This window comes from Cognatilysobacter bugurensis (assembly GCF_014652095.1).
Classification (GTDB): Bacteria; Pseudomonadota; Gammaproteobacteria; order Xanthomonadales; family Xanthomonadaceae; genus Cognatilysobacter; species Cognatilysobacter bugurensis.
This window is the reverse complement of record NZ_BMYD01000003.1, coordinates 287,288-339,947: the sequence shown is the minus strand read 5'-3', so window position 1 is coordinate 339,947 and position 52,660 is coordinate 287,288. Positions and strand designations below refer to the sequence as shown.

Annotated in this window: 65 protein-coding genes and 1 pseudogene (2 of these 66 cut by a window edge); 27 read left to right on the top strand and 39 right to left on the bottom strand. The window is 68.3% G+C overall.

Going from position 1 to position 52,660, the window contains the following annotated elements; genetic code table 11:
* The 5 genes from IE075_RS11050 to IE075_RS11030 all read right to left on the bottom strand — a co-directional run.
* Nucleotides 1–299: the 5' end (the start) of an HAD family hydrolase gene (locus IE075_RS11050; RefSeq protein WP_189456485.1), read on the bottom strand. 463 nt of this gene lie to the left of the window's left edge; 299 of the gene's 762 nt are visible here — the first part of the coding sequence; the start codon lies at nucleotides 297–299; its stop codon lies beyond the left edge, outside the window.
* 36 nt (nucleotides 300–335) lie between these two features.
* Nucleotides 336–530 (bottom strand): CPXCG motif-containing cysteine-rich protein, encoded by a 195-nt coding sequence (locus IE075_RS11045; RefSeq protein WP_189456483.1) that lies wholly within the window; start codon nucleotides 528–530, stop codon nucleotides 336–338.
* Nucleotides 531–692: 162 nt separating this feature from the next.
* Complete coding sequence (locus tag IE075_RS11040) at nucleotides 693–1,592, bottom strand: aldo/keto reductase (RefSeq protein ID WP_189456481.1); 900 nt, start codon at nucleotides 1,590–1,592, stop codon at nucleotides 693–695.
* Between the two features lie 109 nt (nucleotides 1,593–1,701).
* Complete coding sequence (locus IE075_RS11035; protein ID WP_189456479.1) at nucleotides 1,702–2,010, bottom strand: hypothetical protein; 309 nt, start codon at nucleotides 2,008–2,010, stop codon at nucleotides 1,702–1,704.
* Nucleotides 2,011–2,379: 369 nt separating this feature from the next.
* Nucleotides 2,380–3,645 carry a cation:proton antiporter gene (locus IE075_RS11030; protein ID WP_189456477.1) on the bottom strand — a complete coding sequence of 422 codons (1,266 nt, stop codon included), beginning with the start codon at nucleotides 3,643–3,645 and terminating at the stop codon, nucleotides 2,380–2,382.
* A gap of 169 nt (nucleotides 3,646–3,814) precedes the next feature.
* Between IE075_RS11030 and IE075_RS11025 the strand changes: the two genes are divergently transcribed.
* Nucleotides 3,815–4,474 (top strand): hypothetical protein, encoded by a 660-nt coding sequence (locus IE075_RS11025; protein ID WP_189456475.1) that lies wholly within the window; start codon nucleotides 3,815–3,817, stop codon nucleotides 4,472–4,474.
* Nucleotides 4,475–4,616: 142 nt separating this feature from the next.
* On the opposite strand, the gene IE075_RS11020 is transcribed toward IE075_RS11025, so the two are convergent.
* Nucleotides 4,617–5,285, bottom strand: coding sequence for a hypothetical protein (locus tag IE075_RS11020; RefSeq protein WP_189456473.1), 669 nt, complete (start codon nucleotides 5,283–5,285; stop codon nucleotides 4,617–4,619).
* A gap of 123 nt (nucleotides 5,286–5,408) precedes the next feature.
* Here IE075_RS11020 and IE075_RS11015 point away from each other — a divergent pair, with 123 nt between their 5' ends.
* Nucleotides 5,409–6,050: a 2-hydroxychromene-2-carboxylate isomerase gene (locus tag IE075_RS11015; protein ID WP_189456471.1), complete on the top strand. Its 642-nt coding sequence runs from the start codon at nucleotides 5,409–5,411 to the stop codon at nucleotides 6,048–6,050.
* Between the two features lie 147 nt (nucleotides 6,051–6,197).
* Here the strand turns inward: IE075_RS11015 and IE075_RS11010 are convergent, their stop codons facing one another.
* The gene (locus IE075_RS11010) at nucleotides 6,198–6,722 is read right to left on the bottom strand and encodes a hemerythrin domain-containing protein (RefSeq protein WP_189456469.1); all 525 of its coding nucleotides are present in this window, start codon (nucleotides 6,720–6,722) and stop codon (nucleotides 6,198–6,200) included.
* A gap of 134 nt (nucleotides 6,723–6,856) precedes the next feature.
* Here IE075_RS11010 and IE075_RS11005 point away from each other — a divergent pair, with 134 nt between their 5' ends.
* Entirely contained in the window at nucleotides 6,857–7,033 is a 177-nt protein-coding gene (locus IE075_RS11005; RefSeq protein ID WP_189456467.1) for a DUF3606 domain-containing protein, read from the top strand.
* A gap of 25 nt (nucleotides 7,034–7,058) precedes the next feature.
* Here IE075_RS11005 and IE075_RS11000 read toward each other — a convergent pair whose 3' ends face one another.
* Both IE075_RS11000 and IE075_RS10995 read right to left on the bottom strand, forming a co-directional pair.
* Entirely contained in the window at nucleotides 7,059–7,313 is a 255-nt protein-coding gene (locus IE075_RS11000) for a hypothetical protein (protein ID WP_189456465.1), read from the bottom strand.
* Nucleotides 7,314–7,378: 65 nt separating this feature from the next.
* Nucleotides 7,379–7,960, bottom strand: a complete 582-nt coding sequence (locus tag IE075_RS10995; protein WP_189456464.1) for a DUF4334 domain-containing protein — start codon at nucleotides 7,958–7,960, stop codon at nucleotides 7,379–7,381.
* A gap of 146 nt (nucleotides 7,961–8,106) precedes the next feature.
* Here IE075_RS10995 and IE075_RS10990 point away from each other — a divergent pair, with 146 nt between their 5' ends.
* Both IE075_RS10990 and IE075_RS10985 read left to right on the top strand, forming a co-directional pair.
* The gene (locus tag IE075_RS10990; RefSeq protein WP_189456462.1) at nucleotides 8,107–8,463 is read left to right on the top strand and encodes a hypothetical protein; all 357 of its coding nucleotides are present in this window, start codon (nucleotides 8,107–8,109) and stop codon (nucleotides 8,461–8,463) included.
* A 138-nt stretch (nucleotides 8,464–8,601) separates the two neighbouring features.
* A complete protein-coding gene (locus IE075_RS10985; protein WP_189456460.1) occupies nucleotides 8,602–9,009 on the top strand; it encodes an antitoxin Xre/MbcA/ParS toxin-binding domain-containing protein in 408 nt (135 codons plus the stop codon).
* Between the two features lie 45 nt (nucleotides 9,010–9,054).
* Here the strand turns inward: IE075_RS10985 and IE075_RS10980 are convergent, their stop codons facing one another.
* Together IE075_RS10980 and IE075_RS10975 are read right to left on the bottom strand one after the other, a co-directional pair.
* Complete coding sequence (locus tag IE075_RS10980) at nucleotides 9,055–9,438, bottom strand: response regulator (RefSeq protein WP_189456458.1); 384 nt, start codon at nucleotides 9,436–9,438, stop codon at nucleotides 9,055–9,057.
* Nucleotides 9,435–11,912, bottom strand: a complete 2,478-nt coding sequence (locus tag IE075_RS10975) for an ATP-binding response regulator (RefSeq protein WP_189456457.1) — start codon at nucleotides 11,910–11,912, stop codon at nucleotides 9,435–9,437. Before IE075_RS10975 ends, IE075_RS10980 begins: the two co-directional genes overlap by 4 nt.
* A 182-nt stretch (nucleotides 11,913–12,094) precedes the next feature.
* Between IE075_RS10975 and IE075_RS10970 the strand changes: the two genes are divergently transcribed.
* Entirely contained in the window at nucleotides 12,095–12,919 is an 825-nt protein-coding gene (locus IE075_RS10970; protein WP_189456455.1) for an NAD-dependent epimerase/dehydratase family protein, read from the top strand.
* Between the two features lie 60 nt (nucleotides 12,920–12,979).
* Here IE075_RS10970 and IE075_RS10965 read toward each other — a convergent pair whose 3' ends face one another.
* From IE075_RS10965 to IE075_RS10955, 3 genes are all read right to left on the bottom strand, one after another.
* Nucleotides 12,980–13,543 carry a manganese efflux pump MntP gene (locus tag IE075_RS10965; RefSeq protein ID WP_189456453.1) on the bottom strand — a complete coding sequence of 188 codons (564 nt, stop codon included), beginning with the start codon at nucleotides 13,541–13,543 and terminating at the stop codon, nucleotides 12,980–12,982.
* Between the two features lie 63 nt (nucleotides 13,544–13,606).
* Nucleotides 13,607–13,987 (bottom strand): DUF488 domain-containing protein, encoded by a 381-nt coding sequence (locus tag IE075_RS10960; RefSeq protein WP_484484282.1) that lies wholly within the window; start codon nucleotides 13,985–13,987, stop codon nucleotides 13,607–13,609.
* A 10-nt stretch (nucleotides 13,988–13,997) separates the two neighbouring features.
* Nucleotides 13,998–15,131, bottom strand: coding sequence for a potassium channel family protein (locus IE075_RS10955; RefSeq protein ID WP_189456448.1), 1,134 nt, complete (start codon nucleotides 15,129–15,131; stop codon nucleotides 13,998–14,000).
* 111 nt (nucleotides 15,132–15,242) lie between these two features.
* On the opposite strand from IE075_RS10955, the gene IE075_RS16005 reads away from it, so the two are divergent.
* Complete coding sequence (locus tag IE075_RS16005; RefSeq protein WP_189456446.1) at nucleotides 15,243–15,740, top strand: LysM peptidoglycan-binding domain-containing protein; 498 nt, start codon at nucleotides 15,243–15,245, stop codon at nucleotides 15,738–15,740.
* Nucleotides 15,741–15,927: 187 nt separating this feature from the next.
* A complete protein-coding gene (locus IE075_RS10945; RefSeq protein ID WP_189456444.1) occupies nucleotides 15,928–17,190 on the top strand; it encodes a mechanosensitive ion channel family protein in 1,263 nt (420 codons plus the stop codon).
* A 7-nt stretch (nucleotides 17,191–17,197) separates the two neighbouring features.
* On the opposite strand, the gene IE075_RS10940 is transcribed toward IE075_RS10945, so the two are convergent.
* Nucleotides 17,198–18,811, bottom strand: a complete 1,614-nt coding sequence (locus IE075_RS10940; RefSeq protein WP_189456443.1) for a PAS domain-containing sensor histidine kinase — start codon at nucleotides 18,809–18,811, stop codon at nucleotides 17,198–17,200.
* Nucleotides 18,812–19,052: 241 nt separating this feature from the next.
* Nucleotides 19,053–19,691, bottom strand: a complete 639-nt coding sequence (locus IE075_RS10935; protein WP_189456441.1) for a hypothetical protein — start codon at nucleotides 19,689–19,691, stop codon at nucleotides 19,053–19,055.
* A 224-nt stretch (nucleotides 19,692–19,915) separates the two neighbouring features.
* Between IE075_RS10935 and IE075_RS10930 the strand changes: the two genes are divergently transcribed.
* Together IE075_RS10930 and IE075_RS10925 are read left to right on the top strand one after the other, a co-directional pair.
* On the top strand, nucleotides 19,916–20,119 hold the full coding sequence (locus tag IE075_RS10930; protein WP_189456438.1) for a hypothetical protein: 204 nt from the start codon (nucleotides 19,916–19,918) through the stop codon (nucleotides 20,117–20,119).
* Nucleotides 20,120–20,253: 134 nt separating this feature from the next.
* The gene (locus IE075_RS10925; RefSeq protein ID WP_189456436.1) at nucleotides 20,254–20,448 is read left to right on the top strand and encodes a hypothetical protein; all 195 of its coding nucleotides are present in this window, start codon (nucleotides 20,254–20,256) and stop codon (nucleotides 20,446–20,448) included.
* A 226-nt stretch (nucleotides 20,449–20,674) separates the two neighbouring features.
* Here the strand turns inward: IE075_RS10925 and IE075_RS10920 are convergent, their stop codons facing one another.
* From IE075_RS10920 to IE075_RS10910, 3 genes are all read right to left on the bottom strand, one after another.
* Nucleotides 20,675–21,037, bottom strand: a complete 363-nt coding sequence (locus tag IE075_RS10920; protein WP_189456434.1) for a hypothetical protein — start codon at nucleotides 21,035–21,037, stop codon at nucleotides 20,675–20,677.
* A 98-nt stretch (nucleotides 21,038–21,135) separates the two neighbouring features.
* Nucleotides 21,136–21,456 carry a hypothetical protein gene (locus tag IE075_RS10915; protein WP_229792471.1) on the bottom strand — a complete coding sequence of 107 codons (321 nt, stop codon included), beginning with the start codon at nucleotides 21,454–21,456 and terminating at the stop codon, nucleotides 21,136–21,138.
* 107 nt (nucleotides 21,457–21,563) lie between these two features.
* Nucleotides 21,564–21,980, bottom strand: a complete 417-nt coding sequence (locus tag IE075_RS10910) for a MerR family transcriptional regulator (RefSeq protein ID WP_189456430.1) — start codon at nucleotides 21,978–21,980, stop codon at nucleotides 21,564–21,566.
* Between the two features lie 62 nt (nucleotides 21,981–22,042).
* Between IE075_RS10910 and IE075_RS10905 the strand changes: the two genes are divergently transcribed.
* Nucleotides 22,043–22,792 carry a MauE/DoxX family redox-associated membrane protein gene (locus tag IE075_RS10905; RefSeq protein ID WP_189456428.1) on the top strand — a complete coding sequence of 250 codons (750 nt, stop codon included), beginning with the start codon at nucleotides 22,043–22,045 and terminating at the stop codon, nucleotides 22,790–22,792.
* Between the two features lie 48 nt (nucleotides 22,793–22,840).
* Here the strand turns inward: IE075_RS10905 and IE075_RS10900 are convergent, their stop codons facing one another.
* Nucleotides 22,841–23,014, bottom strand: coding sequence for a hypothetical protein (locus tag IE075_RS10900; RefSeq protein WP_189456426.1), 174 nt, complete (start codon nucleotides 23,012–23,014; stop codon nucleotides 22,841–22,843).
* A 20-nt stretch (nucleotides 23,015–23,034) separates the two neighbouring features.
* Complete coding sequence (locus IE075_RS10895; RefSeq protein ID WP_189456424.1) at nucleotides 23,035–23,637, bottom strand: hypothetical protein; 603 nt, start codon at nucleotides 23,635–23,637, stop codon at nucleotides 23,035–23,037.
* Nucleotides 23,638–23,829: 192 nt separating this feature from the next.
* Between IE075_RS10895 and msrB the strand changes: the two genes are divergently transcribed.
* The 5 genes from msrB to IE075_RS10870 all read left to right on the top strand — a co-directional run bounded on the left by msrB (nucleotide 23,830) and on the right by IE075_RS10870 (nucleotide 27,997).
* Nucleotides 23,830–24,279: a peptide-methionine (R)-S-oxide reductase MsrB gene (msrB, locus tag IE075_RS10890; RefSeq protein WP_189456422.1), complete on the top strand. Its 450-nt coding sequence runs from the start codon at nucleotides 23,830–23,832 to the stop codon at nucleotides 24,277–24,279.
* Nucleotides 24,276–24,782 (top strand): peptide-methionine (S)-S-oxide reductase MsrA, encoded by a 507-nt coding sequence (gene msrA, locus IE075_RS10885; protein WP_189456420.1) that lies wholly within the window; start codon nucleotides 24,276–24,278, stop codon nucleotides 24,780–24,782. Before msrB ends, msrA begins: the two co-directional genes overlap by 4 nt.
* A gap of 464 nt (nucleotides 24,783–25,246) precedes the next feature.
* Nucleotides 25,247–25,465, top strand: coding sequence for a hypothetical protein (locus IE075_RS10880; RefSeq protein ID WP_189456418.1), 219 nt, complete (start codon nucleotides 25,247–25,249; stop codon nucleotides 25,463–25,465).
* 131 nt (nucleotides 25,466–25,596) lie between these two features.
* A complete protein-coding gene (locus tag IE075_RS10875; protein ID WP_189456416.1) occupies nucleotides 25,597–26,415 on the top strand; it encodes an alpha/beta fold hydrolase in 819 nt (272 codons plus the stop codon).
* Nucleotides 26,390–27,997, top strand: coding sequence for a hybrid sensor histidine kinase/response regulator (locus IE075_RS10870; RefSeq protein WP_229792470.1), 1,608 nt, complete (start codon nucleotides 26,390–26,392; stop codon nucleotides 27,995–27,997). The genes IE075_RS10875 and IE075_RS10870 overlap by 26 nt, the downstream gene beginning before the upstream one ends.
* A gap of 266 nt (nucleotides 27,998–28,263) precedes the next feature.
* Here the strand turns inward: IE075_RS10870 and IE075_RS10865 are convergent, their stop codons facing one another.
* The 6 genes from IE075_RS10865 to IE075_RS10840 all read right to left on the bottom strand — a co-directional run bounded on the left by IE075_RS10865 (nucleotide 28,264) and on the right by IE075_RS10840 (nucleotide 31,914).
* A complete protein-coding gene (locus IE075_RS10865; protein ID WP_229792469.1) occupies nucleotides 28,264–28,926 on the bottom strand; it encodes an HPP family protein in 663 nt (220 codons plus the stop codon).
* Nucleotides 28,927–29,048: 122 nt separating this feature from the next.
* Nucleotides 29,049–29,600, bottom strand: coding sequence for an energy transducer TonB (locus IE075_RS10860; RefSeq protein WP_189456411.1), 552 nt, complete (start codon nucleotides 29,598–29,600; stop codon nucleotides 29,049–29,051).
* A gap of 132 nt (nucleotides 29,601–29,732) precedes the next feature.
* On the bottom strand, nucleotides 29,733–30,209 hold the full coding sequence (locus IE075_RS10855; RefSeq protein ID WP_189456409.1) for a cupin domain-containing protein: 477 nt from the start codon (nucleotides 30,207–30,209) through the stop codon (nucleotides 29,733–29,735).
* A 55-nt stretch (nucleotides 30,210–30,264) separates the two neighbouring features.
* Nucleotides 30,265–30,906: a PH domain-containing protein gene (locus IE075_RS10850; protein WP_189456407.1), complete on the bottom strand. Its 642-nt coding sequence runs from the start codon at nucleotides 30,904–30,906 to the stop codon at nucleotides 30,265–30,267.
* Nucleotides 30,907–31,104: 198 nt separating this feature from the next.
* Complete coding sequence (locus IE075_RS10845; RefSeq protein ID WP_189456405.1) at nucleotides 31,105–31,440, bottom strand: hypothetical protein; 336 nt, start codon at nucleotides 31,438–31,440, stop codon at nucleotides 31,105–31,107.
* Between the two features lie 18 nt (nucleotides 31,441–31,458).
* Nucleotides 31,459–31,914, bottom strand: a complete 456-nt coding sequence (locus IE075_RS10840; RefSeq protein WP_189456403.1) for a DMT family transporter — start codon at nucleotides 31,912–31,914, stop codon at nucleotides 31,459–31,461.
* A 216-nt stretch (nucleotides 31,915–32,130) separates the two neighbouring features.
* Between IE075_RS10840 and IE075_RS10835 the strand changes: the two genes are divergently transcribed.
* On the top strand, nucleotides 32,131–32,493 hold the full coding sequence (locus IE075_RS10835; protein ID WP_189456401.1) for a DUF1428 domain-containing protein: 363 nt from the start codon (nucleotides 32,131–32,133) through the stop codon (nucleotides 32,491–32,493).
* Nucleotides 32,494–32,577: 84 nt separating this feature from the next.
* Here IE075_RS10835 and IE075_RS10830 read toward each other — a convergent pair whose 3' ends face one another.
* A complete protein-coding gene (locus IE075_RS10830; protein ID WP_189456399.1) occupies nucleotides 32,578–33,060 on the bottom strand; it encodes a YehS family protein in 483 nt (160 codons plus the stop codon).
* Between the two features lie 524 nt (nucleotides 33,061–33,584).
* On the opposite strand from IE075_RS10830, the gene IE075_RS10825 reads away from it, so the two are divergent.
* Nucleotides 33,585–34,058, top strand: a complete 474-nt coding sequence (locus IE075_RS10825) for a hypothetical protein (protein ID WP_189456397.1) — start codon at nucleotides 33,585–33,587, stop codon at nucleotides 34,056–34,058.
* Between the two features lie 226 nt (nucleotides 34,059–34,284).
* On the opposite strand, the gene IE075_RS10820 is transcribed toward IE075_RS10825, so the two are convergent.
* Complete coding sequence (locus tag IE075_RS10820) at nucleotides 34,285–35,139, bottom strand: N-acyl homoserine lactonase family protein (protein WP_189456395.1); 855 nt, start codon at nucleotides 35,137–35,139, stop codon at nucleotides 34,285–34,287.
* Between the two features lie 355 nt (nucleotides 35,140–35,494).
* On the opposite strand from IE075_RS10820, the gene IE075_RS10815 reads away from it, so the two are divergent.
* Nucleotides 35,495–36,292: an EAL domain-containing protein gene (locus IE075_RS10815; protein WP_189456393.1), complete on the top strand. Its 798-nt coding sequence runs from the start codon at nucleotides 35,495–35,497 to the stop codon at nucleotides 36,290–36,292.
* A 15-nt stretch (nucleotides 36,293–36,307) separates the two neighbouring features.
* On the opposite strand, the gene IE075_RS10810 is transcribed toward IE075_RS10815, so the two are convergent.
* Entirely contained in the window at nucleotides 36,308–37,036 is a 729-nt protein-coding gene (locus IE075_RS10810; RefSeq protein ID WP_189456391.1) for a glycoside hydrolase family 16 protein, read from the bottom strand.
* Nucleotides 37,037–37,292: 256 nt separating this feature from the next.
* Entirely contained in the window at nucleotides 37,293–38,030 is a 738-nt protein-coding gene (locus IE075_RS10805; RefSeq protein WP_189456390.1) for an energy transducer TonB, read from the bottom strand.
* A gap of 759 nt (nucleotides 38,031–38,789) precedes the next feature.
* On the opposite strand from IE075_RS10805, the pseudogene IE075_RS16000 reads away from it, so the two are divergent.
* A pseudogene (locus tag IE075_RS16000) lies at nucleotides 38,790–38,924 on the top strand (histidine biosynthesis protein HisIE); the annotation flags it as partial.
* Between the two features lie 254 nt (nucleotides 38,925–39,178).
* Here the strand turns inward: IE075_RS16000 and yiaA are convergent.
* Nucleotides 39,179–39,613, bottom strand: a complete 435-nt coding sequence (gene yiaA / locus IE075_RS10795) for an inner membrane protein YiaA (protein ID WP_189456685.1) — start codon at nucleotides 39,611–39,613, stop codon at nucleotides 39,179–39,181.
* Nucleotides 39,614–40,010: 397 nt separating this feature from the next.
* Here yiaA and IE075_RS10790 point away from each other — a divergent pair, with 397 nt between their 5' ends.
* The 3 genes from IE075_RS10790 to IE075_RS10780 all read left to right on the top strand — a co-directional run bounded on the left by IE075_RS10790 (nucleotide 40,011) and on the right by IE075_RS10780 (nucleotide 43,817).
* Nucleotides 40,011–40,946, top strand: a complete 936-nt coding sequence (locus IE075_RS10790; RefSeq protein ID WP_229792468.1) for an aspartyl protease family protein — start codon at nucleotides 40,011–40,013, stop codon at nucleotides 40,944–40,946.
* 256 nt (nucleotides 40,947–41,202) lie between these two features.
* Nucleotides 41,203–42,297 (top strand): DUF3500 domain-containing protein, encoded by a 1,095-nt coding sequence (locus IE075_RS10785; RefSeq protein WP_189456385.1) that lies wholly within the window; start codon nucleotides 41,203–41,205, stop codon nucleotides 42,295–42,297.
* A gap of 239 nt (nucleotides 42,298–42,536) precedes the next feature.
* A complete protein-coding gene (locus IE075_RS10780) occupies nucleotides 42,537–43,817 on the top strand; it encodes a phospholipase D-like domain-containing protein (RefSeq protein WP_189456383.1) in 1,281 nt (426 codons plus the stop codon).
* A gap of 135 nt (nucleotides 43,818–43,952) precedes the next feature.
* Here the strand turns inward: IE075_RS10780 and IE075_RS10775 are convergent, their stop codons facing one another.
* The gene (locus tag IE075_RS10775) at nucleotides 43,953–44,378 is read right to left on the bottom strand and encodes an ester cyclase (RefSeq protein WP_189456381.1); all 426 of its coding nucleotides are present in this window, start codon (nucleotides 44,376–44,378) and stop codon (nucleotides 43,953–43,955) included.
* Between the two features lie 300 nt (nucleotides 44,379–44,678).
* Between IE075_RS10775 and IE075_RS10770 the strand changes: the two genes are divergently transcribed.
* Nucleotides 44,679–45,155, top strand: a complete 477-nt coding sequence (locus IE075_RS10770) for a hypothetical protein (protein WP_189456379.1) — start codon at nucleotides 44,679–44,681, stop codon at nucleotides 45,153–45,155.
* Nucleotides 45,156–45,218: 63 nt separating this feature from the next.
* Here the strand turns inward: IE075_RS10770 and IE075_RS10765 are convergent, their stop codons facing one another.
* Nucleotides 45,219–45,962: a DUF4184 family protein gene (locus IE075_RS10765; RefSeq protein ID WP_189456377.1), complete on the bottom strand. Its 744-nt coding sequence runs from the start codon at nucleotides 45,960–45,962 to the stop codon at nucleotides 45,219–45,221.
* A 191-nt stretch (nucleotides 45,963–46,153) separates the two neighbouring features.
* On the opposite strand from IE075_RS10765, the gene IE075_RS10760 reads away from it, so the two are divergent.
* Nucleotides 46,154–47,014 (top strand): tetratricopeptide repeat protein, encoded by an 861-nt coding sequence (locus IE075_RS10760; RefSeq protein WP_189456375.1) that lies wholly within the window; start codon nucleotides 46,154–46,156, stop codon nucleotides 47,012–47,014.
* A gap of 204 nt (nucleotides 47,015–47,218) precedes the next feature.
* On the opposite strand, the gene IE075_RS10755 is transcribed toward IE075_RS10760, so the two are convergent.
* Nucleotides 47,219–47,647: a VOC family protein gene (locus tag IE075_RS10755; protein ID WP_189456373.1), complete on the bottom strand. Its 429-nt coding sequence runs from the start codon at nucleotides 47,645–47,647 to the stop codon at nucleotides 47,219–47,221.
* 372 nt (nucleotides 47,648–48,019) lie between these two features.
* Here IE075_RS10755 and IE075_RS10750 point away from each other — a divergent pair, with 372 nt between their 5' ends.
* Nucleotides 48,020–48,610, top strand: coding sequence for a hypothetical protein (locus tag IE075_RS10750; RefSeq protein ID WP_189456371.1), 591 nt, complete (start codon nucleotides 48,020–48,022; stop codon nucleotides 48,608–48,610).
* Nucleotides 48,611–48,626: 16 nt separating this feature from the next.
* A complete protein-coding gene (locus tag IE075_RS10745) occupies nucleotides 48,627–49,088 on the top strand; it encodes a DUF2846 domain-containing protein (RefSeq protein WP_189456369.1) in 462 nt (153 codons plus the stop codon).
* A 295-nt stretch (nucleotides 49,089–49,383) separates the two neighbouring features.
* On the opposite strand, the gene IE075_RS10740 is transcribed toward IE075_RS10745, so the two are convergent.
* The 4 genes from IE075_RS10740 to IE075_RS10725 all read right to left on the bottom strand — a co-directional run.
* The gene (locus tag IE075_RS10740) at nucleotides 49,384–49,761 is read right to left on the bottom strand and encodes a VOC family protein (protein ID WP_189456367.1); all 378 of its coding nucleotides are present in this window, start codon (nucleotides 49,759–49,761) and stop codon (nucleotides 49,384–49,386) included.
* Nucleotides 49,762–49,843: 82 nt separating this feature from the next.
* Nucleotides 49,844–51,079, bottom strand: coding sequence for a serine hydrolase domain-containing protein (locus IE075_RS10735; RefSeq protein ID WP_229792466.1), 1,236 nt, complete (start codon nucleotides 51,077–51,079; stop codon nucleotides 49,844–49,846).
* Between the two features lie 212 nt (nucleotides 51,080–51,291).
* Nucleotides 51,292–52,071, bottom strand: coding sequence for a Cthe_2314 family HEPN domain-containing protein (locus IE075_RS10730; protein ID WP_189456365.1), 780 nt, complete (start codon nucleotides 52,069–52,071; stop codon nucleotides 51,292–51,294).
* A gap of 98 nt (nucleotides 52,072–52,169) precedes the next feature.
* Nucleotides 52,170–52,660 carry the final stretch of a PIN-like domain-containing protein gene (locus tag IE075_RS10725; protein WP_229792465.1) on the bottom strand. It continues 862 nt past the right edge of the window, so only the last 491 of its 1,353 coding nucleotides appear in the window; its start codon lies off the right edge, out of view — the gene reads right to left on this strand; the stop codon is at nucleotides 52,170–52,172.

Below are 52,660 nucleotides of genomic sequence, written 5' to 3'. Positions count from 1 at the left end.
ACGATGCGGTGCACGTCGCGCGCGCTAATGCGTGCATCGGTGATCTCGACCGCGGCCTCGATCATCGACAGCGCCATGCCTTTCACGCCGTACCCGAACACCGCGATGTTGCGGCCCTCAATCGCGTACAGCCGGTCGTGCGCACGCGCGTCGGCCAGGTCGACGTACGCGCCGACGATGCGCTCGAACTCGAGCTGCGCGGCATCGAAGTAATCCTGGCTGCGCCAGAGCGTGTCGTCGGCGTCGAAGCCGACCAGGCGGATGCCGCGCGCGTCGCGGCCGGTGTCGCGGATGTGCATCACGACAGTATGCCGGCCGCGCGCAGCGGCCCGCGATCAGGCGTGGTCTTCAGACTCGACGGTCACCAGCGGGACGCCGTCTTCGTCGACGTGCACGTCGACCGTCATCGGTCGGCAGCACACCGAACAGTCCTCGACATAGCGCTGGTCTTCCGCGCAGGCCTCGATCGACAACGTGGTGGTCTCGCCGCAGTACGGGCATTTGACCTGTTCGAATTCGCTCACCAGCATCGTGCACCTCCTCAGGTTCGGCGGTTGGCAGGAGTCGGTGGCCCGCCGCAGCAGGCACGGGGCGCGCCCCGCACCCGATGATACGGAGGCAGATGCCGCCAGTCGTGGTGACGTGTGTCGCCAGTCAGCGCGCGCGCAGCGTCGTCGTCGAGGCGTGAACCGTCATGGCACCGGCACGCCGCGCGCGGCTTCGAGCACGGCGTACCAGTCCTCGGCCGGCAGTTCCAGCGATAAAGCATCGACGGCGTCGCGCAGGCGCTCGATGCGCCCGCTGCCGGTGATCGGCAGCGGCGCGGCCGGATGGCGCAGGATCCACGCGTACGCGAGCGTGGTGGGCGACGCACCATGGCGCGCCGCGAGTTCGGTGAGCACCTTGCGCACGCGTGCGGCCGCGGCGTCGTCTTGCGCAAACAACCGCCCGCCTCCGAGCGGCGACCACGCCATCGGCCGGATCCCGAGCGCGAGGCATTGATCGAGCGTGCCGTCGTCGAGCGCACACGGCTGCAGCGGTGAGAATTCGATCTGGTGCGCGGCGAGCGGATGGAAACGCTGCAGCAGCGCGAGCTGGGAGGGGGAGTGGTTCGACACGCCCACCTGCAACACCTTACCGGCCGCCTTGAGGTCTTCGAACGTGCGCGCAAGATCGGCCGGGTTCATGAGCGCATCGGGGCGATGGATCAGGAGCAGATCGATGCGGTCGGTGCGCAGCGAACGCAGCGATTCCTCGACCGATGCGGTCACGTGCGCGCGCGAGGTGTCGTACGACTTCACGCGATGCGCCGGGCGCTGCGCGGAGACGAGCCTGATGCCGCACTTGGTCACGAGCTGCAGCCGGTCGCGCAGGCCGGGCGCCGCGGCCAGCGCGTCGCCGAACAGCGCTTCGACGCGGTAATCGCCGTAGAGATCGGCGTGGTCGAACGCACTCACGCCGAGTGCGAGCGCGCCCTCGATCCAGCGCACGCGCTCGGCGGCATCAAGGCCCCAGTCGGCCATGCGCCAGCAGCCGGCCACGATCGGCGACAGGCCGGCGGGGTTCTCGAAACGAGCGGTATCGAACGACATCGTGCAAGGTCCGGGCAGGGGCGGCCACTGTAGGGCGCGCCACTGCAGGACGCGGTCGAATACGTTTGCATCGGTGCGGGTGTTGCAGATGGGGACGTGCCCGGCGATATCAGCCCGGGCTGTCCAGCACCGCGATGAACGCCGCGGCGGTCACCGCCACGTACACGATGACGCCCAGGCCGCGTGCGGTGCGCTGCAGCGGGATGTGCTGCAACGCGTGGTAAAGCCCGCCGCCCAGCGCACCCGCGAGCGCGACCACCGCGACACCGAGCACCGGCCACAGCGGCGAACGGTGCGCATACGCCATGAACGGAAATAGCAGGGCCCCGACCAGCGAGGCGATCATCGCGCCCAGAGCGATCGGCAGGCGCGCCCGGCGGCGCGAGGCAACTGGGGCGGGCGGTTCGACGGCAATCATGGGAGGCCTCCGGAGGATGCGTTCGCGATGCGAAGCGAGCACTCGCCAATCGGGCATTGCGCTGTGCGCATCGGGCGTTGCAGGGAGCGGCTGGGCGCGGGCATTACGCGACGCAGCCGCGGAGCCGGCGATCAGCCGGTGCCGTCGTCAACCGCCGCCAGGCGGCGCGCCTGTGGCGGGCGGCGCGGACCAGCCCAACGGCAAGCCTGTGCGCGTGGTGAGCCACGCGTGCGCCAACGAAGACGCGGCCAGCGGCTGTGGCCGCAGCGGTGGGCGGACAGCTCATCCAACACGTCATGCAGGCGCTCTCCCGTTGACCTCGGGCGAGCATACGGCGCGATCCGGCGCCGCGCATCGTGCACTGCGGCGTCAGCCTGGAGCGGTCGGCCGCTTCCTGCGCTCGCGCCGCAGTCGCCACGCATCGAGCTGGCGCATGATCGGTTTGGCGGTCATGCCGTGCAGCAGGATCGAAATCAGCACGACGAGCGAGACCACGGCCCACAGCGATTCGCGCTCCTCGAACTCGGCGTGGTTGAGCGCAAACGCGAGGTAGTAGAACGAGCCGATGCCGCGCACGCCGAACACCGCGATCGCCCAGCGCTCACGGTGCTCGAGTTTCGCGCCGAGCAGGCACAGCCAGCCGCCGATCGGCCGCACCACGAGCACGATCGCGAGCGCGACGAGCACTTCGCGCCAGGTCACGGTGCCGAGGATGCCGATCGCGAGCGCGCCGCCGAACGCGATCAGCAGCAGCGCCATGAGCAACCGTTCGCACTGCTCGGCAAACAGGTTGAGCGTCTGGTGGTACTTGTGCTCGCTCTCGAACTGGCGGATCACGACCGCGGCCACGAACACCGCGAGAAACCCGTACACGTGCACGAGCTCGGCGATGCCGTAGACGATGAGGATGATCGCGAGCGCGGTGAGGCCGTCGCTCGTGCGGCTCAGCGCATCGTCGCGCTCCACGCGGAACAGCAGGTGCATGAGCCCGTAGCCCACGGCCCAGCCGACGCCCAGCGCGCCAAGCAGGCGCCACGCCACGTCGATCGTCCACCAATGCTGCCAGTCCATTGCGGTGCCGTCGTTTGCGGCTATCGCGAGCCCGACGGCCAGCCACACGAACGGGAATGCGAGCCCATCGTTGAGCCCGGCTTCGCTCGTGAGGCCGAAGCGCACCGCGTCCTCGCCGCCTTCGCCGGGCGCATCGACCTGTAGATCGCTCGCGAGCACCGGGTCGGTCGGGGCCAGCACCGCGCCGAGCAGCGCCGCAGCGGCCATGCTGTAACCGAGCACCTCGTGCCCGAGCCACACCGCGCCCACGATGGTAATCGGCATCGCGATGCCGAGCAGACGCCACGTGAGATGCCATTTGCGCCAGGCAAAGCGCGTGTCGATGCGGATGCCGGCGCCGAGCAACGCGACCAGCACGACGAGTTCGGTTACACGCTCGACAATGACGCCGTACTGCATCGGGTCAGGGCTTGGCAGCGGCAGGTCGGGCACGTAGAGCGCCGCACCCAGCAACACATAGATCACCGGAAAGCTCAACGCGCTGCGCTTGAGCAGGTGGGGCAACCAGGCGGCGCCGAGCAGCGCGATGCCGGTCAGCAGCAGTACGAACTTGTACGGGTCCATGCGCCCTCCGTCACGTGCGCGAAGGGTCGACTATCGGACGCGAAGACGGCGGGACGACGTCACTGAGCCGGCTCCAGCTGAACGGCGTCCGGCCGCAATGCCGGGCGCGGCTACCGGCCGTGCAAGCACTGCCGTAACAATCGGTCTGCATTTCGACCGGAGACGCCCGATGCCCCTTGCCCGCCCCCGCTGGATCGCCCTTGCCCTCGCCGCCGCGCTCGGCGCCACCGCAGTGCCCGCTGCCGCGCAGACGATCGGCTACAACCTGCGCACCGGTGACGTCTGGGTCGACACCCGGCTCGGGGAGATCAACGATTACGGCCGGCGCTACCGCGACCCGTTCGTCGATGAGTTGGCCGGCCACTACGGCGCGCCCCGCCCGCTGATCGTCGAACTGCTCGACCGGCGCGGCTGGGCGCCGGCCGACGTCTACTTCGCGTGTGCGATCGCGCATGCGCTGCGCCGGCCCTGCGTCGAGATCGTCCGCGAGTACGACCGCGACCCCGGCCAGGGCTGGGGCGCGCTCGCCAAGCGCATGGGCATCAAGCCCGGCTCGCCGGCGTTCCATGCGCTCAAGCGCGGCACGGTCGCGACCTACGATCGATGGGGTCACCCGGTCACGCTGGACCGCAACACGCGGGTCGACTGGTCGCGCGATCATCGCGGCTCCGACCGCGGGCCGAAGTCCCACGACCGCGGATCGGACCGCGACCACGGCAAGCCCGCGCATGCCGGCCGGGGCCACGACAAGGGCGATAAAGGCGGCAAGGGCGATAAGGGCAAGGGTCATGGCAACGGCCACGGCAACGGAAAGGGCGGCAAGGACTGACCGCGTCGCAGCGAACGCCACGGCGCCCGGTTGAGCGGGCGCCCAAGCCTGCTTCGGTGCGTGCGATTGGAGCGGCTATGACGCCGCTGCGGACACGGGCGCGTACTCAAGTGACGTCGCGTCCGAGCGTGGTTTCTACGAATTAACCGGCCGGCTGCGCCGCGGGCACGATCGCCTCGCGGCACGCGTCGAGCACCCGCCCGAGTGCAGGGCCAGGCGCCGTCGTCGCGAGGGTCTCGCCGCCGGCCTGCACGCGCAGGCGCGTGGCAGTGCGCAACCGCCCAACCAGCGGATCACGCGCGGGAATGCGTGCGACCAGGCGCGGTCCGAGCGCAGTGACACTGCGCACGGCCGGCAGTCCGCGGCGCAACCCGTCGGCGTCGAGCGTGATCACGCCGACGTCGGCGGCCACACCGACCGCATCGCGCTCGACCACCACCTCGCCACGCGCACCGTCGCAGGCCAGCGACAGCACCGTCTCGCTGTGCGGCACGCCCCACGCGGCCACCGGGCCGGGCTGCAGGAACCACTGACCGGCCGGCGCGGTTTCGTCGCGGACCGGCGGCGCAACGCCGGCGGCGTCGGGTCGCGGCGCCACGGCCGGCGCGGTGCGAAGCCCAGGCTCGTCCGGCACGGTCAGTGCCGCCTGCGCGGCCTCGTCCGCCTCGTTGTCGAACCCGCCGTCTTCGCGCTCGACGCAAGCGCCCAGTGCAAGCGCCGCGGCCAGGCAGGCGAACGCGCCCGCGCCGCGCCGGCCCTGCTCCGCCGCGCCATCGCTTGAAGCGCTGCTCGGATTTCGATCATTCGCCATTTCGACTCCTGTCGAGTGCCGCGCGTGCTCCGGCCGCGTCACATCGCGGAGAAGCGTTGCAGGCGCGGCGTCGCATCGGCGCGATGGGCGTGACAGGCTCTGCATGGACATGACGGAGGCCCCATGACGCTCGACTGGTATTTCGACTTCCTCTCGCCGTTCGCGTACCTGCAATGGCCGCGCGTGCGTGCGCTCCGGCGCCAGCACCCGATCGCGCTGCGCCCGGTGCTGCTGGGCGCGCTGCTCGCGCACCACGGCCAGCGCGGGCCGGCGGAGATCGCGGCCAAGCGCCGCTTCACGTACCGGCACGTGCAATGGCAGGCCGACCGTGCCGGCGTGCCGCTCGTGTTTCCAGACGCTCATCCATTCAATCCGCTGCCGGCCCTGCGGCTGTGCCTGCATGCCGATGCGTCAGAGGATGCGATCGACGCACTGTTCGACCATGTGTGGCGGCACGGGAGCCGCGCCGACGATGCCGCGTCGCTTGCACCGGTGGCAGCGGGGCTTGGCATTGAAGATCTCGACGCAGCGCTGATCGATCCGCACGCGAAGGCAGCGCTGCGTGCGAACACGGAGCGCGCGATCGTGCAGGGCGTGTTCGGTGTTCCGACGCTCGCGATCGACGACGAACGCGGGCCCGAGCTTTACTGGGGCGTCGATGCCACGGCGATGTTCGAGCAACGACTGGCGGACCCCGCGTACTTCGCATCAGAGGCAATGCAGCGGCTCGACGCGCTGCCGATTGCAGCACGGCGCGAGATGTAGTCGCACCGAAATGCATCGAGGCCGGCTAGCCGGCCTCGTCCGCTCAAACGTGTGCACTCACACTCAAACGCGCGCATCCAAATTTGGAGCCGCATGCAGCGCGTGCGGAATGGCACGCGCCGCACAGGCTCGGCGTTGGCGGATCGATCAGCCGGGCGAGCTTGGCGAACGCAGCATCGCCTTCGCCGCAGTCTTGACCTGCGCGTGCATCTCGAGCGCGCCGGCAAGCGCGGAGTCTTTCCAGTCCGCGTACTGCTCGTCCATTTCAGCAAGCTCCTGCGGGCTGAACATCTTGCGCGCCGCCGTGAACATCTGCGTCTCTTCTTCCTTGGCGTGGTGGACGATGAGCTCCTCGAGCACCGCGGCCGACCCCGCGAACTGGCGACCTTCGATGTCGGCCGCATGCAGGTCGGGCAGCACCGCTTTTTCCACCACGCGGTGTTCTTGCATCGCCTTCGCGAACAGCAACTGCTGCTCGTGGTTCGCGCGGTCGTTGAACGCGGGATAGAACTTCAGCTCTTCCCATTTCGCGTGTGGGATCAACACCGCTTCGATGCGGTTGAGCAGGTCTTTGCGCAGTTCGTCCTGCTCATCGGGCGTGGCGCTGAGCTGGCGGTGCAGGTCGCGAAGCTGGTCATGTTCGCGCTTGAGAGTGGCTAGGATGTCTCGCATGGCTCGTCTCCAGTAGGCAAAGCCATTCGAGCGCGCCCGAGGTCGCGCGGTCGTGAACGTAAACGCGGCCATTGCATGCGGCATGTTCACCCGCTGGCGCGTGCAATGCGGCTTCGTCCCGATGAGCGCCCTCGATGAGCGACCGCCGCATTCCTGCCGATCCCGAACGCGTGAACACGCACAGCGACGAAGAAGCCGCGTACTGGTGCAAGGAGTTCGACTGCACCCGCGACGAACTCCGCGAGGCGGTCAGCGCCGTTGGCGAAACCGCGCAGGACGTGCGGATGCACTTGAGCCAGCGCGGTCACTGACAGCAGAGCCGCTGTCGCCAGTGGCTCAGCTCTTTTCGCTTTCACGCAGGGCGTGCGCAATCGACTCGCGCATCACCGTCAGCGCGTTGTGCGCGACGCCCTCGCCTTCGGGCAGGCCGCCGAGTACGTCGGTCAACAGCTGGCGCCTGTCGATGCCCGGTTGCTTGGCGACCGCATCGGTCAGCGCGAGCACCGCCATCGCGATACCGACCGACATTTCACCCATCGCCTGGCCCACGACCTGGGCGACGGTGTTGACCACTTCATCATTCTTGTCCATGTGCATGCTCCCGATCGGCCGGACGGCCGCGGAGCGAGCCTACACATCCGCATGCTGCGGTGTCGTCATGGATGCGGCGCGCGCTCGAGGGCGAAGGCGTAGGGCGCGTCGAACCAGGGCGCATGCATGAGGCCGAGGACGGTCGTCTCGTCGATGCGGGCAAACACGTCGCGAATCGGCAAGTCCTCGTAGTCGAGCACGGCGGTCACGCGCCCGCGATGCTCGGCCGAGCGGACGCGCGCGTTCGGCCAGTGCGTGACAAGGCTCGCGCGCACGAGCGCGAACGCAACGCGCGCGCCCGGCCAACGGTGTGCGCGCAGGCGCACGGCGAGTCCGACGGGGAGCCGGCGCACGTCGAGCGCGACTTCCCCGCCGCGGCCGTCGGCAAACAGCAACGCGTGCGCTCGCCCGCCTGCGATGGCCTTGCCACGCCAACCGAAGCGCTCGAGCAGGCCGTCGAGCGGATGCCGACAGTGCAGCGGAATGCCGTGCCAGCGCCCGTGCAACTCGGCCGGAGCCACCGGCGCCAACGTGCCGAACCGCGCCTGCGCGTCGGCGCTCGTCGTGCCGGTTCGGCGCGCGGTTTCAAGCCATGCGCGGGCTTCGGACGGTGGACGGGGCTCGGACGCTTGCACCTGCGGGAGCATCGGCAATCGGCGCGGGCAGCACAAGGGCGGCCGCAGCCTGAGTGCGACCGCATTGCCCGCAGGCAACGCAGCATGAGCAGCCGGACGGTGCAGGCCAGCCGGTGTCGACGTGCGCATCACGGCGCGTGCGTGGAATAGTCGCGCCCATGAATGAGAACCCCACCATCGAAACCGCCGAATCGGTCATCGAGCACGCGCAGGCGATTGCGCGGCTCGACCCGACTCCAATCGGGGCCGACGCGTACGACGCGAGGGTCGCAGGCCACGTGCACGCAGCCCGCGTGCTCGCGGCGGCCTACGTGGACCCGACCCTCGACCGCGCGTTCCATCGCGCCTTACAGGCGGCCGCCGGCGCCTCGGACGGGGTGTACGTGCAGTTCGCCGACGGCGTCGCGCAGCTCATCGTGGACCCCCGCCACCAGGCAGCCCGGCAGCACCGCTTCGACCTGCTGAGCCCGGCGCAGGTGCAGCGACGCGGCGACGATCCCTACCTCGCCGACTGAGCCACCACTCACGCGACGGTGAGTCTGCCGAACGCCCGACAACGCGGCTGACGATTTGCAGCCACGGTGGTTGATGGTTCAGGCTTTACGGGGGTGCGTGCACGGTGCGCTCATCCGCGCTTCTTCACGCTCTGGCCCATGGGTTCGCTCACCCCCTCCTTCCAGCTCCACGACGTGCAAAGCGGCGACGCGCGCTTCTCGTCGGGTGCGCTCACGCTCGACACCCTGCGGGCGGTGCGCAACCTGAAATTTGCGCCCGAGGACCTCCAGCGCGTGCTCGCGACCGATCGCGACACCGTGCAGCGCGTGCTGCATCACGAGCAGGAAGTGCGCCCGGATTCCGACATGGGCGCGCACGCGCTGCGGCTCGTGCGCCTCAATCGCGCGCTCGGCGACGTGTTCGGGGCCCAGCACCGGGTGCAGGAGTGGCTGTCGACCTGGCACCCCGAGCTCGACGGCCGCCCGGGCGACCTGATCCACACGGCGGTCGGCCTTCAGCGCGTGCTCGCGCACATCGAGTCGCACGCCAAGGATTTCGCCTGGTAGTGCCGGCCGGGTAAGGCCTGCTCGGAGACGTTTGTGTGGCGAGGCTCAGCCCGGGCCGCAGCGATCGTGCACGATGCGCATGAGCCCGGCGATGTCGGCGGGCTTGTGGACCATGCCGCAGCCGAAGCGGCTGCGCAATGTCGCAGCTTCCTCATGGTCCGCCACGCCCGACACCACCGTTACCGATGCCGATGCGATATCTGGGTCGGCGTGCGCGCGCAGTCGCTCCAGGAATCCCCAGCCGTCCATGACCGGCATCATCAGGTCGAGCAGGATTACGCATGGCCGACCCATCACCGCGATCTTCTCGAGCCCCTCGGCGCCGTTCGCGGCAGTCTCGACGGCATAACCGTCGAGCTCGAACACGGCGCGGATCGTGTCACGAATGTCCGCGTCGTCTTCGATCACCAGCAGTGTGCGTCCGCTCATTCGATCACCTCGGGCGGCCGGCTCGGCAGCGTCACGCGGAACATGGTACCGGCGCCCGGCCTGGATTCGACTTCGATCGTGCCGTGCATTGCGTGCACGATCTGTCTGACCAACGCGAGGCCGAGGCCCACGCCGGGCACAGACTTGCGTTTGATCGGCTCGAGCTGCTCGAACGGCTCGAAGATGCGCTCCAGGTCGGCGGCGTCGATGCCGATGCCGGTGTCGCGCACTTCAACCGTATGGGTATGGTCGGCGCTGGAAACAGCGAGGGTGACGGTGCCCGCCTGCGTGAACTTCAGCGCGTTCGTGAGCAGGTTCGACAGCACGACGCCGAGCAGCCTGGGGTCGCTGTCGAGTGCGCGCAGCGGGCCCGGAGGCTCGAGCACCAGCTCAACGCCCGGCGGCACGGTTTCACTCTGCGCCTCGATCGCGTCGCGGGCGAGCGCGGCGAGGTCGACCCGCGTGCAGCGGATCTCCATCGCGCCACTTTCCACGCGCGTGTACTCGAGCAGCCCGTCGACAAGCGTGGTGAGGCGCTGCGAGCCCCGCAGCTGGCGGCTGATCGCGTCGCGGATCGGCACTGGCAGCGATTCCACCGGCTGCCGCGCCAGCAACTGCGCGTTGAGATGCAGCGTGGAGAGCGGGGCGCGCAGCTCGTGCGAGACAAGCGCGAGGAACGCGCCCTTGATCTCGTTCGCACGCTCGGCCTGCACACGCGCGGCATCGGCAGCCGACAGCGCGGCCCGGAGCGCGTGCGTCTTCGCCGCGACTTCGTGCGAGAGATCGCCGAGGTCGGTCGACAGGCTCTGCACACTGTCGCGGAGGATGTCGACCGCGCGCTTGGCGGCAATGAGGTTGCCGGTCCGCGCGAGCAGCTCCTGCGGCAGGAACGGCTTGGTCAGGTAATCCTGCGCGCCGGTGCTGAGCAGTTCGACGCGCAATGCATCGTCGGCGCGCGCGCTGAGCAGCAGGATCGGCGTCGCGTCGAACACCGACTCCTCGCGCAGCGCACGCACGAGCTCGTCGCCGCCCATGCGCGGCATCATCACGTCGGTGATCACGAGGTCCGGTCGCAGCGCGCGCGCGCGCTCGAGGCCGTCGTGCCCATCGACCGCGAGCGCGACGTTGTAGTGCTCGGTCAGCACGCCGGCGATGAAGGCGCGCAGCTCGGCGTTGTCCTCGACGAGCAGCACCTCAGGCCGGCCCGGCGCCGACGGCAGCGCCGCGTGGGAGCCAATGGCCGCGTCGGCCGAGAGCGCCTGTAGCGTGCCCGCGAGCGCGGGGGCCATCGTTTCGTCGCGGACGTGGGCCGACGCGGCGCCGGCCTCGGCCTCGGGCGCGATGCGCGGCCAGCTCGCGGCAAAGCGCGCGCCGCCGTCGGGCGCATCGGTGACGTGGATGTGGCCGCCGTGCAGATGGATGAACTCGCGCGCGATGTTGAGCCCGAGCCCGGTCCCGCCGTGCCGGCGCGTCGTGCCGCCTTCTGCCTGGCGGAAGCGCTCGAAGATCACCTCACGCTGCGAGGCCGGCACGCCGGGACCGCTGTCGTCGACGGCCATGTGCAGCGTGTCGCCGTCGCGTGTCAGGCGCGCACGCACGATGCCCCCGTCAGGCGTGAACTTGAACGCATTCGAGAGCAGGTTTACGAGCACGCGCTCGAGCTTGTCGGGGTCGATGCGCGTGTCGAGACGGTCGGGGACGTCGACCGTGAACTCGATGCCGCGCTGCTGCGCAAGCGAGCCAAAATGCGCGCAGATGCGACGGAACCAGCCGGCAAGTTCGATATCGTGCGCGTCGAGATGGCCTTGGCCGAAGTCGATCTTCGCCAGGTCAAGCAGGTCGTTGACGTGCTTGAGCAGCACCTGCCCGTTCGCGCGGATGTCGGCGATGCTGCGGCGCTCCGCCTCGCCGAGCGCGCTGCGCGTCAGCAGCTGCTCGGCGGGGCCGAGGATCAGCATCAGCGGTGTGCGCAGCTCATGGCTCACGTTCGCGAAGAACTGATTCTTGAGCTCGTCGAGCTCGCGCACCTTCGCGACCATCGCCTCGAGCTCGGCATTGGTGCTCTCCAGTCGGACTCGGCGTTCCTCCGACAGCCGCGCCGCGTGCACGACGGCCTCGATCTGCGGGCGCACGTAGAACAGCCCGATTGCAGTCGCTACGGATGCCGCGGCGGTGGCCGCCTTGAGCAGGCCCGAGGCGACATAGTCCGCGTTCCAGACGTTCCAGATCGCCATGTAATGCGTGGCACCGCACAGGGCAATGAACAGCCCGAACGCGATGAACACCGGACTGAACGGGAGGCGAATGCGTCGCACCAGCAGCCACAGGATCAGCGAGATGCTCACGTACGCGGTGCCGATCAGCAGGTCCGAGCCCACGTGCAGCCACAGCAGCCACGGAATCCACAAATAGCAGTGCCCGTGCGGCATGAAATACAAGCTCTTTTCGAGCATGTCCTGCCACCAGTTGGGCATGGGTGTCTCCTGCGTTGAACAGCCGCTGACACGGCATCGTCCGAGCGTAATCGAGATGAACGCGAGTGCGGTGTGCAGTTCCCGGCGGCACGTGCCGGGCCGTCAGCTGTATTCAGGGCTTGCGGGCGTCACCGCTTCGCTCTGCCACACTCACCCACCCGCTCCTGCGCCGGCCCGAACCCATGCCGCTGCCCTTACCCGCCACTGTCCTCGTCGTCGGCGCCGGCGATCTCGGCCTGCGTCTGACGCAGCGCCGCGCGGTGCGCGGCGACACGGTTCTGGCGGTGCGCCGGCGTGCGCAGCTCGCGGACGGACTGGGCCCGCTCGTGCACGCGCTCGGCGCCGACGTTGTGTCCGGTAACGGGATGGCCGCGCTGCCGCGCCGTGTCGACGCACTCGTGTTCTGCGCGGCGCCGGACCGCCGCGACGAAGCGGCCTATCGCGCCCTGTTCGTCGACGGCCTCTCGCGCGTGCTCGATGCGGTGCAGGCGCCGCGCATCGTGTTCGTCTCATCGACCTCGGTGTACGGCCAGGACGCGGGCGAACGGGTCGACGAGCGCACGATGCCGCAGCCGGCGGCGTTCAATGGCCGCGTGCTGCTGGAGGCCGAAGCCCGCGTGCACGCCGCCGGCGGCCGCGCGCTGCGCCTCAGCGGGCTCTACGGCCCGGGCCGGACGATGCTGCTGCGCCGCGCGCGCGACGGCGTACCCGGACGGGCGCACTGGACCAACCGCATCCACATCGACGACGCGGCGGCTGCGCTCGACACGCTGCTCGATGAACACGCATCCGAGCCCGTGTACTGCGGCACCGACGACATGCCCGCGCTGGAGCGCGACGTGCTGGGGTGGCTGCGCGACCGCGAGGGGCTGCCGCCGGTGCCGGCGCTCGAGGGCGCCGAAACCGGCCGGCGTGTGATGAATGCGCGCCTGCGCGGCATCGGCTGGACGCCGCAGCACCCGGACTGGCGCAGCGGCTACGCGGCGCTGCTCACCGACCGGAGTTGATGCAACCCCGCGGAGTCAGCAGTTCGCATGCACGCCGACCGTGCAGCGCTGCGTCTCCGGTCATCCGGCGCGCACATGCTCGACCGCGATGCCGATGCCCACGAGGATGAGGATCAGACCGCCGAGCACTTCCGCGCGCTTGCCCGCGAGCACGCCCAGAGCGCGCCCGACGAGCACGCCGAAAGTCACCATCACGAAGGTGCAGGCGCCGATCACCGCGGCGGCGACGCCAATCGGCACATCCACGAACGCAAGCCCCACGCCGACTGCGAACGCATCGATGCTGGTGGCCAGGCCCGTCAGCGGCACACGCCACCAAGCCGGCGACGCCGGCGCAGCGGTCTCGTCCACGGGTGCGAGGCCCGCGCGAATCATGTGCACGCCCAGCCCGGTCAACAGCACTAGCGCGATCCAGTGGTCCCAGGCCTCGACATGCCCCTGCGCGACCTGCCCGAGCCAGCCGCCGAGCAGCGGCGTGATCGCCTCGATGACGCCGAAGACCAGTCCGATGCGCAGGGCATCGATCAAGCGCGGTCGCGTCATCGCGGCGCCCTTGCCGACGGCGGCGGCGAACGCGTCGGCCGACATCGCCAGTCCGATGAAAAGGAGCGAGTACCAGCTCAAGCGCGGCCCGACGGCAGTGAAGCGACGCACAGGGTACTGGCCGCGCGGCTGCCCTGTCGCGACTCAGGCCAGCCGTGCGCCGCGCTCGCGCAGCAGCTCGCGCAGCACCCGGCGGTGACAGCGGGTCTCGTCTTCGCAGTAGCAGCCCACCGAAAAGTCGCCGGTGTGCGACAGCGCGGCGAGGGTCGTCAGCGCATGGGCAGCATCGCCGCGCGCCATCTCCCGCCGGTAACGGGCTTCGAACGCGCGCCAGTCGGCCGGGGTGCGCGCGGCCAGCCCGAGCTTCACGGCATCCGGCGAGGGGGCGAGCAGCGGCAGCCAGGTGTCGTAGTAATCGCGCGCGGCAAATTCTTCGCGCCGCACGCCGCGCGGCGGCCGACGCACCGTGCCGATGCGCACGCCCTCTCCGAGAATTCGCGGCGACCCGAGGCGGACGACGCGCACGACCACCGCGTCAGCTGCCTTCGTGCGCAGTGCGCGACGGCTCGATCTCGTCCCAGTCGTGGCCCATCGCGTTCGCGAACGCCCGCGCGCGGCGTCGCCACGGGGTGGACAGCTCGCGATAGCGGCGCAGGACCTCGTCGTGGTCGCGATCGGGCGCAATGCCGAAGCGGGCCAGGCACGACAGCGCCGCGGCGAAACGCACACGTGCCTCGGCCTCGTCCGCCGGCTCATCCCGATCGGGGTCGTCGCCCGGCAGCGCCGACGCGGTCTGTTTGAGCAGATCGGTGGCACCGCTGTACATCAGGACCACCGGCGCGGCGCGCGAGAGCGGCTCTCCGGCCACGCCGCTGCGCATCAACGTCACCGGCTCGATCGCGAGCAGCGCGATGCGCGCGAGCGCATAACGCCGGTCGGGCCAGCGGAAGTAATGCAGCACCGGATAGGCATGGTGCGACTCGAGCAGGTCGAGCAGGCCCAGACCGATCGCGGTGAGATCGCCGACGCGATCGGGCAGGCGGCCGTCGCCTGCGAGGTGTTCGAGCAGCTCGAGCGGATCGCCGCTTGCGCCCGACAGATGATGCAGCCCCTGCGCGAGCGCATTGCGGCGCTCGAGCGCGCCGTACACCGACATGAAATACGTGAGCGTCAGCGTCAGCACTGAAAACCCCACGAGCGCGGCGCCGACCATGACCGCGCGCGTGAAATCAGTGCGCGGCACGAGGTCGCCGGTGCCGAGTGTGGTGAGCGAATAGCCCGCAAAGTACAGCGCCGCATTGAAGTCGGTCGGCGTGGCGCCCTGCCCCGCCTGCACGCCCTCGCCCATCGACGGCCACACCAGCAGGGCGGTGCCGGTCACCAGCAGCGTGAACCACAGGCAGGCGGTCTGCACGAGCATGAGCGGCCCGCCGAGCGCGAGGAGCTTGTCGCGCCTATGGCCCCTGCGGCCCGACACGAGAATCAAAGCCCGCCAGGTCCACCGATTCAGGCGCGGCGTCAGCACGCCAGCGCCCGCACGCGCATAGAGCACGGTGAAGAAGACGTCCGCGAGTGCGAGCGCCACGAGCGCCGCCCCCGCCATGCGCAGCGCCAGGTCCATCGGCGCATTGTCCGCACCGTGCGTCAACGCCACGGCAGCGTCGGACACATGCGGGGTTGGCCGGCACTTGAACGCAGACGGCGTGCCGTCACGCGACCCCGATGCATCGCTAACACCGGCGCTGCCAACGTCGACGCGCACCCCAATGGAAACCCTGCAATGAGCCGCACGCCCGACGATGAACGTTCCAACCCGATCAAACGCGCGTTCGCCAAGTTCCTCGAGCGCGGCGACGTGAGCAAGCCGAAGACTCCGGCCGCAACCCCGCAGCCCACTCAGACGACGGCTGCGCGTCCCGCGCCGCAGGTGCAGACCGCGCGCCCCGATTCGGGGCCGACGGCGGCGCCACGTGCAAACGGCGCAACGTCCACGCCGGTCACCCGGAGCGCGGCGTCTGGCACGTTGGCCGGCGGCGCGACGCAAGGCGCGACCCACAACACGACGACCGGCACGCAGCCGCCGACGACTGGAGCGCTGAGGCAGCGCACCTACACTGTGCAGAAGGGCGATTCGCTGTCGAAGATCGCGCAGCAGGTGTATGGCCGCGCGGACCGCTGGCATGCGATCTTCGATGCCAACCGCGATCAGATCGAGGACCCGGACATGATTCACCCCGGCCAGGTGCTCGTGCTACCGAATGCCCCAAAGCTGCACTGATCCAAGCTTGTCTGACTCGGATAGATGCTGCAGCGGCACCGTCCTGCGGTGCCGCTGCAGCGTCATGTCGACACGCGTGGCGCACGCAACGTGAGGCCACCTTTGGTCTGCTCAGTCACCCGCTACACGCTCGCGCTTGAGCGCCGCATGACATGCGGCGCACACCGCCGTTGCTAACGTCGCCCGCATGCTGAGCGCGTCGATCGACAGGCTCGTGCCGTTCGACGGCCGGCCCTATGCACACGCGGCGGTCGCGCTCGTCGTGCTCGCGCTCGTGGCGTGGGCCACCAACTGGCTGATGCGCCACGTGCTGCTGCGTGTGCTCGGCCGCGTGCTGCAACGGCTCACGGGCGGCGGCCGGGAAGCGCTGCACGATCACGGCGTGCTGCGACGGCTCGCGAACATCGTGCCCGCCGTGGTCGTCTGGGCAAGCGTGCAATACATGCCCGATCTCGCGCCTGAAGTGCGCGTCGTCGTCGGCAACGTCGCACTCGCGTTTCTGGCGGTGGCCATCGCGCTCGCGCTGAGCCACCTGCTCGACGCCGTCAACGACTGGTACCTGCGCACGCGCGACCGCGCGCACGAACGGCCCATTAAGGGCTACGTGCAGATGGCGAAGATCGTCGTGTTCGCGATCGCCGCCGTCGTGGCCGTCGCCACGCTCGTGGACCGCTCCCCGTGGCTGCTGCTGTCGGGCTTCGGCGCACTGAGCGCGGTGCTGCTGCTCGTGTTCAAGGACTCGATCCTCTCGCTCGTGGCAAGCATCCAGCTCAGCACGAACGACATGGTGCGCGTCGGCGATTGGATCGAGATGCCCGCGCTCGACGCGAACGGCCACGTCATCGACATGGCGCTCAACACGGTCAAGGTGCAGAACTGGGACAAGACGATCACGACGATCCCGACCTACCGCCTGATGAGCGAGAGTTTCCGTAACTGGCGCGGCATGCAGGAATCGGGGGCGCGGCGCATCAAGCGTGCGCTGCTGATCGACCAGAGTTCGGTGCGGTTTCTCGACGCGTCCGAGCGCGACGCGCTGCGCGCTATCTCGCTCATCGACGACTACCTCGAGCGCAAGTGCGAGGAACTCGCCGAGCACAATGAGCGCCTCGAGGCGGCCGGCCGGCACCCGGTCAACACGCGCCGCGTGACCAACCTCGGCACGTTCCGCGCGTACGCCTGCGCGTATTTGCGCGCGCATCCGCGCGTCGACCACGACCTGATGTGCATGATGCGGCAGCTCGAACCGGGCCCGACCGGGCTGCCGCTCGAGGTGTACTGCTTCACGGTCGACACCGGCCTGGCCGACTTCGAGGCCACGCAGGCCGACATCTTCGATCACCTGCTCGCGGTGCTGCCCGCGTTTGATCTCCGCCTGTACCAGCAGCCCGGTGGTGCGGACGTGGCCGCGTTCCTCGAAGGCCGCGGGGCGCGCGTCGGCGAGGCCTGAGCGCGCGTCATGCGACCGGCTGCGCGGCCGGCATGGCGGTGTCGACCTCAACCACGTGCACGGGCACCTGCACGGTGAAGCACGCGCCGCGGCCCAAGCCGTCGCTCGCGGCCGTCACGCGGCCGCGGTGCAGCTCCACGAGGTGGCGCACGAGCGCAAGCCCGACGCCGAGCCCGCCTTCGCGGTGCGTCGGCGCGGTGTCGGCCTGGGCGAACAGTTCGAACACGCGCGGGAGCATCGCCGGGTCGATGCCGATGCCGTCGTCGCGCACCGCGAGCACCGCGTGCCCGTCGACCGTATCGAGCGACACCGAGAGCGCGCCGCCCTCGGCCGTGTAACGCGCCGCGTTTGCAAGCAGGTTCGCGATGACCTGCGTGAGCCGCGCGGCATCGCCCCATACCGGCACGACAGAAGCAGGCAGGTGGGTGTCGAGGCGGTGCCGCTTGCGTTCGATGAGCGGCGCGATCTCTTCGATCGCCCCCTGCACCACCGCGCGCAGGTCGAGCTTCGCGCAGACGAGCTGCAGGCTGCCGCGGCTGGCACGCGCGACATCGACGAGGTCGTCGACGATGCGCGCGAGCTGGGCGGTTTGGCGATGAATCACGTCGCCCAGCTGGCGACCGCGCTCGCCGTCTCCACCGCCGGCGCGCAGCACCGCCGCGGCGTGCGCGATCGGCGCGAGCGGGTTGCGCAATTCGTGCGCCAGCATCGCGAGGAAGCGGTCCTTCTCGCGCGCCTCCTCCTGCAATGCGTGCACCGCACGCTCGCGCTCGGTGACGTCGGCGCCCTGCACGAAGATGCGCGCGACCTCGCCACTCGTCCCGTCGACGATCGGCTGGAACACCAGGTCGACATAGCGCTCGGCGACTGCCCCGTTCGCGTCGATAACCTGCGCCGGCATCGCGCGTCCGACGAACGCGCGGCCCGTCGTACGAACCTGGTCGAGCAACTCGAGGTAGCGCCGGCCGTCGATGCGCGGCAGCGCGCGGCGCAGCGAGCGGCCCACAAGCCCGCCGCGCCCCACGAGCGATTCGTATGCGCGATTCGCAAGCTCGTACACGTAATCCGGCCCACGCAGCACCGCCATGAAACCGGGCGCTTCGTCGAAGAGCTGGCGCAGCGAATCCAGCTCGCGCCGGTGCATGAGTTCGGCGATCACGCGCTCGGTCGTGTTCACGGTCAGGCACTGCATGCCGCTGATGCCGCCGTCGCCGTCATGCAGCGGCGAGCACGCGATCGTGTGGCAGTGCTGCGTCGCGGCGCCGTGGGTTTCGCGCCGCAGCGGCATGAACCCGCGGAACGCGGGTCGACCCGTGAGTGCGGACGCCGCGTCCGGGCGCACGTTGTCCCAGGACTCGGGCCCGACCTGTGGCAGCGGCCGATCGAGCGCCGCCGGATGGCCGCCGTCCATCATGTCCGCGCAGGCGTCGTTGTAGAGCAGGCACAACGACGGCCCCCACGAGATCGAACGCGGCTCACGCGGGGCGAGCACTCCCGGCACCGCGCTGCGAACCGCCAAAGAGCGAGCACCGGGCCGGGCGATCGGCGTCGTTTCCCAGGAATGCGACTGCATGCGTGCGCTCATCGCGGTGGTCACGTCGAACAACGCGGCCGTGCTCATCGCGGCTCCTTCGCGCCGCAGTGATGGCGCTCATGGTGCTCGAGCGTACCGCCGATCGCGGGCCGATGCCCGCGTTGCGCATGTCCACTCTTTGAAACATGCACGCCGCGGGCCCGCGTTTGCGCCCGGCCTTCCGGAAAAAAGGGCTGTTCCGCCGCTTACAAGGCATCCCCGACACACGTGCGTCGATGTCGATCCGGCCCGTTCGATGCCGACGCATCATCGACGGGGTCGACGTGGCTCAATAACTTGCCTGCCAGATCGGCACGTCGAGCGCTGATCCGAGTTGCTTGGCCGCGTCGAGCACCGCATCGCCGTGGCCGTGATCGAGCACGTTCACGCGCGATCCGTCGGCGAATACGAGGTTGAGCTCGTGACTCGTGAAGCTCCCCGCGCCGCCACTGCTCGAACTCGAACGAATGCGCTCCTGCAGCACCTGCAGCGCATGGATCGACGCCAGCGGGCCCTGCACGTCGCGCGGCCCGCCACGGCTTCGGTGCGTCTTGCCGCGAAAGTACACGCCGGCGCGGAGGTCGAACGTCAGCGGCGCCTCGCGCTTGAGCAGGAAGAGGCCGGCAAAGACGAACAGGCTGCCGACCGCGGCGAACAGCAGGCCGCCGAACTGCCCGTCGAGAAACAGGATCGACAGGCCGATCAGCACGAACAGCGCGCCGAAGCCCGCGAACGCACCTGCGAACGCCATGCCGCCGGCCGAGTGCTTAACGCACAGCGCGCCCGGCGTCGCGACCAGCTCGTGCGTCTTGAAGTTCGCGCCGCCGGGCTTGGTTGGATCCCAGCTCGTTTTCTGTGCCACCGGATCGTCGGTGTCCGCAAGCTTGAGCTCCATGCGGTTGAGCCGGATGGTTGCGACGGCGGACATGTGGCGCTCCCTGTTGGCCCTGGTCGAGGCAGGCCAGCATCGTCGACGAGGCCGACCTGGCGCCAAAGGGTGTCTCGTCGCGCGCCTTCGTTGAGCCGTAGGACCGCCGTCTCGCGACTCGCTCGGTACGCCGCGCTGACGCGCCGCTCGCCCTGCGCTAACGCTCGATGCGGGAGGCTGGTCCCGTGCCGCCGCCACCGGTGGCCATGCAACAGGAGATCGTCATGAGCAAGAAGAAGAACCTCGACCCGAACAATCCGCAGCTGAGCCAGGCCGTTAACCAGGGCCGCATCAACACGCAGACGCAGCGGGACGCGCAGAAGGCGTACAAGGACAACTTCAGCGACCAGTCCGAAGGCGCGAAGAGCGAAGGCCAGCCGACCGCGATGCACGGGCAGGGCGCCGGCTTCAGCCGCAACAAGCAGTAACAGGCGACCGCGCCACGCCGCCCAGTCGCGGCGTGGCCGCCGCACTCTGCTTGGTGCATGAAGCGCGCCTACACCGGCCCGCGCGCACACTCCAACGGGCCGGTCCGTCGGACTGCCCCATCCCCAGGTGACCCATGCCCCTGATGCGCAAACTCGTCAAACTTGCCGTTGGTTACGCGGTGACCAAGGCACTCGCCAAGCACGGCGGCCCGAAGGGCCTGCTCGACAGCGTCCTCAACTCCGCCAGCCGCGCGGGCAATCGCGACGATCGCATGCATCGCGGTGGCTACCGTGCGCCGGGGTCCAAGCGCGGCGACGGGCGACGCTGATCGCGGGCTCGTGCGCGCCGCGTTGAAGCAACGCGTCCGCGCGGTCATGAGTTAATCGTGAGCGGCCCGGTTGATGCCCGTCGATCGTAATCGACACGCGATCTCGCCAGTCAATCTCGGCGCGGCCGCTAAACAAGATCGTTGCCGGCGCACCCCGGACGAACGAAATAGAAAAAAGCCGCCGGTCACCCGGCGGCTTTTCGCGTCGTGCAGCCGCGTGTTTTGCTTACTGCACCGGCGCCGGCTCCTCGTGCGCCGCGTCGTTGGCTTCCTGCGCGGCGTCCTTCGCCTCTTCGGCGGCTTCGGCGGCCTGCTCGGCGGCGTCGCCGAGGTCGTCGCGCGGCAGACCGTCGACGCCAGCGGACGCCTGGGTCTGGGCGGCAGCATCGGCGGCGGCAGCGGCGGCCTCCGCGGCAGCTTGGGCGGTGTCCGCGGCAGCGGCATCGCCCGTGGCGGCGGCGCTGCTTGCGGCTTCCTGCGCCTCGCCTGCGGCTTCTGCGGCTTCGGCCGCGGCGTCGTTGCCTGCGTTGTTGCAGGCGCCGAGCGTCAGACCCAGCGCGAGGGCGAGCAATACGGGACGGATGTTCATGGCGGGTCCTTGAATGGTTCGCGCGCTCGATGCACGCGAGCGTAAGGATCGCGACCCGCCGTAAAGGTCGTGCGAAGGTCGAGCCAGCCGCTCGAATATCAGCGTGGCGGAGGTGCGTCCGACCCGCGGAACGGGCGACGCAAGCGGTCCATCAGCGAGGGCCGCGCACGGCGACGGCCGGTGGCGGACCGGCCCTCCGAGGAGGCGATGTGCCCCAGCCGCTCGTCGAGTTCGACGATCAGCGTGTCCATCACGGCGTTCGGATCGCTCGCCGGATCACGTGCGATCGCCTCGAACGCCATCGCAGTGAATTCGGACTGCACTTCGAGCGGCAGTTGAAGCCGTCGCGCCTGGTACCACTGCTCGAGGCGCAGGTCGACAATGCGTGCGCGTTCGGCGAGTTCACGGGGGTCGGACATCGACATCGGCAGGTCCGTGCGGGGAGGCCTTACCGTGCCGCGGATCGAATTAGGCGGCCGTGATGGGCGGGCTCGATACGCTTGAGTGGCCGCGGCGTGTCGGCGCTTCACGGTGGCGCCGACGACTCGGGCTCGAACGCCGAGAGGATCGGACACGGCCCCGCGCCTTCGCCGGTGCACCGGCGCGCCAGCCGCTGCAGGCCGTCACGGGCGCGCGTGAGCTCGGCGATCTTCGCGTCGAGCGCGGCGATGCGTTCGACAGCCAGCGCATGCGCGGGCGCGCGGTCCTCGGCCCGGTCGAGCTGCATCAGCGCATCGATCTGCTCCAGCGTGAAGCCGGCCGCCTGGGCGGCGCGGATAAAGCGCAGACGGCGGACGTCGTCCTCGCCGTAGCGGCGCGTGGCCGGCGCACGCCCGGCGCCGCGCGCGGGCACAGCAAGCAGGCCGCGACGCTGGTAATACCGCACCGTTTCCACGCCGACGCCGCCTGTCCGCGCCAGCCCCGCGATCGTCAGTTCACCCATCGCTTGACTCCGTACTCAGGTACGGACTGTAGCCTGCATGCACTGCCTTCAGGAGTCCTGCCATGAACGCCTCGGCCGACCGCCGCGCCACGCTCCACCGCATGGTCATGCCCAAGCACGTCTGCCCATTCGGGCTCAAGGCGCTCGCGCTGCTGCGCCGTCGTGGCTATACAGTCGAAGACCGCTGGCTCACCACGCGCGAGCAGACCGATGCGTTCAAGGCCGAGCATGGGGTGGCCACGACGCCGCAGGTGTTCATCGAGGGTGCGCGCATCGGAGGCTACGACGATCTTCGACGCCATTTCGGCCTGCGCGTGCGCGACCCGAAGGCGACGAGCTACCTGCCCGTGATCGCGGTGTTTGCGATGACCGCCCTCATGGCCGGCGCGGTGAGCCAAGCCGTGTTCGAAACGCCGTTCACGGTGCGCGCGGTCGAGTGGTTTATCGGCCTATCGATGTGCGTGCTCGCCTTGCTCAAGCTGCAGGACGTGGAACGCTTCTCGAGCATGTTCCTCGGCTACGACCTGCTTGCAAAACGCTGGCTGCCGTATGCCTACCTGTATCCGTTCCTCGAGGGCGCAGCGGGCGTGCTCATGGTGGCCGGCGCACTGCACGCGCTGTCGATCCCGATCGCGCTGTTCATCGGCGGCATCGGCGCGGCGTCGGTGTTCAAGGCGGTCTACATCGACAAGCGCGAGATCAAGTGCGCCTGCGTTGGCGGCGACAGCCGCGTGCCGCTCGGGCCAGTGTCGCTCACCGAGAACCTGATGATGGTCGGCATGGCGCTGTGGATGGCCGCGCGCGCCGTGTAACGCAGGCCACCGCGACGCACGCGGGTGTGTCCCGCGGCGTCGGCGGCGTCATGGACCGCGCCGAGCGCGCATGCGCCGACGCAACACGAGCCACCACCCGCCGCCGACGATCACGAGCAGCAGCGGGATCGCGCCGGGCTCGCTCTCGACGACGATCATCATCGCCATCAGCGCCGCTCCCAGGACGAACAGCGCGGTGGCCACCGCACGTTGTCTTTTCATCGACGCTCCCATCCGCGCCGTTATCCGCCGGAGCCCTGGACGCCGCGCGGCGCGGCCTCGGCGCGTGCCGCGAGCGCGAACAGCGCCGCAGACAGCAGCCACGGGGCCAGAAAGAACAGCGTGACGCCGGCGAGTTCCGTCAGCGACGTGGCGGGCTCGACGAGGCCGCGCATCACCGCGACGAACGGCACCAGCACCTGCACGGCCGCCATCGCCAACAGCGTGCGCACGAGGCCGCGCGCGCGCAAACGCGCGAGTGCGGCACCGACGAGGCCGGTCAACAGAACGCCCGCGTACATCAGGTTCGCGGGGTTGTCCTCGCTGCCAATCGCACCGACTGCGAGGTTGATCCACACAATCAGAAACGCACCGCCGATTGCGACCGCGGCGCCTGCGCGATAGGCCGGGTGCGGCGACATCCGCGCACCCAGCTCCACCGCGCCGCCGGCCGCGCCGAGCAACACGCCCATCACGATGAAATCGCTCGCGGTCCAGTTCACGCCGGGCACGCCGAACTGCATCGCAATCAGCGGCCACGCGAGAAACGCCGCCGCACCGCCCCACATCAACTTGCGCCAGCCGCTGCTGCGCCAGTCACCCGCCCATCCGAAACCGCTCGTCATGGTCTTGTCTCCTGTCTCGTGGACCGGCCGTGCATGGCCCGCCCCAGGCCACACCTTCGCGCCGGTGCGTGAGCGCTCGACGTGCGCAGTGTGAAGCGGAGACGAAGTCGGGGTGACCCATTGCGCCGTGGACGTTGAGTTCACCGCGAACAGCCTTATCTAACAGGCTCACGGCCACAGCCCGAGGCGTCGATGACTTCCTACAGCAAGAGCGCGGACGCGATCGCCCGTCTCACTCCGCAGCAGTACCACGTGACGCAGGAAAGCGGCACCGAAGCGCCCGGCAGCGGCGAGCACCTGCACAACAAGCAGCCCGGCATCTACGTCGACATCGTGTCGGGCGAGCCGCTGTTCGCATCGAGCGACAAGTACGAATCGGGTTGTGGCTGGCCGAGCTTCACTAAGCCGATCGAACCCGCGCACGTGAAAGAGCTCAACGACACGACGTACGGCATGCGTCGCATCGAAGTGCGCTCGGCGCACGGCGACAGCCACCTCGGCCATGTCTTCCCCGACGGCCCGCGCGATCGCGGCGGCCTGCGCTACTGCATCAACTCCGCATCGCTTCGCTTCGTCCACCGCAACGATATGGAGGCGCAGGGCTACGGCGCCTATCTCGACCAGGTGGAGGACGTGAAATGAGCACCGAACGCGCAGTGCTCGCCGGCGGCTGCTTCTGGGGCATGCAGGACCTGATCCGGAAGATGGACGGCGTGGTGTCCACGCGCGTGGGCTACAGCGGGGGCGACGTGCCGAATGCGACCTACCGCAACCACGGCACGCATGCCGAAGCGATCGAGATCGTCTTCGACCCCGAGAAGATCAGCTATCGCACGCTGCTCGAGTTCTTCTTCCAGATCCACGACCCGACGACGCCGAATCGCCAAGGCAACGACCGCGGCCTGTCGTACCGCTCGGCGATCTACTTCGCAAACGACGAGCAAAAGCGCATTGCCGAAGACACGATTGCCGATGTCGAAGCCTCGGGCCTGTGGCCCGGAAAAGTGGTGACGGAGCTCGCGCCGGTGGGCGAGTTCTGGGAAGCCGAGCCCGAGCACCAGGATTACCTCGAGCGCATTCCGAATGGCTACACCTGCCACTTCGTGCGCCCCGGCTGGGTGTTGCCGAAACGCCAGGCCGATTGATCGCAGCTGCAACAGCGCGCGCTCGAATCCGCGGACCATGAATCCGCGGGTCAACTGCGCGCGGGTTCGGCCTGTCACGGGCGCATCGAGCGCCGGAGCGGCGCGGTCTCTCCAGTGGTTCGAGCGCAGCCATGATCGGCGCCTGCGTCCTCCGTGTATCGAGTGAAAGGGCGGTCAGTGCGCCTTTGGTAAAATAGCCGCGCCTTCCGAACGCCCATGGCGTCGCCGCGCATGTCGCGGCATCACCCGGCCGCTCCCGCATTCGATCGCACGCGCGGTGGCCGGGAGCCCGCGTGGCCTGCAGGTCCCGAGCCCTGGGCGTGATCGCCCATGCCAACCGCCGCCGCGGCGGTACCCTGCCCACGCTCCGCGCGGCCCCTGCGGGCCGCCCCGTTCGACTGGCCGATTTAACGGCCGGTCGCCTCGATCGCGCCGCTGCGCGATCGCATCGACAGGAGTCCTGCATGAGTCTGAGCCCCCGCCCACCTGCCCCGCGCGCGCGTCGTGCGCCGGATCTGTCCCGTGAGCTGACCAGTGAGCGCATCGCCGACCACCTTGCCGAGTTCCGGCGCGAGGGCGGCCGGATCGAGCGCATCGGCACCACACGCGTGCTGACGCGCATCGACGAAACCACGACCGACGTGCCGCGCCCGGTGGCCGTGCCGACGCGAACGCGCGCTTGATCCAAAGTCCGGGGCGGCGCCTGGTGCGCCGCCCTATACTTCGGTCGGATTTAACCCGCTCTTAACGCGCCGGCCGCTGCAATATCGGGCTGCCCGGGCTTGGCTTTTGGCCGACCGCAGTTCGAGGATCGATGGACACACTCAAGCGTTTCAACGTGACGTCCCGAGGGGACGGGCAACCAACGTATGTCTTCGGTCATGGCTTTGGATGTGACCAGTCGATGTGGCGGCTCGTCGCACCTCGTTATGCCGAACGCGCGCGCGTCGTGTGCTACGACCTCGCCGGCAACGGGCAATCCGACCTCGCTGCCTACGACCTGACGCGCCACGGCCGCCTCGAGGGCCACGCTGACGATTTGATCGAGATCCTGCATGCGATCGGCGGCGGCCCGGTGGTGTTCGTCGGCCATTCGGTCAGCGCCATGATCGGGCTGCTGGCCGGTGTGCGCGCGCCGGAGTTGTTCGAATCGCAGATCTGGCTCGGGCCGTCGCCGTGTTACGTCAACGACGGCGACTACGTCGGTGGCTTCACCCGCAGCGACATCGACTCGCTGCTCGACACGCTCGACAGCAATTACCTCGGATGGTCCAGCACGATGGCCCCGGTCATCATGGGTGCGCCGGACCAGCCGCATCTGGCGACCGAACTGACGAACAGCTTCTGTCGCACCGATCCCGATATCGCCAAGCACTTCGCGCGCGTCACGTTCCTGTCGGACAACCGCGCGGACGTCGCGCAGCTGCAAGTGCCCACGCTTGTCCTGCAATGCAGCGACGACCTCATCGCGCCGCGGTCGGTCGGGGAGTTCCTGGCCCGGTCGCTGCCGCGCGGCACGCTGCGCGTGATCAATAACGTCGGCCACTGCCCCCACCTGAGCGCTCCGTGCGAAAGCATGGCGGCGATGGACGAATTCCTCGCATCGCATGCGGAATCCCGTGTCTGCGCATGACGTCGACGCACCCGGCGACGCACCGTACGACGATGCGCCCTGCGGCCTGCTGCGCACCGGGCATGACGGCCTGATCCATCGCGCCAACGGCACCTTCTGCCGCTGGGTCGGCATGAGCGAGAACGAGCTGGTAGGGCGCCGCCGGTTCCAGGACCTGCTCACGGTCGGCGGCCGGATCTTCCACCAGACCCATTTCGGCCCGCTGCTGCAGATGCAGGGCTCGGTGTCGGAAGTGAAGCTGGACCTGCAGGTCGCCGACGGCGGCACGATCCCGATCATGGTGAACGCCGCGCGACACGGGCGCGGCGACGCGGTCGTGCACACGATCGCGGTGTTCGTTGCGAAGGAGCGCCATGCGTACGAGCGCGAACTCATGCGCTCGCGACGCCACGCCGAGGAGCTTGCCGAACGCCAGCGGGCGATCCAGAGCGAGCTGCGCGAAACCGACCGGCGCAAGGACGAGTTTCTCGCGATGCTCGCGCACGAGCTGCGCAACCCACTCGCGCCAATCGCCATGTCCGCGCAGCTGCTGAAGGCGGTGTCGCACGATCCCCAGCGCGTGCATCAGGTCGGCGAAGTGATCGAACGCCAGATCAATCACCTCACTCACCTCGTGGACGATCTGCTAGATGTCTCGCGCGTCACGCGTGGTCTGATCCAGCTCGACCTCGAGCCGGTGGAGCTCACGCGCGTGGTGACCGCGGCGGTCGAACAGGCGCGCCCGCTGCTCGACGCACGCGGCCACACCTTGACCGTGCACGCGCAGCCGGGCCACGTCGTGGAAGGCGACCGGACCCGGCTCGTGCAGATCGTCGTGAACCTGCTCAACAACGCCGCGAAGTACACGCCGCAGGGCGGGCGCGTGCAGGTGAGCCTGACGACCGAGGGCGACCGCGCGCGGCTCGACGTGATCGACACAGGGATCGGCATCGAGCCGACCCTGCTTCCGCACGTGTTCGACCTGTTCTCGCAGGCCGAACGCACGCCCGACCGCGCCCAGGGCGGGCTGGGAATCGGGCTCGCGCTCGTGCGCAGCCTGGTCGCTCTGCACAGCGGCACGGTCGAGGCGCACAGCGACGGCGCGCACCGCGGCTGCCGCTTCACCTTGCGCTTTCCGCTGACGCGCCAGCTGGACGACACCGGCGATCGCCACGTGCTCGGCTCGACACCTGGAGGCGCGCCGGCGCACGTGCTCATCGTCGACGACAACCACGACGCGGCCCACCTGCTGGCGGACGTGCTGCGCCTCGCCGGGCACTGCGTGGACACGGCGTTCTTCGCCCAGGACGCGATCGACCGGTTCCGCGACGGCGGCTATGCGCCGTCGGTCTGCATCCTCGATATCGGCCTGCCCGACATGACGGGCTACGAGCTTGCGGCGCGCATCCGCGAACGCTCGCCGGAACCGGCGCCGCTGCTGATCGCACTGACCGGGTATGGCCAGGCCCACGATCTGGTCCTGTCGAAAGCCGCCGGGTTTGCGCACCACCTCGTCAAGCCGGCCGATGCAGAGGCGCTGATCCGGCTGGTCGACGAGGCCGGGCGTGCCCGCTCGGTCGCGCGTGAGGGCCTGATTGCGTAGAGCCGCCGGGCGTCTGCGGCGGGATGCGTTCCGGCCCGGGGGTCAGGCACCTCGCGGCCGCGTGGACACTGCGCCGTCGCCGCACGTGAGCGTTCAAGCGGCGCCCTTCGCAATCGGCGGTGCTCGGCGGCCAGCCCTTAGCCGTTAGCCCTTAGCCCTTAGCCCTTAGCCGTCACCCGTCACCCGTCAGTCGTCAGTCGTCAGTCGTCAGTCGTCAGCGGCACTCTTGCCGATCGCACCGCAGGCGTGGATGCGGACCATCGGGATCACATCAACCGACGCCGTTGCGCAGCGTGCGCCTCCGCGCGCTCGAGCAGCGCGACGAGGTCGGCGCGGCTGATGTCAAACGCCTCGTCCACGTCTTCGAGTGCGCGGTCGATGTCGTCGGCCGTTACGCCGAACGGTTCCGGCGCGGCGGCCAGCGCGGCCCGATGCGGGTAGGAGTGGCCGGACACGCGGTGAAACAGCCAGCCCGCGCCGACGAGCACGAGGCAGTTCGCCGCCACGACCGCAGGAAACCACAGCCCGGACGCCGCGGCGCCGCCGGTGGCGACGAGCAGCGCCACTGCGCCGCCGGGCGGGTGCAGGCAGCGCAGCAGCGACATCACGGCGATCGCGCACGCGACCGCTGCGCCCGCCGCGAGTCGCTCATCGGGCACCAGCGCGCCGACAAGCAGCCCGACCACCGCCGACACCGTATTGCCCCCGATCACCGGCCACGGCTGCGCGAGCGGGCTCGACGGCACGGCGAACAGCAGCACGGCCGTCGCGCCCATCGGCACGGCGAGCACGAGGCCCGGCGTCGCCGACGTGACCGCTGCGGTCAGCGCGATGCCGAACAGCGCACCGAGGCAGGCGACGAGGCGGTCGCGCGCATTCGCCCCGGCGAGGATCGGCCGGAACAACAGGAACAGACGCGAGGGGACCACGGGATGCGCCGGTGCGGAGGGGCCGCCATGAAAGGCGGTCGCGTCGGCGCGGTCAAGCCGCCGCGGCACGGGCGCGGCGGATGCAATCTCGGCATGGACTGCCCGCGTCGGGCGGCGCGGTTTCAGCGCGGCGGCACGAAATCCACCGGCACGCGGACACGGCTCCGCACCGCGTTGCCGTGTTCGTACGCCGGCCTGAATTGCCACCAGTACGCGGTGGCCTGCGCGATCGCATCGAGCCCCGCATGCCCCGACGACGTCTCGACGTCGACCTGCGTGACGGCACCCTCGGCGTCGACGCTGAGGACGAGCACGACCGTGCCGCCCGCCCCGCTGCGGGCAAGCGCGGGCGGATAGGCAGGCGCGGGTTGGTTCACGCTGACCGGGTCGCCGTCGCCGGCGGCTCGCAACGGCGGCCGCGGCGCCGCGATGCGCTTGCCGTGGCGACGGGTCCATTCGCGGGCGAACGCGCCCTCGCCGAAGTCGAGCTCCACATAGCGGCGGTACATCGCGAACTTGCCCGGGTGCCCCTGGTGCCGCTCGGCATTGCGCATGTGCTCTTCGAGCACTTCGCGCATGTGCTGCGGATACTCCGATTCCTGCGCGCGAACAGAAAGCCCGGGCGCCAGTGCTGCGATCAGGAGCAGGAACGCAGGCGCATGCCTCATCGACATCGAAACTCCCGGATCAACGCATTCAACATGTGGATGCGCATCATGCGGCATGAAGCTCGGCGGCCCACAGCTCCGGCAAGGTGACGGCGCGCCCGTGCCTGCACCGGCGCCGGTCTGCAAACGTCGCGGCCGTCAGTAGGGCGCGCCGTCCTTATGCGTGAACCGCCACGCGCCGTGCTCGTAATGCGCGGCCAGGTCATCGTCGGGGTACTGCACTCGGTCGCCGGCGCTGCGATCACCGACTTCCAGGTACAGCACCGCCGTGGCGGTGTCGTTGACGAGGCAGTGCGCATCGCCCGAGCCGGCCCGGAAGCCCGCACACATGCCCGGCGCCAGAGGGGTTGGCCCGGCGTCGGTGTGCAGCGTCGGGTGGCCCTCGACGATGTAGACGAACTCGTCCTGCGCCGAGTGCGCGTGCCGCAGCGCCGACCGCGCGCCGGGCTCGAGCCGCGTGAGGTTCACGCCGAACGCCTGCAACCCGAAGCGGTCGCCGAGCACGCGTTTTTCGCGGCCGTGCATCAGCGACGCAAACGGCTCGGGGTACAGCGACGGGGTCGCACGCGGCGGCACGTCAGCGGTGGCGAGCGCGATGGGGAAAGAATCGGTCATGCGCGTGCTCCGGGTTGCGTCCGGCGTCGATCGCCGGACGCGCCGTTGACGATCATCAGCCCGCGTTTGCTGCCTCGCGCAGCGGCGCGCCGTTGTGGATGTAGCGCTCGAACACGTTCGCGAAATCGTGCGTGTGATGGCGCGCCTGCGTGGCGTGGTTGAGCGCCTCGAGGATCGCGTCGTAATGCGCGACGACGGCCTTCTCGTCCGCCACGTTGCCGAGCTTGAACATCCCGCCGAGCGCGTCGAGCGTGCGCACCGCGTTCTCGCGCGCGCCCATGTCGCGCACCTGCTGGCGGCCGATCGCGATCAGCGCCTTGTAGATGTCCTTGACCTGCTCGAGGAACTGCTTTTTGACGTCGATGCTGAAGCCTGCATCGCCGATGCGGAACTTGAGTTCCACGTCGCGATCCATCGTGCCAGCCGTTTCGATCAGCACCTCGCCGATGCGCTGGTTCGCATAGTCGTAGCGCTTGATGCTGCGCTTGCTCGACACCGCGGACTCGCCGTCGACATGGATCAGCGCGAGGTTCGTGAAGCAGTACTCGTCCTTCTTCGACTTGATCAGGAAGAAGATGCGCTCGCCGTCTTCGTGGAACAGGTAGTCGTCGGCATCGACCTTCGCGTAATCGGCGGGCGTGACGATGACCCCGATGTCGCTGAGGCCAAGCGCATCGGAAGCGAGTTTTCCAAACATGGGCGATCAATCCTTGGGATGGCGGAGTGCCGCTGCCGGTGTAGCAGCGCATCCGCGGCGCGACAAGGCCCGGGCGTCATGCGCGCGCGTTCGCGAACCGACGGCCGCGCGCGATGGACGCGGTCGACCGCCCAGTGCGGCCGGTGTGCGCATCGTCGAATATCGATTGCCCGGGTGGTGGAGCCGCCGTTCTCCGGGTCACAACAGCCCGCGGCTGCGTGCGAGCGCGGTGCCTAACACCAGCACCACGCCCGCGAGCACCATCCAGCCGTTGCGATGCCGCCACGGGATCGGATCGCCGCCGAGCATCGCCTCGCCGGCGCGGCGATCGAGGACCCAGCCGTGCTCGCACACCGGGCACACGAGCTGGTACTGGCGCTCGGTCAGGCAGATCGGCCACCAGAACAGCGAGCCCCATTCGTAGCGCAGGCGCAGCTGGAAATCGCGCGGTTCGCCGCAGGTGCCGCAGTCGCGGCGGTCGATGACGTCGAAGGTGAGCAGCCGGCCGGCGCTGCCGATGGGCACGAGGAGCATGGGCGGATTCTCGCTCGCTCAGCCTTTGCGCACGAGCACGACGCCGGTGACGACGAGCGCCGCACCGATCACGCGCGTCAGGCTCACTGGCGTTTTCGGCAGGCCGAGCGCACCGACGTGGTCCATCCACAGCGCCATCAGGATCTGTCCGCCAATGCCGACCGTGATCAGCGCCGCGAGGCCGAGCCGCGGCGCGGCGTAGGCCGCGATTGCAACGTAGACCGCCCCGTACACGCCGCCGATCCACGCGTACCACGGCAGCGCGCCGAACGGCGCCAGTCCCGTCCGGTGCCCACTGGCCAGCCACGCGACGCCGAGCGCAGCCGTGCCGACCGCGAACGAGATCAACGCCGCGAGCACCGGCGAGCCGCCTGCGCGCGAGAGCATCGTGTTCGTCGGCGCCTGGAGCGCGATCATCGCGCCGGCCAGCACGACGAGCAGGATCGGCAGCGTGAGGGACGGGGTCTGGGGCATGGCGGTTCCGGGCATGGGCGGCGCGCGACGGTGCGTGGCCGCCGCGGCGCCCATTGTGCGGACCGGCGCGCACGGCCGCATGAGGGGCGGTAGACGCGTGCATGCGTGTCAGGGCTGAAACACTGCCGACCCGCCGCGCGCATCGTCCGACGAAAGGTCGACGCGCGCGCACGCAACTTTGCGACCCTGCCCCGCCCGGACGAAAAGGACCCGCCCATGTACGTCGATGGATTCGTGCTGCCGCTCAACGAGGCTCGCTTGTCGGATTACACCGCGATGGCCGAGCTGTTCGCGCGCAAGGCGCAGGCGCTCGGCGCGCTTGGCACCGTCGAGGCGCTCGGCGACGGGCTCGAGCACGGCCACACCACCGATTTCTTCCGCGCGGTGCAGGCCGAGGACGGCGAGAACGTGGTGTTCTCGTTCATGCTCTGGCCCGACAAGGCCACGCGCGATGCAGGTTGGGAGCGCCTGATGGGCGACCCCGAATTGCAGCCGGGGCCGCAGGGCATGCCGTTCGACGGCAAGCGCATGTTCTGGGGCGGCTTCAAGCCGATCGTCAGCGCGATCGAGCTCAAGTAGGCGCCGCGCCGCACGCCGAAGAGCCGCTGCGGCCGGCGCGCGATGCGGTCTTCTTTGCGGGCGCGTGAAGCTACCGCGCGCGCATCACTCCGGCGCCGGCCCGCCGCGCGCGTGGCGCGTGAGGCCGCGCAGGAAGTAACGCAGCAGCTGGTCGCCGCAGGGGCGGTAGTTCGCGTGTCCCGGCTGGCGGAACAGCGCGCTCAGTTCGGGTTTCGACAACGGCCGCCCGGCAGCCGCGAACGCCTGCTGCACGTCGACATCCTTCATCTCGAACGCAACGCGAAGCTTCTTGAGCACGACGTTGTTCGTCACGCGCTTCTCGGGCGGCCGGGGCGGCAGTGCGTCGTTGCGGCCGCGGCAGTGGATCACGAGCCCGTCGAGGAACTGCGCGAGCACGAGGTCGCTGCAGGCGAGATGGCCTTCGTCCTCGTCCTTGCGCAGCCACGCCTGCACGTCGGTTTTTTCGACCGCCGCGGCCGGGTCGGCAAGGCGGATGATCTCGGCGACTTTCGCATCGCTGAGATCGAGCATGTAGCGCACGCTGCGCAGCACGTCGTTGGCAATCATGGAAATTCCGGTATGCGGGATCGGGCGTCGACCGATGCGTTCGCCCGGCCGCGTCGGCCGGCCGCCGCGGCGCCTCCACCTGGGCCGCAGCCCGGCCGGAGTCACCCGTTCGGCGGAGCGTTCGCCCCCGCCCTGCTCAGTTGGCCGTGCGCGTCGCCTTCTTCTCGCTCTTGGCCGCACGCTTTTCCTGCGGCGTCTTGGCGGGTTTTTTCTTCTGCTCTTTCTTACGGTCCAGGCCCTTGCTCATGACGCACTCCGGTTCCCGCGGCGGATCCGCGGATGGCGCGCAGCATCGCACGCGCGGCCGGGGTGCAGGCGCCGCCGCGGCGGGCCGTTCAACGCGCGGTGCGACTCCGGGCACAGCTCGCGCGTTCGGGCCACCGCGGCGCGGCAGCGTCCGCCTTCCGTCGCGGTCCGGCGCGCTCGCATCCACGTCAGTCGACGTTCGACGCCGCGATCCACCGGCGCGCCCGCTGGCTCGAGCATTGCCCGACAATGCCCTCACTCCTGATCGCGAGTTGCCCATGCGCCCCACCACCGTCGCCGCCCTCCTGTTCTGCCTTGCCGGCGCGGTCGTGCCGCCGGCCCACGCCGACGCCTCGATCGAAACGCGGCTCAAGGCGCGCGGGCTGCAGTACGAGGCCGACGAGGACGGCGACTACAAGCTCGTCTACCGATACGAGAAGGAAGGGCGGACGCAGCTCGTGTTCGTGTCGGGCAGCACCGAAAAGGTCGGTGGTTTCATCGTGCGCGAGGTGTTCTCGCCCGCCGCGCGCGCGGACCGCGACGGCATCGACGGCGGGAAGGCCCTCACGCTGCTCGCCGACAACCGCAGCAATAAGCTCGGCGCCTGGGAGCTGCACGGCGATACGCTGGTGTTCGTGATCAAGCTGCCCGACAACGTCGACGCGATGCAGCTCGAATCGGCGCTCGATATCGCCGCGCAATCTGCCGATGAGATGGAAAAGGAACTCTCCGGCACGACCGACGCGTTCTGAGGCGCGGCGACACGCGACCGCGCGTCGGGTGCCGCGGCACCACGGGCCGGCGCTCGATCGCACGCCGGCCCGGCGGTACAGCCCCGCATCAATTCCACCGCTGCCGCAGCCCTCGTCCTCATCCGGCGCTTGAGCGCAGCGTCCCGCGCTTCAGCCACGTGGGGCGGCCTGCGTCGCACATCGCGCGCTCCGTGCGATCGGCCGCCTGACCGTCACTCCGTGCGGGTTACTCGGCAAACTCCGGAAATACCGGCAGTTTTTCGACGTCGCGCGGGTCGTGCTGGATGATCACCGTCGCATCAAGATTCGCCTCGAGCTTCTTGAAGCGATCGAGCGAGGCGAGCGAATCGGCGCGGTTCGTGTTCCACGTCGGCACGCCGTTCGATGCGTAGTTCTCGTGGAAGTGCGTCACGTCGCCGGTCAGCAGCACGCTGCCCTTCTTGTCGAGCTTCACGAGCAGGCCGTGGTGACCCGGCGTGTGTCCGGGCAGGTTGATCATCAACACCCGACCGTCGCCGAACACGTCATGCCGGTCGCGCGTCAGCGTCTCGACCTTGCCGCCCGAGATCCACGGCTTGAACGGGGCTCGGCGCGCGGCGAAGTCCTTCGCGTCCATGCCGGCCGGCGGATCGCTCGCGCGCATCACGTCCCAGTCGCCCTGTCCGATCACGAGCGTCGCGCCGGGGAACGACGCGAGCTGGCCGGTGTGATCGGCGTGGTGGTGGCTGACCCCGACGTAATCCACGTCGCCCGGCTTCACCCCGATGCGTGCCAGCTGATCCACCAGCGAGACCTTCGGCGCCCGCGCCGAGCCGTCGAGTGCGTTGCCCGCATCCCAGAGCAGGTAACGGTCCCCGTGGCGCACGAGGTAGCAGCTGTAAGTCAGCGGCAGCTTGAGGTCAGGGTGCTCCATCGTGTCGGAGAACGAGGCGACACTGACGGGCTCGGGCTGGCTGCCGCAATCGAGCCGCGCAAGCGCGACGTTGGCGGCGTCAGCGGCGTGGGCGGACAAGGCGGCGCCGGCGCATGCAACGAGCACCGCCGCACGCAACGTGCGCTCAACGGATTGGGGGATCGACATGGATGCTCCTGACAGGTGGTGGAAACAGGACCGGACCGCGCGCTCAGCGCGCACGCCGCGGATACAGCCTGCACGATGCGCCGTTGTGGTCCCGCCGTCATGTACCGGCGCGGGCGAATGCAGTGCCCGACTGCGGGCCAACACGCTCCAGGTGTGGGCGGCATCCCGGAACCGGCGCGACACCGTTTCCGTCGTGCCCGGGGTGCACTACCCTCGCCCCTGCCGCGCTCGGGGCGTTTGATCCGGGTGATCGACGACCGCGCACATGCAGCGCTTGCAGCAACATGCGCCTCGCACCATGCGTGCCGCAGGCCGAACTCGACCGCTGCACCCCATCCGTCCGCGGAGGCTCCGCATGTACCTGAAGTCGTTCTTCGACGGCGCATCACACCCCCACCCCTGCGGCGGCTGCGGCGCGGAAAACCTGCTGGACTTCGAAGTCCGCATGGCATTCCAGCCGATCGTCGATGCCGTGGCCCGCGAGGTCTTCGCCTACGAAGCGCTCGTGCGCGGCGCGAACGGCGAAGGGGCCGGCGCGGTCATCGCGCGTGTCGACGAGACGCAGATGTACCGCTTCGACCAGACCTGCCGGGTCAAGGCGATCGAGACCGCTGCGCGCCTCGGCATGCAGGCGCGGCTGTCGATCAACTTCATCCCGAACGCGGTGTATCACCCGGCCACGTGCATTCGCCTCACGCTGGAGGCGGCGCGGCGTTTCGACTTCGACCCGGCCAAGCTCATCTTCGAAGCGACCGAGTCCGAGCGCGTGCAGGATTCAGCGCATGTGGTCGGCATCATCCGCGACTATCAGCAGCGCGGCTTTTTGACCGCGATCGACGACTTCGGCAGCGGCTATGCCGGCCTCACGCTGCTCGCCGAATTCCAGCCCGACATCGTCAAGCTCGACATGGGCCTGATCCGCAACATCGATCAGCACCGTGCGCGGCAGGCGATCGTCGCCGGCATCGTGTCGACCTGCGCCGCGCTCGGCTGCCGCGTGCTCGCCGAAGGCGTCGAAACCGCGGAGGAATACCGCTACCTGCGCGGCATGGGCATCGGCCTGTTCCAGGGCTATCTGTTCGCCCGGCCCGAGCTGGAAGCGCTGCCGACCGTGGCGCCCGCGCTGTGGGACGCAATCGACGCCGAAAGCTGAGCCTGCCCGACGCGCTCAGCGCGCGGGGATGAAGCGGAAGTCGCTGACGACGACTTCCACCTCGAGGTCGTCGCTCGGCGCCATGCCGCGGAACAGCCACAGATTGATGTAGACCGGCTGCGCGGCCTGCGAGATGCGCCGCTTCGCATCCTTCGGCGCGAACGTCCAGGCGTGGGCCTGGTGCGCATCGCCGTCCTGGTGACCGTGCAGCATCTGGAAGCGCACCGCATCGCGTGAGCGGTGGAAGCGATGCGTCGAGTAATCGCCCTCGAGCACCGGCGCGAACGCGTGCGAGGTCTCACTCACCGCGGTCGTCGTCGGGTACACGGTCCAGTAGGCGGGGTATGGCGTGTCACTGCCCCAGCGCGAGAACTCGATGTCGATCTCGTGCGTGAAGTCCGGGCCGGTCGCCGGGTCGGGGTACTGGAACATGCCGAAGACCACGTTGCGGTCGAACCGGTCGACGCGCCCGTCGACCTTGAACTCGTAGGTGCCGAAGCCGAGCGGCGTGTCGAGCTTCACTTCCGCGCAGCGCCAGATGCCGTCCGCGCCGCGGCTGATCCGCAGGTGCAGGCGGCCGAGCGTGTCGACCCAAGCGTTTTCGGGCGCCCAGCGGTTCGGGCCGGGCGCGGCCGACACGGCGTCACGCACCGTCCAGGTGTGGCCGGCGAACTGCAAGGTCTTGGCGGCGAGCGGTTGGACCATGCCGGCGGTGAGCAGGGCGAACGTGAGAAGACGGAGCATGTCGGCGGACCTGAACATCGGTCTGGCGAGTATCCGCGCCGCAAGCGAAGCGCCCTGTTGAATGAATCGCAGAAACGCGACTGCACCCACGCGCGGTCAGGCCCGCTTTATCGAACGGTGACCCGGACACGCTTTCAGATGAGCTCGCGCGCACGGACGCGTCCATGCCGTGTCCGGCGCATGTCATCTACAACCGTCCGGCGCTAAGCAGTCCGCCGCGCTCGACGCGCCCGGACTTGCTCAAGCCGATGTCACGCTAGAGCGCGCGCCCCGCCACGGCATCGATCAAGCGCACCGCACTCTCGAGAGCGACGGGCTGACCCGGCGGACCAACGCGGGGGCTTTCGCCGTCCGGCGCGGGGTACTTGTGCTCGCAGTCTATGGTGGTGATGCAGAACGTCACCGGGATCTGCATGCGCGTGGCAAGCGGGCGGCCGCCGACGCGCTCGGGCACGAACGACCACTTCGCGATCGCGTCCTGCGTGGCCTCCACGAACTGCCTGCGGTACGCGGGGCGATTGCCGCGGAAGTCGATCGACTCCACGGTCGTCGCCCCGTCTGCCGACACCGCCACATTGGCGACGAGCACGGCATCGGCGTTCGCGCGTGCGGCGGACACGGGATACCGCGGATGCGCCAGCAGCGACGACTTCGCGCCGGTCGATGCGTGATCGACATGGATCGCCACGGTGTCGCCGTTTGTCACCGCCCGAAGACGCAGGCTCAGATGAGTGACCGTCGGCTGCGGCACGCCATCGACCGTGCCCGGTTCGAACCGCCATGCGCGCACGGCCGGCTCGATGCGCTCGGTGATGGTCTTCATTGCCTTGCGCGTGTCCTTCCACTGCAGCGCGGTGATCGTGCCCTCGGGCGAGATCTCCACTTCGGCCGCCACCCACAGCAGCACGTCGTCCTGGTCCTTCGGCGCGGCCCACGCACCCGACAGGGCCAGCGTGCACGAAAGTGCGCCGGTGAACTTCAAGATCCGTGTCATGCGTGCGTCCTTTCGTGTCGATGCGGCAAGCATAGAACGGCGGGTCTAGCGCCGCACGGGCGCGTGCGACGTCCTCATGGAGGCAGCAGCATGGATGCAGCGGCGGCTCTGCGTCGATGTGTGTCGAGCCGAGTCACCGACGCTGCTTCGAATGGTTCTGCGCCGCACGCGACGCTAGTGAGGCCACGCCGAGCCTAGCGGCGCCACCACAGCCGTCCAAGCAGCAAGGAGGCGCGGCCCGGCCCGAGTCATCGAGCCAAATGCGCCGACGCGGAGCCGTTGAACGCGGCATCACCACGCGGCGCTTTCTACACTGCCAACTCCGCCGCACAACGAGGATGCTCCATGCGTCTCACCAAGAGCCAGTCCGCCCTGTTCAACGCCCGTGAGCTTCGACTGCTGACCGCGAAGGGTCCGCGCGAAGTCAGCGATCTCGCCACCGCGATCCGTCAGGTGCGCGACCTGCGCGACAAGCAGCGCGACCTGCTGCAGCGCCAGGACAAGCGCCTTGCGCGCAGCGGCGCCGGCCGCGTCGGCGCGAGCGGCGTTGCGAACGAGCGCACCGCTGCGAAGGAGCGCTTGCTCGACGAGGCGCTCGATGAAATGCAGCAGGAGCTGCGCCGCATCGACCAGGAGAGCACGCAGGCCTGCCGCGAGCTGCTCGATGACGAGGACAGCGTCCCCGGCCGTCGCGCGAATCCACAGAAGGCGAGCAAGCGCGCCGCGAAGAAATCCGCATCCACCGGAACAGGCCGCGCTGCGAAGAAGTCCACGACGTCCGCGGCTGCGAAAAAGGGCGCGGGCGCCGCGACGAAGAAGTCGGCGACCAAGCGCACCGCAGCGAAGAAGGGCGTTTCAAAGAAGAGCGCGTCGAAAAAGACCGCCTCGAAGAAGCGCTCGGCCTAACACGCGATGACGCGTTGGGCGTCGTGACGATGCCGAAGCGGTCTTCGCTCGGCATCCGACGAGTGCACGACGCGCCTTGAGCAAGACCAGAGCAGGCCGATGCATCGACGTCGGCCTGCCTCTGTCGCCCGTCCGCCCATTGCCCGCGCAGCTCGGCCCACTCGATCGCTCGATCGCTCGATCGGCCGAGACCGGGGCCGACGCAGCGAAGCGCCCACGCAGCGCTCCACTGCAGTCGAAGATCAGCTTTCCGCGACGGGCTCGCGAGCGTCGTGCGAATCGCCGAGCAGCGCGAGATCGCGCACGTTCTTCTGCACGGCCACCGATCCGAACAGCGCGAGCAGGAACGCCATCGCGTAGAAGCCCTTCTCGCTCAGTGCCAGCGTCGCGTTCCACAGCCCGATCGCAAGCAGCATCACGCACAGCCCCAGCGACACCCAGCACAGGCCGTAGTACAGGCCGGTCACGGGCACGCCTTCGAGACGGTCGCGCACGGACTTCTGCAACGACACGGCCGAGAACAGGCCGTACATCAACACCGTGAAGTAATAGCCCTTCTCGTTGAGCGCCATCGACGCGTTCCACAGTCCGACGACGAAGGCGATCACGCCCGCCGCCAGTGCCAACCACGATGCCCCAATAAACGCGCCCGTCGGGCGCTGGATCTGACGGTGAATCACGCAATTCCCCTTTGCTTGGTTGGAAGGCCCTGTTGCGCTCCGGATGTCCGTGCCGGGCACCCGCTCCCCGCGGATGGCGCAACGCGGCGACTATAAATCAGGCCGCCGGCCCCACCCGCAGCGCTGCGCGAATTTCGACGTTCGCGCGACACGTCGCGGTCGGACGATGCCGGTTTCGTGCTCATCCCTGGAAAGGCGGGCCTGGTCGGCCCCAAAGCGCGCTCGTCGCGATGCGCTGGCGCCGGCGCCGCGGGCCCGGCAGCGTTGAACGGACGAGGCCGATCGCATTGCGCGGTGGCACCGCCTCAACCACCGCTCATGCGTTTCACGGAGGAAGCAGATGGCCAGCTCGCGTACACGCGCCTGTACAAACAGGCTCCACAGCCACCCACGAGTGCCAGCCCCCGCCGGCAACCCGCGTGCGCGGGCCGACCGCAGGCTCCACCGTTCCCGACAGGCCGCGGCAATCGCCTGCGCGCTCGTGCTGACCGGCGTGCTCGGCCGCGCGCACGCCGACACCCCGCCAGATGCCTGCGCCGCGCGCGGGATCCCGCCAGCCGAGCGCCTGGTGCAAGCGCCTTTCGAGACGGTCGACGGGCGCATCTACGTGCAGGCGCGCGTCAACGGCCAGGGGCCGTTCCGCTTCGCCGTCGACACCGGGGCGAGCGGCATGGGGCGCGCCGATGCGAGCCTCGCCTCGCAGCTCGGGCTGGTGGCGAGCGGGCAGGCACGCACCTCCGACGGCGTGCAGACTGCGGAGGTCGTGACCACGCGCATCGCGTCGATTGAACTCGGCGGCCTGATGCATCGCGACCTGGACGTCATCACCCGCGACTACAACGCCCGCAATGCGCCCGAAGCCGCGTTCGCCGGGATCATCGCGCGTGACTTCTTCGCCGACGGCCTGCTCGTGATCGACTATCCGAACAAAACGCTGATGTTCACCCGCACGCAAGACATCCCGGCCAACGCGACCGGTGCGCTTGCCTACGAGCGCGCGTTTCGCATCCCGGTGCAGATCGGCAACGTGCAGGCCATCGGGCAGCTCGACACCGGTGCAAACGTGCACTTCGTGCTGCCGCGCTCGCTGTATGACCAACTGCCTGCCGGTGAGCTTCACGATGCCGGCCGCGGACGCCTGACCAACGGCGACATCGAGACGCAAGGCACACGCGTGCACGGCCCGTTTCGCATCGGTGACGTGAGCCTGTCGGATGTCGACGTGCGCGTGTCGGAGCGGTTTCCCGAACTGCTCGTCGGTGCACGAGCATTGCAGGATGCGGTCGTGCTCATCGACCAGCGCTCCAAGCGCGTGGCCGTGTGCAGGTAGCTCGACTCCTGCACACGGCAGGTCGGCGGACCCATCCATAAAACGGACCAGACCCGACTGTCGCCTCGCATCCGCGCCATCGTCGGACGAAGCTCGCACGCCGTCGCCAGCGAGCTCATCCAAGGCAGGACGTCACGCCGTGGCACGCGTCGAACGGGTCTGTCACGTTCGCGCGCACAGCCTCGCTTTGGCGCAGTATTGTCCTGCACCGCGGCGGCCGCCCCGCCCCGCGGAACTGGATACGGAGACGGCTGCCATGCTCCAGGACTGGTGGAAAGGGTGGGTCTCGCTCGCCGCCGCTGCGAGCGTCGTGGCGTGCTCGCAGGCGACGCCGGTCGCAGCCCGCTCGACGAGCGATGCAGCGCCCGCGCGCGGTGCCTCCGGTACTGACGCCTCGGCGTCGAGCGCCGCCGCACGGGCGTTTCTGGCCACGCTCAGCGAACGCCAGCAATCCATCGCCGTGCATGACTTCGCCGATGACGAGCGCACGGCGTGGACATACCTGCCGCAGGGACGCGCCGGCCTTCCGCTGGAGGCGATGAACGCCGCGCAACGCGCAGCCGCGTTCGAGCTGCTCGGCACCGGATTGAGCGAACGCGGCACGCAGCTCGCACGGGGTGTCGTGGAGCTCGAAGGCACGCTGCGCGACGTGGAAAAAGCGGCGGGAAGTTTCTGGGCATTCCGACGCGATCCGGAGCTCTACTACCTGGCCTTGTTTGGCGCGCCGCGCACGCCGCCGTGGGCCTGGCGCTTCGAGGGCCATCACCTGTCGGTGAACGCGACCGCACTCGGGCCGCACGGCCAGATCATCGCGCCGCTGTTCGTCGGCGCGAATCCCGCGCGCGTGCCGAGCGGGCCACGCCGGGGCTTTCGCCTGCTCGCTGCGGAAGAGGACCTCGCATTCGAGCTGCTCCGGATGCTCGATGCGCCTCGGCGCGCCCGCGCCGTGATCGGTGCGACGACACCCGGGGACATCGTGACCGGCGACGACCCCGTCGTGCGTGCGATGGCATTCGCGGGCCTGCCCGCGGCGGACATGACGGTCGACCAGCAACGTCAGCTGCGCCGCCTGCTCGAGTGGTATGCGGGGCGCATGGCGGACGCCGCGGCAACGAAGCAACTGCAGCGCATCGACGAGGCCGGGTTTGGGCAGCTGCATTTCGCGTGGGCGGGCGCGCAGCAGCCCGGTGCGCCGCACTACTACCGCGTCCACGGGCCTACCGTGCTCGTCGAGTACGACAACTCGCAGGACGGCGCGAACCACATCCACACGGTGTGGCGCGATCTCGAAAACGATTTCGGCGGCGACCTGCTGCGCAGGCACTACGCCTCCGGGCCGCACCCCCACTGAGCCTGCCTTGCCCGCCAATCGAACGGGCGAGGCTGGAATTTGCAACGAGCGGGTCTCGCACTTGAAGCGGGCTGCTTGACGAACGGGCGCCTCGCTGAACACGCGGCGCCGTCGCAACGGACGCCTTGCGATCGCGCTCACAACCCGGGTCGTAACGTCGCTCGAGCTTCCGACGGTCCTGCCCCGATGACCCGCTCGATCGTGCGCCCTGCTTCGCTGCCAACGCGGCGGCCGCGCCCATGAACCCGCCGCTTCCCGACAGCTGGGCCGCAATCGCCGCGCTGCTGCTAGGCGTGCTGGTGATCGTGCTCGGTCTCGTGCTGTGGTCGGTCCGCCGCCACACCGACCCCGTGCTGCGCATCGGCTGCGATCAACCGATCGACGAACTCGTGCCGTCGCTCGCCGGCCTGTCGCTCGGCACGCCGGTTGCCGGCAACGCAGTCGAGCTGCTCGAGAACGCCGCGTTCTTCGACGCCATGCTCGCGGCCATCGGCACGGCGCAACGCACGGTGCACTTCGAGACGTTCCTGTGGAAGGATGGCGCGCTCAGCGGGCGACTCGCCGCGGCGCTCGAGGAACGCGCCCGTGCCGGCGTCGCCGTGCGCGTGCTGCTCGACGCGATCGGCAGCAAGCAGGTGCGTGGCCCGATTGCCGAGCGCCTGCGCGCGGCTGGCTGCCGCGTCGAGTTCTTCCACAAGCGATCGCTGCGCCACCTCGGCATGCTCAACGACCGCACCCATCGCAAGATGCTGATCCTCGACGGCCGCGAGGCCTTTGTCGGCGGCCACTGCATCGTCGACGACTGGGCGGGTGAAATCGGCCGCGGCGGTGTGGCCGACATCAGCCTGCGATTGCAGGGCCCGATCGTGCACACCGTGCAGGCAGCTTTCAGCGAGAACTGGATGGGCCACACCGGCGAGATGTTCGCAGGCGACGCCGTGTTTCCGCCGCTGCCGGCGGCCGGTGAAGTCATCATCCACGCCGCGTTCGTCAAACCCGAAGGCTCGGCGCCGGCAGTCAAGGTGTTCCACCACGCGGCCATCTGCCTCGCCCGTGAGCGCATCTGGATCCAGAACCCGTACTTCATCCCCGAGCCCGACACGATCGTCGCGTTCGGCGAGGCAGTCGCACGCGGCGTCGACGTGCGGGTGATCATGCCGACGACCGGCAGCTCGGACAACGCGATGGTGCAACACGCCGGCCACCGCAACTTCGAGCGGCTGCTGCAGGTGGGCGTGCGCCTGTTCGAATACCCGGACGCGCTGCTGCATCAGAAGGTGATGACGATCGACGGCGTGTGGAGCGCGGTCGGCTCGAGTAACTTCGACGACCGCTCGTTCGAGACGAACGACGAGATCACGCTCGGCCTCCTCGATCCGGGGCTCGCCGGCCAACTCGACGCGATCTTCGAGCGCTACGCAGCCGATGCGATCGAAGTGAAGCTCGATCAGTGGCGCCGGCGCAGCCTCTGGCACAAGCTGAAGGACCACGCGGCTTACAGCATCAATGAGTTTTTGTGAGGGACGCCGCCGCGCGGGCCTCGTCGCAGAAACCGACGCGTCAGCCGGTGGCAAAAACGACGGCATCCGCTGCATTCCAACTTACGCAGCAGCGCCTTTATTGCGCGGCCGTACGACCCGTTGCCCGTCGGCCGCTCAACCCGCCGGCGTGATCCCCAGCTGTCGCTGCTGCGACGCCGAATCGCGGGCACCCCAGCGGCGGCGGATGCGGCCGTCGGCGATCTCGAAGAACTCCATGGCGACCAGCTCGTAAGTGCGGTGGGTCGGCGCGTGCCCGAATGCGGGCGCGCGGAAGGTCCCGGTCTCGGTATAGCGCACGGCGACGGTGTTGCCCTCGACCGCCATCTGCTCAATGCGCAACTGCATGTCGTAGCCCTCGATCAGTTGGCGCCATACCGCGGCAATGCGGTCCCAATCCTGCGCCACGCCGGTGACGCCCTGGATCACCGCGTCGTCGGCGAGCAGCGCGCGAAGAGCGTTCAGATCGCCGCGGTTGAAGGCCTCCACGTACGCCAGTACGACGGCCTTCGGAGATACAGCGATGTCGGACGTCGATGTCATTACAGGGGTCCCCGATCCAGGAGTGGCGTATGCCGCGCGTACCAAATGGTCGTTCTTCGCAAAGGCAACAGCAAATGGCCCGTCTCGCGATTAGACGACCGGATGCAAGCCGGTTTTTCGAAGACGCGAACCCGGCCCTTTTGCGCTCACGAGCACAGGACGCGAGAAGCACCCTCGGTCCCTACGCGCCGGAGCAAACGACCGCCAAACGCCCGACAATAGGCATTGCCTGGGCGTGGCGCGTCATGCGTATGCGCCCTCATCGCCAACGGCCTTAAGTGACATTGACAAGGAGTCCCCGTGAACCCATCTCGCTCGATCCTCACCGTAACTACCGCGCTGCTCGTTGGGTGCGGGTACCAAGCCGAGGTCGAAACCCTCAAGGCTCAACTGGTAACCGAGCAGATCGAACAGTTCACGCAGAAATCCTTATCGAGCGTTCGGCCCTACATCACAGGCGAGCGCGAGCTGGGCGAGCTGAAGAACGACCCGCTGTTGAACGGCGATCTCGCTGCGGGCGTGTCGGCTGCGAAAGCCATGTCGCGCAGCTTGGTGGCCCAGCTCGATGCGGTTGAACTCGATCCCTCGCGGCCGCTTGGCGCCTGCAGGGATGCGCTCGTCTCAACCACGACGCTTCTGGACGCTGTGCACGAGAGCGCGCAGGCAGGACGGCCTCTGGTCGCCCTGCTTCCGCAGCTCGATGAGGCGGACCAGCATGCACGCAGCTGTGCGATCGCCAGCGCGAGCGAAGGCTTGCCGATTATTGGGCTGCTTTGATCGCGCAAGCAGCGGGGCGTGTTCAAGCTGCGGAGACGTGAACCTGAGCCTTTGTCCGTTTTGCTAATCGGCCCGCGTCACGCCATGCCAGTACGCGGCGAGCGCGACCGACGCGAGCGCGAAACCGACCATGGTGCCGACTGCGGCGTAGCCCAGCACGACGGCAAGATCGCGATCCGCCACCCGCGCACCGTTCAGTACGGCGCCCAATCCGGAGACGATCGACAAGACGACAACGGCCGCGACAGCACGGCGCGCTTGCCTGGGCGCGAAGCGCCGGTCCGCCGCAGGGTGGTTGCGCCACCATCGCACTGCCACCCAAGCGATCACGAGCGCGCCTACCGCGGTGCTCGCGTGCTGGAGCAGCTGGTACCAGCGAAGCCCCGACAGCACGGCCGGCAGCGCAACCGACGCAAGAGGAGGCAGCAGGCCGACGAAGAAGCCGTCGGCATGCGTGAACGCATCCCACGTCACGTGGCTCACGGCCCCAAGCAGCACCGCCAGCGCGCCCGCACTCCAGCTCGCGTCGCACCGAGGCGCAGTGCCGGCGCTGAGGCCCGGCGGCAGCAGGTCGTGCACCATCGGCCGGATCCATGCGCGATAAACGCCCCACACGACAAGCCCGACCGGCAAACAGAACAACAGCAGCCCCATCGGCGTGTGCCCGAACTCGCCGCGCGGTATGAGCCGCAGCAGGTACTCGAAATCCGGCGACATGCTGCCGATGACCAGTGCGGCCAGCGGCATTCGTGGCCAGGTGCGTTCGAGAAGCAGCGCGGCGGCGGCGTGGGACGGTGTCAGCGGCATTGGGCGAGTCTGAAGGTGCAATGTGCCGCAGTCAGCGGTGCGGTGCGGTGCGGTGCGGTGCGGTGAAGGTACCGTGCGAAGCACGGACAGATCAGACCGTTCTGGATCGGGTGGAGTGGACCTGAACCCTTCGTTGCGCGGCGCCCAGGGATTCGACAGGCTCTCAACACCGCCGCGCCTACCGTCGCCGCATGCCACTGTCCATCGACGCGTCGAAGAAACGTCTCGGCCTTGCGGTCGCGGCAGCACTGGCTGCAGCGCTCGCGGCAACGCTCGCGTTCGAGCACTTCGAACGCGAGGATCCGGAGCCGCCGGCCGTCGCGTCCGACGCGGCCCGGTCGCCGCTCGTGCTCGACCGCGTGCGCGTGCGCGCGCCCGCCGTGATCGACGAAGCGCCCGGCATCGACGACGCGCCCACCGATGCCGTGGTCGCCGAGGCGCCGCCGCCCGATGAGGACGGGTCGCCGGAAAAAGAGCCGTCAGGCGACACGGCCGTGGTGATGGCGCCGCCGGACCGGCCTGCAGCGCCGCCGGCCCAGCCCGAGCGACGCGAGACCGAGCGGCGCCCGCCCGCGGCGCCGCCTCCCGCACCGCGCCAAGACATCGCGCGCACGGCCGACGCCACGCCCGATGCGGGGCTGGCGCGGCGGCTCAACCGCGAAGGCATCGAGCTCATCAACGCGGGCCGGCCCGAGCAGGCGATCGCACCGCTCGAACGCGCGGCCTCGCTGCAGCCGCGCGATGCGGAGATCCTCGGCAACCTCGGCTATGCGTACATGCTCACAGGCGAGCACGACACCGCGAGCCGCCACTTCACGCGCGCGCTCGACTACGCCCCTACCCGCTCCGCGACCTGGCTCAACCTCGGGCAGACCTACGCGGAGCTGGGCCAGCGCGATCGCGCGGTCGACGCCGTGGTCACCGGATACCGGCACTCCACGCGCAAGGCGTCCGTGCGCACGGCGCTGCTCGCGGCCGCCACCGGCACCCGACACACCCCGCAATGGCGCGAAGCCGCAGGCCTGGCGTTGGCGCGGATCGGTGATGGTTAACGGGTAAATGGGCGGGAGGCGATCAGCTCGACTCCACTGCTCCGTCCTCTTTGATCCCAGCCGCGCGATCGGATTCGATGCGCGGCGTCGTGCCTGGACCCATGGTGATCGCAACGAAGCACGAGGGTCGGGTTCCCCATCCGGAGAAATGCGCCTGGCACTTCTCTCGACGAGATAAATGACCTTGCCCTGTTTTGTGGCGACTTAGAAGGTCACCACCACCGACGACGCGCTGCGCCGCGATTCGCCATGAAACACGGCTTCGATGTTGTTGCCGTCCGGGTCGAGCAGAAACGCGGCGTAGTAGCTCGGATGGTAGGGCCGCTCGCCGGGCGCGCCGTTGTCGGTGCCGCCCGCGGCCAAGCCCGCGCGGTGGAATGCGTCGACCGTCGCGCGGTCACCCGCCTGGAATGCGAGGTGGTGGCGCCCGGTCAGCCGGCCCTGCGCTGCGTCGCTGTCGGCGGTGGAGACGAAGAGCTCGTCGTACCAGAAGTAGTCATCGCCCTCGCCGCCAAGCGGCACGGCAAGCACCTGCATGAGCGCGTCGTAGAAGCGTCGGCTTGCTGAGAGGTCGCGTACGACAAGGTGCAGGTGGTCGATCAGGCGACCGCGGTGAAGCTGCTGGGTCTCCATGGATGCGCTCCGGGTGGGGAGGCCGCAGTCTAGGCCCCGCGCGGGCGCCCTGCGTCGACGCGCATGGCCGGGCGCCGTTCGCGTCTCGGCATACGAGCAACTGCTCAACGCGCCGCTGCCCACGATGAATGACGCGGCCCCGGAGTGGTTCTGTTCGCTCGCTGCGCTCGGCCTCGGCGCACGAATAAAAAGGCCGACGCCGATCAGGCCGACTTAACGGCCTCCGCCGCGTTTGACCACGGGTCCTGCGTACTTGGGACGACCTGAGTTCCACCCCTTTTCTAAGCTCGAGGCGGGGCTTGGCACTGCTCTGCCGTTGCTCTACCGTACCAACCTCAAGGCTTGGGGAAGCCGATGTTCCGAACCACACTGGTGCTGGCCGCAATGCTCGCGGCGGGCAGCGCATGCGCGCAATCAACCGATGCCTTGAGCGACCCGTCCGGCGTCGCACCGGCATCCGGGGAAGCGTCTGCGAGTTGCGATTGCATCGCGGCCGGCACGCCCGTCGATCTCGAAATTCTCGAAACCCTCAATTCCGCACGGCATAAACGCGGCGACCGCTTTGCGATGCGGCTCGCGGCTCCGCTGTCCGTCGATGGACGAACCGCGATCGAACTGCACGCCCCTGTCGCCGGGGAAATCGTCCATGCCGCCCCCGCGCGCGGTGGTGGCAAACCCGGTGAACTGCTTATCGCGGCGCGCCATGTCACCCATGGCGAACAGCGGGTCGCGTTGCGCGGGCTGAAGCTCGGCGTGAGCGGCCAGAGCAATGCCGAACTTGCGCTGGCGGTGTCATTCGCTGCCGGCCCGTTCGCGATGTTCATCCGGGGCCGCGAGATCGAAATCCCAGCGGGCACCCGCGTGCACGCGAAGCTCGTCGCCGATCTGCCGCTCGAAAGCGCGGCGATTGCCGCATCAACCGAGCCAACCGATTCAACCGACGTTCCATCCAACCAGGAGTAAACCGATGCGTTCGATGATGCCCCGTTCGATTCTGTGCGCAGTGCTGCTCGTCCCCGCGTTCGCCATGGCGCAGGACACCGAGACTGCGGCCGCAACGTCTGCACCGGCGGCCGTTGAAGCGGTATCGCCCGGCAACGGCCTGATCAGCGCCGCGCCCGCCGACAAGGGCCAGATCGTGTTCTTCCGCGAGTCCAAGATGATGGGCGCGGCCATCGGCTTCAAGGTGCGCGAAGGTGAGACCGAACTGGGCAAGCTGCGCAATGGCAAGTATTTCGTCGTGGCCGTCGAGCCGGGCACGCACGAGTACGCCGTGCAAGGTGAAACCAAGGACCTGCTGACCATGGAAATCGAGCCGGGCGAGACCTACTACGTCAAGGGTTCGTTGGGCATGGGCCTCGTCGCGGGCCGTCCGAACCTGGCGCCGTCCGACGAGGCCACGTTCATGGGCATGTCGAAGAAGCTGAAACTCGCGAAGTAAGCTCGGAACAACGCAAAAGACGGAGGCCGCGCGAGCGGCCTTCGACAAAGAAGGCGGGGGCATTTAGCTCGACTCGAATGCCTCCGTCCCTTCTGGCTCCACTTGGCTACGTCCGATCCCCCGGGTCATTCGATCACCCTGCCTTGGCGATAGGTCATGCAGCAGGTAGTGACCCAACTTCCGATTGCGGACGCGGCGTTGCGGGTCTATCGAGCGCTTGAGCTGGGACAACCGCTGTGATTCCGGGCAGGCCGTCCGGTCATCGCTCAGGGCCGCTCTCCGAAGCAGCCCCCTATCAGACGGGCGGCACGCCGGGCGGGCAGTACGTGACCTCGAAGCGGATGCCGTCGGGGTCGCGCATGAACAGCGCGGTGACGTCGCCGAAATGCTGCAGCTCCGGCACGTCGAAGCCGGCCTGTTGCATCGCGGCCCGAACGGACGCCACCTCGTCCGCCGAGCGGGCGGCAAAGCCGACATGGTTCATGCCCGCACCGTAGCGCTCGTACCGCGATGTCCCGGGACGCGCCTCGCCGAACTGCAGGCAGACGCCGTCGCCGTCGGTCCAGACATGGTCATCCCGCTTGGTGAATCCGATCAGCGGCAGCAGCGCCTCGTAGTAGCGCATCGACGTGTCGAGCGATGTCACGAGCAGCGTGATGTGGTCGATGCGCATTGCTTGGTTCTCCGACTGCGGGGCTCATCAGCCTCGACGCTGCTTGCCAGACCCCGTTGGGTGAGGCGGAAAGGAAATGAACCTAACCCCTTTTCCCTGACGCCTCACGCTTCAGTTGCTCCGCCCGGGCCCACAGAGCGTCGAAGATTTCGAAATAGGACCCGCTCTCTTCGTCGCCCATCGAAGTGTTCGTGAAGAGGATGACGCCGACCTCCCTCTTCGGATCCGCGAGCATCATCGTTCTCACTCCGGGGTCGGAACCGTTATGCCCGATCCGGGTGATGTCGTACTTGGTGGCCCAGAAGATGCCGGAGTTGACGGAGTCGTCCCCTTCGATGTTCACGTTGCCAGGCTTGTTCGCATTCGTGTACTGAAACCTGAGCATCTCCCCGGCCGCCGGCTTGTCGAGGATCCGCGCGCCTTCGTACTCGCCGTCGTTCAACAGTGCGGTGAAGAACCGTGCGAGATCGGAAACCGAGGTGCGAACTCCGCCGTCCGGATATGTCGTTAATTCGTACAGCGGAATCGGAATGCGCGGCCCTTGCGCCACGTACAACCGTGCGAGCTTCGCGGGCGGAATTTCCGAGAGAAACCAGCCCGAATTGCTCATTCCCAAGGGAGTGAAGAAGTGGCGTGCGGTATACGTGTTCAGCTTCTCGCCGACGGCGCGCTCCACGATGTAACCGGCGAGTCCTGCGCCGATATTCGAGTACTCGCGGTGCGCACCGGGCCTGGCCTTGAGGAAGTTGGCGTCCGAGTAGTGCCTGCCGTCGCGGGTGAAGTAGCTCTCCAGAAACCCGCCGAGGCTCTCTGTCGGACCGCCACCGAAGTGGTAGTTGCTCTCATAGACAGATGGCCGATCTGTGATCCCGGAGGTATGCGTCGCCAGCTGCCTGAGCGTGATGGGCTCGTCGGGGTGATGCGGATTGACCACCTTGAACGGGAGATACGCGTTGATATCCACGTCCAGGGAGACTTTTCCCTCCTGGACAGCGCGCATGAGTGCCGCGCCGGTAAAGGTCTTGCTGATCGATCCAATGTTCATGACCGTATCCGGGGTGAACCGGATCGCGCGCTCCCTGTCGGCGAAGCCGTATCCCCCGGTCCAGACAACTTTCTTGTCCACGATGATAGCGGCGCCCACGCCCACCATTCCGCCGTCTTTCATCCGTTGCTCGATGACCGCGTCGAGCGCAGCGCCTGCATCCGAGGTGCGCGATTCAACCTGCGTTGCGGCCGAAACCAGGCCGGAGAACAGCGCGGCCATGGCGGCCACCACCGATACGAGCTTGTTTCTCGTGTCCATATGATCCTTCACGGGTACGTTTACGTCCAAGTCGTGCGGCGGGACCGGTTTGGACTTTACCGGCTCGCTTCTACTGTGGGTTGCGTGTGCGGCCGTATACGCGCAACGGGTCAGGGTCGTATTCCAAAAACCGGGGTCAGAGTCGGCTTTCTAGCAGGGACGAGAGAAAGACCACTCTGCCCCCTTTTTTCGACCGCTTTTTGGATCTTTTTCTCGGTCGATATCTAATCGTAAGCGATCTTACGTACACGCTTGGCTTCCATTTGGTAGTGAGCCTGCAGGCTGGTTAGCAGCTCATCTACCGCAAAGAACAGCTTTTCATTGATGGCGCCAAATTCCGCCTTCCTCTCTCGAAGCACTTCGCGCATCAGGTCGCGCCTAACTAGCTGGAAGTTTTCGAAAGGCAAATCCGTACTGGTTGCCGCCCAGCTATCTCTCGTTTGCAGATAGAAGAGCTCAAGACGACTCAGCTTCTTGTCGCGCTCAAATGATCCCTGATGAATGATCGAATTCCTGTCCTGCTGCTTATCACGTATAGCGCGCTTAACTGCCTTTAGACGAGCCGGGACGTCTGTCCGAGACACTCTAAGATTGCTAACGACAAGCGCGTGGCTGACATTCGACGCCTGGATGCACAAGTGGAAGATCGCATTTGTAAGCTGTAGCGCTTTGTCGTACGTAGATTGCAATCGGATGAGGTAATTTTCGATCGTATACAAGAGATAGTCGGCCCGTGTTATCCCATTGCGCCGAGCTTTTCCGCCGTAATTGAAATCGGAAATATAATAAATGCAATGATCTAGCTGCTCTGTCCACGTGATCAAATGGGCTAGCGCATAGCCAACGCGGCGCACGTAGAAGGTGTACTCATTCAGCTCCTCTTGGCTCGCATAGAACGAAGCACCTCCCGCTCGTGTCTCCAGATTCGAGATGTCTTCAAATAACGCCGCAAGAAACGGGTGCTTCTTCAGACGGTGCTCGAAATCCTCTGCTCGACTAGTCATCACATGATGCTTATTGATGAAGACAAAAGGGTCAGGTTCAATTTCCCGAGAAATGAACCTAACCCTTTTATTAAACCTGACCCCAACTTTCTTACGGGCTACGCTGGCTCATCTGTGCCATCGGCCTCGCCTTGGCGACGCGTTGCAATCGGTCTGAACATTCCTCCGACAACCGTCCCGACCGTCACTGACGCTAATCCGGAATCCATCAAGATCAGGTCTGCAGCAGACTCCATCAAGGAATGCCCGCCACCCGAGCTGACGGCCTTGCCAGCATCCTCCTTCGAAACAACCAGAATCAGATGAAGCTGATCAACTTCACCTTGCAAACTAGAGAGCCCATCCGCAATCTGGCGTAAGTATCTTGGTCGCTTTAAGTTCAACCATGAATCTAGGCGCTTTATCTCAAACCCTTCGACACCGAAGTCATCGACTGAAATAAGCTCGGGACCTGGAAATTCACCTTGTTCCGATTGCCTACCCGTCGCAGCGAGCCATCGTTGCACCGCCGCGCTAACCTCACGATGCGGAATCGGCAGGCGCACTTCATCTTTTAATGTCCGATAAAAGCGTTTAATCGGAACATTCA

Bases quoted from the DNA above. Each gene is read 5' to 3' on its own strand.
- IE075_RS11030 (WP_189456477.1), bottom strand. From the start codon at position 3,645: ATGGACCCGTACAAGTTCGTACTGCTGCTGACCGGCATCGCGCTGCTC.
- IE075_RS10845 (WP_189456405.1), bottom strand. From the start codon at position 31,440: ATGCTCCTCGTGCCCATCGGCAGCGCCGGCCGGCTGCTCACCTTCGAC.
- IE075_RS10840 (WP_189456403.1), bottom strand. From the start codon at position 31,914: ATGCCCCAGACCCCGTCCCTCACGCTGCCGATCCTGCTCGTCGTGCTG.
- IE075_RS10730 (WP_189456365.1), bottom strand. From the start codon at position 52,071: ATGACTAGTCGAGCAGAGGATTTCGAGCACCGTCTGAAGAAGCACCCG.
- IE075_RS10900 (WP_189456426.1), bottom strand. From the start codon at position 23,014: ATGAAAAGACAACGTGCGGTGGCCACCGCGCTGTTCGTCCTGGGAGCG.
- IE075_RS10895 (WP_189456424.1), bottom strand. From the start codon at position 23,637: ATGACGAGCGGTTTCGGATGGGCGGGTGACTGGCGCAGCAGCGGCTGG.
- IE075_RS10780 (WP_189456383.1), top strand. From the start codon at position 42,537: ATGAACCCGCCGCTTCCCGACAGCTGGGCCGCAATCGCCGCGCTGCTG.
- IE075_RS10975 (WP_189456457.1), bottom strand. From the start codon at position 11,912: ATGCCCAACTGGTGGCAGGACATGCTCGAAAAGAGCTTGTATTTCATG.
- IE075_RS10980 (WP_189456458.1), bottom strand. From the start codon at position 9,438: ATGAGCGGACGCACACTGCTGGTGATCGAAGACGACGCGGACATTCGT.
- IE075_RS10805 (WP_189456390.1), bottom strand. From the start codon at position 38,030: ATGACACGGATCTTGAAGTTCACCGGCGCACTTTCGTGCACGCTGGCC.
- IE075_RS10870 (WP_229792470.1), top strand. From the start codon at position 26,390: ATGCGGAATCCCGTGTCTGCGCATGACGTCGACGCACCCGGCGACGCA.
- IE075_RS10830 (WP_189456399.1), bottom strand. From the start codon at position 33,060: ATGATTGCCAACGACGTGCTGCGCAGCGTGCGCTACATGCTCGATCTC.
- IE075_RS10740 (WP_189456367.1), bottom strand. From the start codon at position 49,761: ATGCGCATCGACCACATCACGCTGCTCGTGACATCGCTCGACACGTCG.
- IE075_RS10930 (WP_189456438.1), top strand. From the start codon at position 19,916: ATGAGCAAGAAGAAGAACCTCGACCCGAACAATCCGCAGCTGAGCCAG.
- IE075_RS10760 (WP_189456375.1), top strand. From the start codon at position 46,154: ATGCCACTGTCCATCGACGCGTCGAAGAAACGTCTCGGCCTTGCGGTC.
- IE075_RS10820 (WP_189456395.1), bottom strand. From the start codon at position 35,139: ATGTCGATCCCCCAATCCGTTGAGCGCACGTTGCGTGCGGCGGTGCTC.
- IE075_RS10880 (WP_189456418.1), top strand. From the start codon at position 25,247: ATGAGTCTGAGCCCCCGCCCACCTGCCCCGCGCGCGCGTCGTGCGCCG.
- msrA (WP_189456420.1), top strand. From the start codon at position 24,276: ATGAGCACCGAACGCGCAGTGCTCGCCGGCGGCTGCTTCTGGGGCATG.
- IE075_RS10925 (WP_189456436.1), top strand. From the start codon at position 20,254: ATGCCCCTGATGCGCAAACTCGTCAAACTTGCCGTTGGTTACGCGGTG.
- IE075_RS10935 (WP_189456441.1), bottom strand. From the start codon at position 19,691: ATGTCCGCCGTCGCAACCATCCGGCTCAACCGCATGGAGCTCAAGCTT.
- IE075_RS10945 (WP_189456444.1), top strand. From the start codon at position 15,928: ATGCTGAGCGCGTCGATCGACAGGCTCGTGCCGTTCGACGGCCGGCCC.
- IE075_RS10920 (WP_189456434.1), bottom strand. From the start codon at position 21,037: ATGAACATCCGTCCCGTATTGCTCGCCCTCGCGCTGGGTCTGACGCTC.
- IE075_RS10835 (WP_189456401.1), top strand. From the start codon at position 32,131: ATGTACGTCGATGGATTCGTGCTGCCGCTCAACGAGGCTCGCTTGTCG.
- IE075_RS10905 (WP_189456428.1), top strand. From the start codon at position 22,043: ATGAACGCCTCGGCCGACCGCCGCGCCACGCTCCACCGCATGGTCATG.
- IE075_RS11010 (WP_189456469.1), bottom strand. From the start codon at position 6,722: ATGCGAGACATCCTAGCCACTCTCAAGCGCGAACATGACCAGCTTCGC.
- IE075_RS11020 (WP_189456473.1), bottom strand. From the start codon at position 5,285: ATGGCGAATGATCGAAATCCGAGCAGCGCTTCAAGCGATGGCGCGGCG.
- IE075_RS10940 (WP_189456443.1), bottom strand. From the start codon at position 18,811: ATGAGCACGGCCGCGTTGTTCGACGTGACCACCGCGATGAGCGCACGC.
- IE075_RS10850 (WP_189456407.1), bottom strand. From the start codon at position 30,906: ATGTTTGGAAAACTCGCTTCCGATGCGCTTGGCCTCAGCGACATCGGG.
- IE075_RS10765 (WP_189456377.1), bottom strand. From the start codon at position 45,962: ATGCCGCTGACACCGTCCCACGCCGCCGCCGCGCTGCTTCTCGAACGC.
- IE075_RS11000 (WP_189456465.1), bottom strand. From the start codon at position 7,313: ATGGACAAGAATGATGAAGTGGTCAACACCGTCGCCCAGGTCGTGGGC.
- IE075_RS11045 (WP_189456483.1), bottom strand. From the start codon at position 530: ATGCTGGTGAGCGAATTCGAACAGGTCAAATGCCCGTACTGCGGCGAG.
- IE075_RS10810 (WP_189456391.1), bottom strand. From the start codon at position 37,036: ATGCTCCGTCTTCTCACGTTCGCCCTGCTCACCGCCGGCATGGTCCAA.
- IE075_RS10875 (WP_189456416.1), top strand. From the start codon at position 25,597: ATGGACACACTCAAGCGTTTCAACGTGACGTCCCGAGGGGACGGGCAA.
- IE075_RS11025 (WP_189456475.1), top strand. From the start codon at position 3,815: ATGCCCCTTGCCCGCCCCCGCTGGATCGCCCTTGCCCTCGCCGCCGCG.
- IE075_RS10995 (WP_189456464.1), bottom strand. From the start codon at position 7,960: ATGCTCCCGCAGGTGCAAGCGTCCGAGCCCCGTCCACCGTCCGAAGCC.
- msrB (WP_189456422.1), top strand. From the start codon at position 23,830: ATGACTTCCTACAGCAAGAGCGCGGACGCGATCGCCCGTCTCACTCCG.
- IE075_RS16005 (WP_189456446.1), top strand. From the start codon at position 15,243: ATGAGCCGCACGCCCGACGATGAACGTTCCAACCCGATCAAACGCGCG.
- IE075_RS10860 (WP_189456411.1), bottom strand. From the start codon at position 29,600: ATGTCGATGAGGCATGCGCCTGCGTTCCTGCTCCTGATCGCAGCACTG.
- IE075_RS10825 (WP_189456397.1), top strand. From the start codon at position 33,585: ATGCGCCCCACCACCGTCGCCGCCCTCCTGTTCTGCCTTGCCGGCGCG.
- IE075_RS10910 (WP_189456430.1), bottom strand. From the start codon at position 21,980: ATGGGTGAACTGACGATCGCGGGGCTGGCGCGGACAGGCGGCGTCGGC.
- IE075_RS10990 (WP_189456462.1), top strand. From the start codon at position 8,107: ATGAATGAGAACCCCACCATCGAAACCGCCGAATCGGTCATCGAGCAC.
- IE075_RS10815 (WP_189456393.1), top strand. From the start codon at position 35,495: ATGTACCTGAAGTCGTTCTTCGACGGCGCATCACACCCCCACCCCTGC.
- IE075_RS10970 (WP_189456455.1), top strand. From the start codon at position 12,095: ATGCCGCTGCCCTTACCCGCCACTGTCCTCGTCGTCGGCGCCGGCGAT.
- IE075_RS11040 (WP_189456481.1), bottom strand. From the start codon at position 1,592: ATGTCGTTCGATACCGCTCGTTTCGAGAACCCCGCCGGCCTGTCGCCG.
- IE075_RS10745 (WP_189456369.1), top strand. From the start codon at position 48,627: ATGCCCCGTTCGATTCTGTGCGCAGTGCTGCTCGTCCCCGCGTTCGCC.
- IE075_RS10985 (WP_189456460.1), top strand. From the start codon at position 8,602: ATGGGTTCGCTCACCCCCTCCTTCCAGCTCCACGACGTGCAAAGCGGC.
- IE075_RS11015 (WP_189456471.1), top strand. From the start codon at position 5,409: ATGACGCTCGACTGGTATTTCGACTTCCTCTCGCCGTTCGCGTACCTG.
- IE075_RS11005 (WP_189456467.1), top strand. From the start codon at position 6,857: ATGAGCGACCGCCGCATTCCTGCCGATCCCGAACGCGTGAACACGCAC.
- IE075_RS11035 (WP_189456479.1), bottom strand. From the start codon at position 2,010: ATGATTGCCGTCGAACCGCCCGCCCCAGTTGCCTCGCGCCGCCGGGCG.
- IE075_RS10785 (WP_189456385.1), top strand. From the start codon at position 41,203: ATGCTCCAGGACTGGTGGAAAGGGTGGGTCTCGCTCGCCGCCGCTGCG.
- IE075_RS10855 (WP_189456409.1), bottom strand. From the start codon at position 30,209: ATGACCGATTCTTTCCCCATCGCGCTCGCCACCGCTGACGTGCCGCCG.
- IE075_RS10915 (WP_229792471.1), bottom strand. From the start codon at position 21,456: ATGTCCGACCCCCGTGAACTCGCCGAACGCGCACGCATTGTCGACCTG.
- IE075_RS10755 (WP_189456373.1), bottom strand. From the start codon at position 47,647: ATGGAGACCCAGCAGCTTCACCGCGGTCGCCTGATCGACCACCTGCAC.
- IE075_RS10775 (WP_189456381.1), bottom strand. From the start codon at position 44,378: ATGACATCGACGTCCGACATCGCTGTATCTCCGAAGGCCGTCGTACTG.